The sequence below is a fragment of the Neisseria sp. CP9 genome (assembly GCF_047758525.1).
Taxonomy (GTDB): Bacteria; Pseudomonadota; Gammaproteobacteria; order Burkholderiales; family Neisseriaceae; genus Neisseria.
On record NZ_CP180502.1, the window covers coordinates 1899386 to 1957056 of the forward strand.

The 57671-nt window shown below is 50.6% G+C and carries 50 protein-coding genes and 1 tRNA gene (2 of these 51 running past the window's edge); 32 read left to right on the plus strand and 19 right to left on the minus strand.

All coding sequences use genetic code 11. From position 1 onward, the window contains the following. The 16 genes from ilvE to ACMYUL_RS09155 all read left to right on the plus strand — a co-directional run. A protein-coding gene (ilvE, locus tag ACMYUL_RS09080) for a branched-chain-amino-acid transaminase (protein WP_415770106.1) crosses the window boundary here: on the plus strand, positions 1-988 show its 3' portion. It extends 11 nt beyond the left edge of the window; 988 of the gene's 999 nt are visible here — the last part of the coding sequence; the start codon falls outside the window, past its left edge; its stop codon occupies positions 986-988. Between the two features lie 715 nt (positions 989-1703). Next, complete coding sequence (locus tag ACMYUL_RS09085) at positions 1704-4439, plus strand: right-handed parallel beta-helix repeat-containing protein (RefSeq protein WP_070513737.1); 2736 nt, start codon at positions 1704-1706, stop codon at positions 4437-4439. Positions 4440-4596: 157 nt separating this feature from the next. Then, positions 4597-5904: an RNA polymerase subunit sigma gene (locus ACMYUL_RS09090; RefSeq protein WP_070513735.1), complete on the plus strand. Its 1308-nt coding sequence runs from the start codon at positions 4597-4599 to the stop codon at positions 5902-5904. Between the two features lie 126 nt (positions 5905-6030). Beyond that, on the plus strand, positions 6031-6705 hold the full coding sequence (locus ACMYUL_RS09095; protein ID WP_342031029.1) for a site-2 protease family protein: 675 nt from the start codon (positions 6031-6033) through the stop codon (positions 6703-6705). A 133-nt stretch (positions 6706-6838) separates the two neighbouring features. Further along, positions 6839-7879: a tRNA dihydrouridine synthase DusB gene (gene dusB / locus ACMYUL_RS09100; RefSeq protein ID WP_415772938.1), complete on the plus strand. Its 1041-nt coding sequence runs from the start codon at positions 6839-6841 to the stop codon at positions 7877-7879. Positions 7880-7881: 2 nt separating this feature from the next. Beyond that, positions 7882-8253, plus strand: coding sequence for a toxin (locus tag ACMYUL_RS09105; protein ID WP_342031027.1), 372 nt, complete (start codon positions 7882-7884; stop codon positions 8251-8253). Between the two features lie 165 nt (positions 8254-8418). Then, the gene (locus tag ACMYUL_RS09110) at positions 8419-8634 is read left to right on the plus strand and encodes a LysE family transporter (RefSeq protein WP_415772940.1); all 216 of its coding nucleotides are present in this window, start codon (positions 8419-8421) and stop codon (positions 8632-8634) included. Further along, on the plus strand, positions 8624-8989 hold the full coding sequence (locus ACMYUL_RS09115) for a LysE family translocator (protein ID WP_415772942.1): 366 nt from the start codon (positions 8624-8626) through the stop codon (positions 8987-8989). The genes ACMYUL_RS09110 and ACMYUL_RS09115 overlap by 11 nt, the downstream gene beginning before the upstream one ends. Before the next feature lie 179 nt (positions 8990-9168). Next, complete coding sequence (locus tag ACMYUL_RS09120) at positions 9169-9408, plus strand: Fis family transcriptional regulator (protein WP_003761869.1); 240 nt, start codon at positions 9169-9171, stop codon at positions 9406-9408. 31 nt (positions 9409-9439) lie between these two features. Continuing rightward, positions 9440-10213, plus strand: coding sequence for a glutamine amidotransferase-related protein (locus ACMYUL_RS09125; RefSeq protein ID WP_415770110.1), 774 nt, complete (start codon positions 9440-9442; stop codon positions 10211-10213). A gap of 46 nt (positions 10214-10259) precedes the next feature. Then, positions 10260-11123 (plus strand): DMT family transporter, encoded by an 864-nt coding sequence (locus tag ACMYUL_RS09130; protein ID WP_415770112.1) that lies wholly within the window; start codon positions 10260-10262, stop codon positions 11121-11123. Between the two features lie 100 nt (positions 11124-11223). Beyond that, on the plus strand, positions 11224-12045 hold the full coding sequence (locus ACMYUL_RS09135) for a hypothetical protein (protein WP_415770114.1): 822 nt from the start codon (positions 11224-11226) through the stop codon (positions 12043-12045). Positions 12046-12323: 278 nt separating this feature from the next. After that, on the plus strand, positions 12324-13904 hold the full coding sequence (purH, locus tag ACMYUL_RS09140; protein ID WP_342031025.1) for a bifunctional phosphoribosylaminoimidazolecarboxamide formyltransferase/IMP cyclohydrolase: 1581 nt from the start codon (positions 12324-12326) through the stop codon (positions 13902-13904). Positions 13905-13992: 88 nt separating this feature from the next. Continuing rightward, complete coding sequence (locus ACMYUL_RS09145) at positions 13993-14589, plus strand: hypothetical protein (protein WP_415770116.1); 597 nt, start codon at positions 13993-13995, stop codon at positions 14587-14589. A gap of 228 nt (positions 14590-14817) precedes the next feature. Continuing rightward, complete coding sequence (locus ACMYUL_RS09150; protein WP_141745738.1) at positions 14818-15024, plus strand: hypothetical protein; 207 nt, start codon at positions 14818-14820, stop codon at positions 15022-15024. Positions 15025-15293: 269 nt separating this feature from the next. Beyond that, positions 15294-15947: an isochorismatase gene (locus tag ACMYUL_RS09155; protein ID WP_415770118.1), complete on the plus strand. Its 654-nt coding sequence runs from the start codon at positions 15294-15296 to the stop codon at positions 15945-15947. Positions 15948-16376: 429 nt separating this feature from the next. Here ACMYUL_RS09155 and ACMYUL_RS09160 read toward each other — a convergent pair whose 3' ends face one another. The 3 genes from ACMYUL_RS09160 to fnr all read right to left on the minus strand — a co-directional run bounded on the left by ACMYUL_RS09160 (position 16377) and on the right by fnr (position 20400). Further along, positions 16377-17969, minus strand: a complete 1593-nt coding sequence (locus ACMYUL_RS09160) for an L-lactate permease (RefSeq protein ID WP_342031022.1) — start codon at positions 17967-17969, stop codon at positions 16377-16379. A 543-nt stretch (positions 17970-18512) separates the two neighbouring features. Then, the gene (locus ACMYUL_RS09165; protein ID WP_415770120.1) at positions 18513-19586 is read right to left on the minus strand and encodes an MBL fold metallo-hydrolase; all 1074 of its coding nucleotides are present in this window, start codon (positions 19584-19586) and stop codon (positions 18513-18515) included. Between the two features lie 79 nt (positions 19587-19665). Then, positions 19666-20400 (minus strand): fumarate/nitrate reduction transcriptional regulator Fnr, encoded by a 735-nt coding sequence (gene fnr, locus ACMYUL_RS09170; RefSeq protein WP_415770122.1) that lies wholly within the window; start codon positions 20398-20400, stop codon positions 19666-19668. A gap of 143 nt (positions 20401-20543) precedes the next feature. Between fnr and hemN the strand changes: the two genes are divergently transcribed. The 4 genes from hemN to ACMYUL_RS09190 all read left to right on the plus strand — a co-directional run bounded on the left by hemN (position 20544) and on the right by ACMYUL_RS09190 (position 23365). Next, positions 20544-21965 (plus strand): oxygen-independent coproporphyrinogen III oxidase, encoded by a 1422-nt coding sequence (gene hemN / locus ACMYUL_RS09175; protein ID WP_415770124.1) that lies wholly within the window; start codon positions 20544-20546, stop codon positions 21963-21965. Between the two features lie 131 nt (positions 21966-22096). Further along, a complete protein-coding gene (locus ACMYUL_RS09180; protein WP_415770126.1) occupies positions 22097-22429 on the plus strand; it encodes a hypothetical protein in 333 nt (110 codons plus the stop codon). Between the two features lie 234 nt (positions 22430-22663). Beyond that, positions 22664-22969, plus strand: a complete 306-nt coding sequence (locus tag ACMYUL_RS09185; protein ID WP_415770128.1) for a glycerol transporter — start codon at positions 22664-22666, stop codon at positions 22967-22969. A 132-nt stretch (positions 22970-23101) separates the two neighbouring features. Continuing rightward, a complete protein-coding gene (locus ACMYUL_RS09190; RefSeq protein ID WP_070497441.1) occupies positions 23102-23365 on the plus strand; it encodes a DUF1289 domain-containing protein in 264 nt (87 codons plus the stop codon). A 221-nt stretch (positions 23366-23586) separates the two neighbouring features. Here the strand turns inward: ACMYUL_RS09190 and ACMYUL_RS09195 are convergent, their stop codons facing one another. The 5 genes from ACMYUL_RS09195 to ACMYUL_RS09215 form a co-directional block, all read right to left on the minus strand. Further along, entirely contained in the window at positions 23587-24924 is a 1338-nt protein-coding gene (locus tag ACMYUL_RS09195) for a sodium-dependent transporter (protein ID WP_415770130.1), read from the minus strand. A 364-nt stretch (positions 24925-25288) separates the two neighbouring features. After that, complete coding sequence (locus ACMYUL_RS09200; protein ID WP_415770132.1) at positions 25289-27841, minus strand: calcium-binding protein; 2553 nt, start codon at positions 27839-27841, stop codon at positions 25289-25291. A 194-nt stretch (positions 27842-28035) separates the two neighbouring features. Continuing rightward, the gene (locus ACMYUL_RS09205; RefSeq protein WP_070512754.1) at positions 28036-29268 is read right to left on the minus strand and encodes an MFS transporter; all 1233 of its coding nucleotides are present in this window, start codon (positions 29266-29268) and stop codon (positions 28036-28038) included. Positions 29269-29425: 157 nt separating this feature from the next. Then, complete coding sequence (locus ACMYUL_RS09210; protein WP_070512757.1) at positions 29426-30052, minus strand: alpha-ketoglutarate-dependent dioxygenase AlkB family protein; 627 nt, start codon at positions 30050-30052, stop codon at positions 29426-29428. After that, entirely contained in the window at positions 30042-30875 is an 834-nt protein-coding gene (locus ACMYUL_RS09215; RefSeq protein ID WP_415770135.1) for a bifunctional transcriptional activator/DNA repair enzyme AdaA, read from the minus strand. The genes ACMYUL_RS09210 and ACMYUL_RS09215 overlap by 11 nt, the downstream gene beginning before the upstream one ends. A gap of 172 nt (positions 30876-31047) precedes the next feature. On the opposite strand from ACMYUL_RS09215, the gene ACMYUL_RS09220 reads away from it, so the two are divergent. Next, positions 31048-31809, plus strand: a complete 762-nt coding sequence (locus ACMYUL_RS09220) for an SDR family oxidoreductase (RefSeq protein ID WP_415770136.1) — start codon at positions 31048-31050, stop codon at positions 31807-31809. Positions 31810-31824: 15 nt separating this feature from the next. Here ACMYUL_RS09220 and ACMYUL_RS09225 read toward each other — a convergent pair whose 3' ends face one another. The 4 genes from ACMYUL_RS09225 to ACMYUL_RS09240 all read right to left on the minus strand — a co-directional run bounded on the left by ACMYUL_RS09225 (position 31825) and on the right by ACMYUL_RS09240 (position 36598). After that, a complete protein-coding gene (locus ACMYUL_RS09225; protein WP_415770138.1) occupies positions 31825-32400 on the minus strand; it encodes an NAD(P)H-dependent oxidoreductase in 576 nt (191 codons plus the stop codon). A gap of 281 nt (positions 32401-32681) precedes the next feature. Then, positions 32682-33080 carry an extensin gene (locus tag ACMYUL_RS09230; protein WP_415770140.1) on the minus strand — a complete coding sequence of 133 codons (399 nt, stop codon included), beginning with the start codon at positions 33078-33080 and terminating at the stop codon, positions 32682-32684. Between the two features lie 250 nt (positions 33081-33330). Next, entirely contained in the window at positions 33331-35376 is a 2046-nt protein-coding gene (locus tag ACMYUL_RS09235) for a TonB-dependent receptor (protein ID WP_415770142.1), read from the minus strand. Positions 35377-35750: 374 nt separating this feature from the next. Next, a protein-coding gene (locus ACMYUL_RS09240; protein ID WP_156798183.1) for an IS630 family transposase occupies positions 35751-36598 on the minus strand; the annotation gives its coding sequence in 2 pieces (ribosomal slippage) (positions 35751-36283 and positions 36283-36598; 849 coding nt in all). Between the two features lie 82 nt (positions 36599-36680). Between ACMYUL_RS09240 and ACMYUL_RS09245 the strand changes: the two genes are divergently transcribed. Further along, the gene (locus tag ACMYUL_RS09245) at positions 36681-37322 is read left to right on the plus strand and encodes a TetR/AcrR family transcriptional regulator (RefSeq protein WP_415770144.1); all 642 of its coding nucleotides are present in this window, start codon (positions 36681-36683) and stop codon (positions 37320-37322) included. A gap of 358 nt (positions 37323-37680) precedes the next feature. On the opposite strand, the gene ACMYUL_RS09250 is transcribed toward ACMYUL_RS09245, so the two are convergent. Next, positions 37681-37756 (minus strand) — tRNA-Ile (locus ACMYUL_RS09250). 208 nt (positions 37757-37964) lie between these two features. On the opposite strand from ACMYUL_RS09250, the gene ACMYUL_RS09255 reads away from it, so the two are divergent. The 8 genes from ACMYUL_RS09255 to nqrF all read left to right on the plus strand — a co-directional run bounded on the left by ACMYUL_RS09255 (position 37965) and on the right by nqrF (position 45988). Next, positions 37965-38222 carry a coproporphyrinogen oxidase gene (locus ACMYUL_RS09255; RefSeq protein ID WP_342032244.1) on the plus strand — a complete coding sequence of 86 codons (258 nt, stop codon included), beginning with the start codon at positions 37965-37967 and terminating at the stop codon, positions 38220-38222. Positions 38223-38297: 75 nt separating this feature from the next. Then, positions 38298-39719, plus strand: coding sequence for a sodium:proton antiporter (locus tag ACMYUL_RS09260; RefSeq protein ID WP_342032243.1), 1422 nt, complete (start codon positions 38298-38300; stop codon positions 39717-39719). Positions 39720-40186: 467 nt separating this feature from the next. Then, complete coding sequence (locus ACMYUL_RS09265; RefSeq protein WP_415770146.1) at positions 40187-41530, plus strand: Na(+)-translocating NADH-quinone reductase subunit A; 1344 nt, start codon at positions 40187-40189, stop codon at positions 41528-41530. Between the two features lie 2 nt (positions 41531-41532). Then, positions 41533-42765 (plus strand): NADH:ubiquinone reductase (Na(+)-transporting) subunit B, encoded by a 1233-nt coding sequence (locus tag ACMYUL_RS09270; protein WP_342032241.1) that lies wholly within the window; start codon positions 41533-41535, stop codon positions 42763-42765. Next, positions 42758-43534 carry a Na(+)-translocating NADH-quinone reductase subunit C gene (locus tag ACMYUL_RS09275; protein ID WP_009425722.1) on the plus strand — a complete coding sequence of 259 codons (777 nt, stop codon included), beginning with the start codon at positions 42758-42760 and terminating at the stop codon, positions 43532-43534. The genes ACMYUL_RS09270 and ACMYUL_RS09275 overlap by 8 nt, the downstream gene beginning before the upstream one ends. Then, positions 43534-44160: an NADH:ubiquinone reductase (Na(+)-transporting) subunit D gene (locus ACMYUL_RS09280; RefSeq protein ID WP_074896933.1), complete on the plus strand. Its 627-nt coding sequence runs from the start codon at positions 43534-43536 to the stop codon at positions 44158-44160. The genes ACMYUL_RS09275 and ACMYUL_RS09280 overlap by 1 nt, the downstream gene beginning before the upstream one ends. 3 nt (positions 44161-44163) lie before the next feature. Then, complete coding sequence (gene nqrE / locus ACMYUL_RS09285; RefSeq protein WP_003741087.1) at positions 44164-44757, plus strand: NADH:ubiquinone reductase (Na(+)-transporting) subunit E; 594 nt, start codon at positions 44164-44166, stop codon at positions 44755-44757. 13 nt (positions 44758-44770) lie between these two features. Continuing rightward, positions 44771-45988 carry an NADH:ubiquinone reductase (Na(+)-transporting) subunit F gene (gene nqrF, locus ACMYUL_RS09290; protein ID WP_415770149.1) on the plus strand — a complete coding sequence of 406 codons (1218 nt, stop codon included), beginning with the start codon at positions 44771-44773 and terminating at the stop codon, positions 45986-45988. Positions 45989-46465: 477 nt separating this feature from the next. Here nqrF and putA read toward each other — a convergent pair whose 3' ends face one another. Together putA and putP are read right to left on the minus strand one after the other, a co-directional pair. Continuing rightward, positions 46466-50071, minus strand: a complete 3606-nt coding sequence (putA, locus tag ACMYUL_RS09295) for a bifunctional proline dehydrogenase/L-glutamate gamma-semialdehyde dehydrogenase PutA (protein WP_415770151.1) — start codon at positions 50069-50071, stop codon at positions 46466-46468. 276 nt (positions 50072-50347) lie between these two features. Next, entirely contained in the window at positions 50348-51874 is a 1527-nt protein-coding gene (putP, locus tag ACMYUL_RS09300; protein ID WP_415770153.1) for a sodium/proline symporter PutP, read from the minus strand. Between the two features lie 608 nt (positions 51875-52482). Here putP and ACMYUL_RS09305 point away from each other — a divergent pair. After that, the gene (locus ACMYUL_RS09305) at positions 52483-53559 is read left to right on the plus strand and encodes a TerC/Alx family metal homeostasis membrane protein (protein WP_415770155.1); all 1077 of its coding nucleotides are present in this window, start codon (positions 52483-52485) and stop codon (positions 53557-53559) included. A gap of 106 nt (positions 53560-53665) precedes the next feature. On the opposite strand, the gene dacB is transcribed toward ACMYUL_RS09305, so the two are convergent. Then, positions 53666-55105 (minus strand): D-alanyl-D-alanine carboxypeptidase/D-alanyl-D-alanine-endopeptidase, encoded by a 1440-nt coding sequence (dacB, locus tag ACMYUL_RS09310; protein WP_070514553.1) that lies wholly within the window; start codon positions 55103-55105, stop codon positions 53666-53668. A 165-nt stretch (positions 55106-55270) separates the two neighbouring features. Here dacB and gloA point away from each other — a divergent pair, with 165 nt between their 5' ends. Next, complete coding sequence (gene gloA, locus ACMYUL_RS09315; protein WP_003756006.1) at positions 55271-55678, plus strand: lactoylglutathione lyase; 408 nt, start codon at positions 55271-55273, stop codon at positions 55676-55678. An 84-nt stretch (positions 55679-55762) separates the two neighbouring features. Here gloA and ACMYUL_RS09320 read toward each other — a convergent pair whose 3' ends face one another. The 3 genes from ACMYUL_RS09320 to ACMYUL_RS09330 all read right to left on the minus strand — a co-directional run. Further along, positions 55763-56404, minus strand: coding sequence for a glutathione S-transferase family protein (locus tag ACMYUL_RS09320; protein ID WP_342031837.1), 642 nt, complete (start codon positions 56402-56404; stop codon positions 55763-55765). Positions 56405-56488: 84 nt separating this feature from the next. Next, positions 56489-57130 carry a glutathione S-transferase family protein gene (locus tag ACMYUL_RS09325; protein WP_070514558.1) on the minus strand — a complete coding sequence of 214 codons (642 nt, stop codon included), beginning with the start codon at positions 57128-57130 and terminating at the stop codon, positions 56489-56491. 64 nt (positions 57131-57194) lie between these two features. Beyond that, on the minus strand, positions 57195-57671 hold the 3' portion of the coding sequence (locus ACMYUL_RS09330) for a membrane integrity-associated transporter subunit PqiC (RefSeq protein ID WP_415770159.1). Its footprint extends 42 nt past the window's final position; 477 of the gene's 519 nt are visible here — the last part of the coding sequence; its start codon lies beyond the right edge, outside the window — the gene reads right to left on this strand; the stop codon is at positions 57195-57197.

Genomic DNA, 57671 nt, shown 5'->3' on the forward strand with positions numbered 1-57671 from the left:
CGTACCCGCCGTGTTCGGCAGCGTCTTCCACGCCCAAATGCCCGTTATCGCCCACAAGGACGGCAAATGGCAGCCGACCGAATGGCAAACTTCCTCAGACCTCACCCTCGCGCCCGGCGCGCACGCCCTGCATTACGGCAGCGAATGTTTTGAAGGCTTAAAAGCCTTCCGTCAGGCAAACGGCAAAATCGTCTTGTTCCGCCCGACGGCAAACATCGCCCGTATGCAGCAAAGTGCAGACATTTTGCACCTGCCGCGCCCCGAAACCGAAGCCTATTTAAATGCCCTGATCGAATTGGTCAAACGCGCCGCCGATGAAATTCCCGATGCGCCTGCCGCGCTGTATCTGCGCCCGACGCTCATCGGTACCGACCCCGTTATCGGCAAAGCCGGTTCGCCGTCCGAAACCGCGCTGCTCTATATCCTCGCGTCTCCGGTCGGCGACTATTTCAAAGCCGGTTCGCCCGTGAAAATTTTGGTTGAAACCGAGCACATTCGCTGCGCACCGCATATGGGCCGCGTCAAATGCGGCGGCAACTACGCCTCCGCCATGCCTTGGGTGCTGAAGGCAAAAGTCGAACATGGTGCAAATCAAGTCCTGTTCTGCCCGAACGGCGACGTACAGGAAACCGGCGCGTCCAACTTTATCCTGATTAAAGGCAACGAAATCATCACCAAACCGTTGACCGACGAATTCCTCCACGGCGTAACCCGTGATTCTGTGCTGACCGTCGCCAAAGACTTGAGCTACACCGTCAGCGAACGCAATTTCACCGTGGATGAACTCAAAGCCGCAGTCGAAGAGGGTGCGGAAGCGATTCTGACCGGTACCGCCGCCGTTATCTCGCCCGTAACCTCTTTTGTCATCGATGGCAAAGAAATCGAAGTGAAGAGCCAAGAACGCGGCTACGCTTTGCGCAAAGCCTTGACCGACATCCAATACGGTTTGGCGGAAGACAAACATGGCTGGTTGGTTGAAGTGTGCTGATTTGATTTCGTATTAATAGAACAGATCCAAAGGTCGTCTGAAAGAAAATTTCTTTTCAGACGACCTTTTTATTTTGTAAACAGATTTTGTCGTGCCATTTGTAAAAAAATATCCCGATGGTTGGTGTGTTGTTGTGAAAAACAGTCACTATTTGAACTAAAAAATAAAAAAATTTTTCTATTTTTCAAATAATTAAAAAATTTTAATATTTGCTAAGTTATGAAAATGTGATTATACCAATTCAATATGCTAAAATCATTTCATTACTCGTTTGGTATATTTAGTTGCTGAAAAATGTCGAAAAAGGGACTTAAATCGACATTGCAGTGAACTAAATAGATACTCTAGAACTCTGATAGACTTAGGTTTTCGTTTTTTAATGTAAAGCAGTGTTTAATATATTAATGTGACATTACAAGATGACTGTTCCAAAGAGAGAGCTTTGGAATGGCTTTTACAAGATCATGAAAAGTCGTCTGAATGTTATAGGGATATTTAAGTGGGTTTTATGTTTAAAAGGCGGAAGGATTAAAAAAAGAGCGTCAGGTTTTGAGGTTTTAGAATGAGTAATAATCGTTACAGCTATTTAAATGACGATGGAAATGATTTCAAATCATTCAAACGACATATAAAGATCGCTGAAAAAGGGTAGGAAAGCATTGCTTTCGTTGCCTCAGACGCAAGTCTGCGGCTTTTAAACTAGGGAAAATATATTATGTCAACTAAAACCACGTACTCTTTCTTCAATCTCGGACAAACAAGAGTTCACACTAAAAGTCAAACTTCTCAATCTAATCATGCAGTAGCCGCAAGCCAAGATCATGCCGGCCATGCTCCTTCTGCATTGAACAAATTGATTTACGACCATTCTTTTGGCGGTCTGAATCTGGCAGCAGCCCTCCCTAAACAATTGAGGGGGCAGGATAAAATTTTTGGTCTGCAACATACGCCCTCTACCGATACTGCCGCAGTCAATACTTCAAAAAATACCAAACCGGCGCTGGTTGCCGACCGCAGTAAATTAACCAGCAAAGAAATGGCCATTATGTCTCAGGTTCTCCGTGCTGATGTCGTTGCACGCAAACAGGCAGAAGCCCAAGCAGCCAAAGAGCAGGTCATGGCAAAATATCAAGCTGCCAGACAGGCCGCTGTTGCCGCCGCCGCTGCAAGACATGCAGAAGCTATGGAAAAAGCAAAAGCTGCTGCTGCAGTACGTCAAGCCGAAGCCTTGGAAAAAGCCAAAGCAGCATCGGCTGCAAGACAGGCTGAAGCGTTAGAAAAATCAAAAGCCGCACATGCAGCCAAACAAGCGGAAATTGCCGCTAAAACCAAAGCAATCCTGGCTGAAAAACAGGCTGCCGAGAAAGCGCAACATACTGAAAATGATGTTGCACACCATCATCAAACCAACGGTAAAGCGGCGCATTCAGCACCAGCGGTAACGGTTGCCCACAAACATGAAGACAATCAGGCCGGTGACAATAAAGAAACGGCTCGACACAATACTTCAAAATCCAATGAAGCCCATACTGCTAGACAGGCTGAACATCAAGCCAATCATCAAGATGAAGTAAAAGAAGGGGAGGTTTCCAACTACACCGTTCATCAATCGAAAGAATTTGGCAGATACATCGACGTCAATGATTTTGGCGCAGATCCGACCGGGAAAAAAGACAGCTTGGCAGCCATCAAAGCGGCATTGACTGCGGCACACAAAGAAAAAGCCATGCTGTTCATGGACGGTACTTACTATATTTCCGACCAAATTGTCATCAATGGCAATAATTCGGGTGTCAAAGGTATTTTTGGTTCGGGCATGGGCAAAACGCTGATCACCTTTGATAAAGCGCAGGTCGGTGTGTTCAACCCCAATACCAATCACGATGATATTCGCGCATTTGCCGGTATTTTGGTGGATGGACAAAGCCATAAAACGATTGCGAATCTTTCTGTTAAATATACCAATCCGGACTTTTACCGGAAGGGCTTGAGCTACTTTGGTAAGGTCAGCGGTATTTTGGTCAACGATGCCGACCATACTTTAATCAGCAAAGTCGAGGTATCCGGAGTCAACCGTGCCGGTGTGATGTTTACATCGACTGATGCATTGGTTCGGGAAGCAGGTAAAAGCCAAACTTACAAAGCACGCGTCCAAAGCGGTGAGATCAACGAACAATATGACCATCTGCCTTTGGGTGAGAACAACCGTATTGTCGACTCCTATCTGCACCACAACCGTGTTGCCGGCGCGATGGTCGGATATCAAAAGAACTTTGTCGGCGAAGGCAATAGATTAGAGTGGAACGGCCACGAAGCTGATGGCGGTACAGGTTATGGCATGACTGCGATGGCAGGCAGCTACAACTACGGCATTACTTTCCGCAACAATACGACCGACCATAACTACCGTAAAGGTTTGGATGTACATGATGGTACCGGTATCGTTATCGAAAACAACGTCTTAAACGGCGACCGTCTGTATGGTATCGCTGCCTACAACCGCCAATTTTCCATGGATAACGTGAAAATTAAAGACAACGTTATTACGCAAGACCCGAATTTCCGTCTTTATATGGATGATGATTTAGGCAAGCATTACCACATGTATTCCGGCATCCAAGTGCAAACCAATACCCAATTGCGCGATTTGCATACGGCGGATAAAGGTTATTACGACATCAGCGGCAATACCATTAAAAATTTGGCAGTGTATCAAAACCACATCCAAACTTATGGCATCGAATTCCGTAACCATGAAAACAAAATGGATTACACGCTGAATATTACCGACAACAAAATCGACGGTGAGTCCACCAAATACCTGATGGCAGTGATTAACAACACATACGATCATGTCAGCAAACACGACGGTATCGGTACGGGCACCATCAATATCAGCGACAATACTGCCAATATCGGAAAAATTGCACCGGGAGCCGTGCCGTTCTATTTTGAAGAACACCGCTCGGATGTCCCTCTGCATGGTTCGATAACGTTAAACAACAACAATATTACCGTTCGCGAAGAGTCGGCCGGTTATCGTGAATTCGCCTATATGCGTACCAATGCCAAAGAGTACAACGTGACCAACAATACGTTGTCCCTCCACGGCAAACTGAACGATGCCATTGTGGATGTCAACAGTACCGGTGACGGCGTAGGAAAAGCCACGTTGAATGTTGCCAACAATACCCTGCATACCGACATCAAAGGCAAACTGTATGCGACTTGGTTGAAACATGAGGCAGATATCGATACCTTTGCCGGCAGCAATACCCATAATGGCGACCAATTGAAAGATGTGAATACAACCGGTAAGGACATCGCGCTTTCTGATGTATTGGGTCATGTGCATAACAAAGTTGAAGCAATCCACGATACTGTTTATGCCAATCACCCGAAATATCCAACCATGATTGATGATCAGACTTACCATAACGGCATTTTGTAATGGTGTTTAAAAGGTCGTCTGAAACGGTAAATTGCCGTTTCAGACGACCTTTCGGCGTTTTTAGAAACCGAACAATACAATGATGTTGTCACATTAAATTATTTGTGTTAAAAGTCATTTACATTCCCATTGGATTGTTTTTTTTAAGGAACAGTAAATGAAAAAGACGTTTTGTCTAGTATTGGCGGCGGCATTTGGTTTGAGCGCATGCAGCAGCCTTGAAAACAAATCTGCCCATGAAATGATGGCAATTTCCCTTGATCGCGTCTATACGGATGATTACAGCTATAACATTGATAGCGAAGTGAAGTTTCATACTTCTACTGCCGAAGCAGGTGTGGCGCCGGAAAGCGAGAAGAAAGCCCGTTTGGAAGAAACAAAGAAGGATCAAGCCGAACTTGACAAACAAGTCAAAGAATTGAACGAAGACGGAATCGAACTTTCGGAAGAAGATCAGACCAAGCTGAAAGAAGCCTTGCTGGACACCGACAATGATAAATGGTTCACTGAGATGCTCGACAAATGGCAGGAATATCCGGTTGCCGGACGTTATTTGGAAGGCGTGCGTTTGAAATCGCATATAGCTATTGACCTACCTGCCAAAAAAGCCGAATGGATTCCCGCTATTACAGTTAACCATCGCAATGAGCAATTGAATATCCAATCTCCCATGCTGATTGATGGTGAAAATCTCAGCCTGACTATTGATCAGCCTTTGCTCAACTCGATGATTATGAGCTTCTTTACGAGCGAAGAGATCCGTAAGCGTTTGGCTGAAGAGCAACCCATCAGCATCCAGCTTAAAGATGAAGAGATGGTAAAAGGTATTCCTTTGCGCCATGCAACAAAGGCGGCATTTAAAGCCTTTATTGAAGCCAGCAAAGCTGCTCCTGCTGAAGCATACCGCCTTGAAAATATGGATGAATTCGGTAAGCAAAACAAAGCAAAATATCGCATCCATTACACCCATAAAGACGAATATGACCCGCTCTTTATCAATGCTTTCGCTAAAGAATTCAAAAAAGAATTTGATGCTCTGAAGAAAAAACCGGAGGAAGGCTCTACGGCTGAAGGCTACGAGAAAGTTGAAAAATTCTTTGGCGAGTTTATAGATAGTACAAAAGAGAAAGGCCTCTCAATGCACTCCGGCTTTGAAAAGATGGTCGGCATGCCTCTCTATTATGACTACTATCTGAATGGAAAAGGCAGATTGTTGGCAACGCGTATTTATACGCAGGTCAACAGCAAAAGCAACACTCAGGCGTTGAACATCGTTATGGAAAGTATTTACCACAATTACGGCAAACCCGTATTCAAGTTTAAGCCTGCAAGCGAAAAAGTCATCGACATAAAAGAGTTGACAGTACCTATCATATCTAGATTATTGTTGCCATCGGGTTATGACCCAGAGGCAGAAACTGATTCCGAAGAAAATACTGAAGAACATTCAGCAACTGAAGAATAATCATCTGCCGACAGGCCGCCGAGATTTTCGAGCGGCCTGCTTATTGCAAATTTGACAGTGTTTACCTACGATGAGCCCTTGGTGCATTTCGTCTGAGTTTTTCAGACGACCTTTTTAAGGAAAACTATGTTTGGAAACTTTGATTTCAGTTATGTGCTGCTTGCTATCCCACCGGTGATGCTTTCCTTGGTCATGCGTGAGATTGCACGCGGTTATGTTGCATATCGCTGTGGCGACCCCACCGCATTACAATTCGGACGGTTGACATTAAATCCGATGGCGCATATCGATTTGATAGGAACAATCATCGTACCTGCGTTGAGCCTGGCGTTAACACCGTTTGTTTACGGCTGGGTACGCCCCATACCGATCAATGCCCGCAATTTTAAGAATGTACGCAGCGCGCGGAGATGGATTGCCGTTGCCGGTCCGGTAACCAATCTGATTCTGGTGTATTTCTGGGCGATGCTCTCGTTTTTAGGTGGCGCTGTCCCAGAGGCGTATGTTGACCCATTAATGATCATGACCCAGTTTGGTATGACAATTAATATAGTTTTGATCGTCATTAACCTGCTTCCGATTTTGCCGCTCGATGGTGGCGTCATTCTTGACTCTTTCCTCAATGCAAAATGGTCTATGAAGTTTCGTCAAATCGAACCTTATGGAACATGGATTGTTTTGGCTTTGCTTCTTACGGGCGCGTTGTCGGGTTTGATTAACTTATTTTCTCTGATGATAGGGAGTTCAGTCTCTATCTTTACCGCATTGATTTTGGCAGGTATAGCCGACTTAGTAAAATAGCAAGGTAAATGGAAAACAAAGGTCGTCTGAACTTTTTCAGACGACCTTTTTTCCTATCCGTCAAAGTAAATCCCATTGGAAACCCTGCTTAAAAATTGTACAATGGCAGCCCTTTCCATACGGCGGTTTGACCATGCGCATCGGCGGCTACATTATCGACAATCCCATTGCACTCGCCCCGATGGCGGGCATTACGGACAAACCGTTCCGCCGACTTTGCCGAGATTTTGGCGCGGGTTGGGCGGTGTGCGAAATGCTGACCAGCGACCCGACGCTTAGAAATACCAAAAAGACCCTGCGCCGCAGCGATTTTGCCGATGAAGGCGGTATCGTTTCCGTCCAGATTGCCGGCAGCGATCCGCAGCAGATGGCGGATGCCGCGCGTTACAACGTCAGCCTCGGGGCGCAGGTTATCGACATCAACATGGGCTGTCCCGCCAAAAAAGTCTGCAACGTTCAAGCCGGCAGCGCGCTGATGCAGAACGAACCGCTGGTTGCCGCCATTCTCGAAGCCGTCGTCCGCGCGGTGGACGTTCCCGTGACCCTCAAAACCCGTTTGGGCTGGCATGACGACCACAAAAACCTGCCCGCCATCGCCCGCATCGCCGAAGATTGCGGCATTTCCGCCCTTGCCGTCCATGGACGCACACGCACGCAAATGTACAAAGGCAAAGCAACTTACGACCTGATTGCCGAAACCAAAGGTCATCTGAAAATCCCCGTCTGGGTCAACGGCGACATCACTTCGCCGCAAAAAGCCGCCTCCGTCCTCAAACAAACCGCCGCCGACGGCATCATGATAGGGCGCGGCGCACAAGGCAGACCGTGGCTCTTCCGCGATTTGAAACATTACGCCGAACACGGCGTTTTGCCGCCTGCCTTGAGCTTGGCAGAATGCAACGCCACCATTTTGAACCACATCCGCGCCATGCACGCGTTTTATGGCGAAGTCGCCGGTGTACGCATTGCCCGCAAACACATAGGCTGGTACATCAACGAAATGCCCGACGGCGAGCAGATACGCAGGGACATCAACCGCTTGGACAGCGCCGCGGCACAATACGACACCCTTGCTGCCTATCTTGAGACGCTTTCAGAAAAAACTGACCGCTGGGTGTGTGAGTATCGTGGAGGTAAGGCGTTTCAGACGACCTTTTTATCTTGGGAGAAGTAAATATGAAATTAACGCCGCGTTTACAAAGCTTGGGTATTGCTGCGCTGTTGATGACAGGATACGGTTTTTATGCTTATGACTATAATTTGATAGCCTGTAAATTAATGGATCGCTCTTGGAATGACGACAAGGGCAGGTGCATTAATCCCAATTGTCGTCAACATGATGCGTGTATGCTGAGTGCAGGGGAGGATAAAGCAACATGCGAAACCATCCGCCCTGGCGACAGCTTGGATAAAGCTTGGTATGTGCTGGGTAAGCCTTGGCATGAGGAAAACGGGCGGTTCTTTTGGAGTAATAAATATGGAGATCATGTAGCAGAAATCGAACCTGACGGAGAAAAGGTTGGCAAGATTACCTGCTTGGGGGAGTAGGTTGCGTGGACTGTAATCCGGCATGGTGAAGGCTTGATGGTTAATCTTCATTCATTTTTAAAGGCTGATGTGCCTTTCTACAACCTCCTCTTTAATACAAAAGGCTTCAGTATGACTTTTGGGCATGGCTTTTGGATTATCACCGGCGTATATTTTTTGGCGTGCATGTCGCCCGGTCCCGATTTTGTACTCGTTTCGCAGCAGGTGTTGAGCCGGGGGCGGGCTGCCGGAATGTTGACCGCGCTGGGCATTGCGTTGGGATTCGGTATCCACATTATTTATTCCGTACTCGGCTTGGTCACGCTGGTGGCTCAGTCCACCCCCGCTTCTGACCGCGGTCAAAATCGTCGGCCGCCTGTATCTGCTGTATATCGGCTATAAAGGTTTGCGCGCGAAAGCTGCGGGCGGGACGGTCGAAATCCGTAAGGACCATATGGCGGATGAACCGACACGGAAAACGATATGGCGCGGGGTGTTGTGCAATGTGCTGAACCCGAAGGCGGTCGTGTATATGCTGTCGCTGTTTACCGTCGTATTGTCGCCGGATACGCCGATGTGGCAGATGGGGGTTTATGGCGTATGGATGGCGCTGATGCTGTTCGTTTGGTTCAGCCTTGTCGCGCTGATGTTGTCCGCCCCTGCCGTGAGCAAACGTTTTCAGCGTTTCGGCCATTGGATAGACCGATTTTGCGGCGGGGCGTTGGCTTTGCTGGGGATTAAGGTTATCAGCGGGTAGCTTGGGTTGTCGGGCCAACAGGATGATTTTTATCCGGGAATGGCGGCAATATCAGGTCGTCTGAAAACACAGTTTCATCGAAATAAAAAACAATTTATCTATACAAACTCAACAAACGTCGTCTGAACCCCGTTTCAGACGACCTGTCATTTTTTAAAAATAACGAAGGAGGATATGTTATGAAACAACCCATCCCCGATATTGCGCAATGCGTTGAACAGAATTTGCAACAATATTTCAAAGACTTGAACGGTACGGAGCCTTGCGGCGTGTACGATATGGTGTTGCACCAAGTGGAAAAACCGATGCTCGCGTGTGTAATGGAACAATGCGGCGGCAATCAGTCTAAAGCGGCGGTGATTTTGGGGCTGAACCGCAATACGCTGCGTAAGAAACTGTTGCAGCACGGTTTGCTGTAAATATCAGGCTTGTTGCAAAGGGAGAAAACTGATGAAGCAGGAACTTCGCCATGACAGCGGTACGTGGGGGAAAACGTTGAACGTCCATTTCATCCTGCACGAGGCATTTGAAGTGCCGGGCGCGTATTGGAATTGGGCGCGGTCGCGCGGGCATCGTACGGCGTTGACTAAGGTTTATGAGTCGGAAGCGTTGCCCGAAAACGCGGACGGTATCGATTTCCTGATTGTCATGGGCGGACCGCAGTCGCCCGATGAAGACAGGCAGGCTTTTCCGTATTACGACCCTGAAGCCGAGCTGCGCCTGATACGTCAGGCGATGGCGGAGGACAAGTACATTGTCGGTGTGTGCTTGGGCGCGCAGCTTTTATCCGTCGCCTACGGCGCACGGCACGGGCGCAGCCCGCACCGCGAAATCGGCGTGTATCCGGTCGAGTTGACGCAGGAAGGTTTGAACGACCCGCATACCGCCTTGTTGGGCGCGTCTTTCCTTGCGGGGCATTGGCACGGGGATATGCCCGGACTGACGGATGGGGCGGCAGTATTGGCGGCGAGCAAAGGCTGTCCTCGCCAGATTGTCCGCTTCTCTCCCAAGCATTATGCGTTTCAGGCGCATTTGGAATTCGACCGCGCTGCCGTCGGCCTCTTGATTGCCGCCGACGGGCGCGAAAACTTGGCGGCGCAAAGTAGGACGCAGGCTTATGTGCAGCATCCTGATGAAATCGAGCGTTTCAATTTTACGCAGATGAACGCGAAACTCTTTGCCTTTTTGGATTCGCTGACCGAATCGGGGCAGGGTGGGTCGTGATGTCCTGCCTTTCATCAGTGCATCCTTTTATCCGACGACTTGAGCCATGATTTACCAAATACTCTCCTTATTGATTTGGGGCAGCTCGTTTATCGCCGCCAAATATTCTTACGAGATGCTTGATGCCGCGCTGATGGTCGAGGCGCGGCTGTTGATTGCTGCGTTGATGGTGCTGCCTTCCTGTTACCGTCATTTCGGCAAGATTCCGCGCCGCGAGTGGAAGCCCTTGTTGTGGATTGCCTTTATCAATTACGTCGTGGTTTTGCTGCTTCAGTTTATCGGTTTGAAATACACGTCCGCCGCCAGCGCGATTACCATGGTCGGGCTTGAACCCTTGCTGGTGGTGTTTGTCGGGCATTTCTTTTTCAACGACAAAGCGAAAATTTACCACTGGATTTGCGGTGCGGCGGCGTTTGTCGGGATCGGGATGATGGTGTTGGGCGGCGCTGAAGAGGGCGGCGCGGTCGATTGGTTCGGCTGTTTGCTGATTTTGCTTGCCGGAATCGGTTTTGCCGGTGTGATGCGCCCGAGCCGAGAGATGATTGCCCGCATCGGCGCGCCTGCATTTACTTCTGCTTCCATGGCGGCGGCGGCGGTGTTGTGTCTGCCGTTTTCGCTGGTGTTGGCTGAAAGTTATGAAGTCCGCTGGTCGTGGGGCGGCGTGTTGTCGGTTTTGTATTTGGGAGTGGGATGCAGTTGGCTTGCCTATCTTTTATGGAATAAGGGCATGAACAAAGTCCCTGCCAATGTCTCCGGACTCTTGATTTCGCTCGAACCTGTTATCGGCGTCATCATGGCGGTATTGATTCTGGGCGAACATTTATCCGCCGTGTCAGCTTCGGGCGTGTTCATCGTCATCGCCGCGACGTTTGTCGCAGGATGGCTGTCGAACAGGGGAAAGAATACGTAAGGGGTTGTCTGAAAACGTGTAAATCGGGTTTTTAGACGACCTGAGAAGGTACGCAAGTATCTTGTTTTGATGTCGTTTTAAAAATATCAGGAAATTCTCGATGAAATATATGATTGCCCTGCTGCTTGCCGCTAGCCCCGTTTTGGCATCGGCTGCGCCCAATAACGACAAAGCTGCCGTCCAAGCAGCTATTGCCCAGTATTACAACCGTCCGCTTGAGGCGCACAACTGCCAGCTTACCGAGCCGCCGAAAGACAGTGAGACAACATCTGACAATATTATGTATTGCATGAAACCCGTTGCCGACCATGCCGTTACCCGCAACGGTACGCCCACGCGCTATGTGTTGTACACGGGTTTTGCCTACGATATGAAGCGCAAAGTCAAACAGGACGCGCATGCTTCTTCGGGTCTGGCGGAATTGTTTGTTTTGGAAAAAACAGACGGAAAGTGGGCAATCAAACAACATGGAAGCGATGAAATCGGCGCATGGGGGGATGTGCCGGAGAATAAGGATTGGCGGTTTGTCCAGATGGGTGAGCAAAACTGGGGCTACACTGTCGAATCAGGCTATACGGGTCAAGGCGAAACGACAACTGGAAGAAACTTTCTGTTTACCGATAATAGCAACCGTATCCGTCGCAGCTTCATTGTGAATGGTAAAGATAATGGCGCATATTATGGCAATTGCGATGAATTGAAAGGGCGGGCAAAACGTAATTGTGAAGACCGCTATACCAGCATCGATGCAAAAATTGCTTTTGACAAAAGCCGCCCTTCAGCCTCAGGCGTGTGGGCATTAAGCGCAACGGTGAAGGGGGAGGATGGTAAAAAACGTTATAAAAATCAGAAATATGTGATTCCTTATGACGGTAAAACACATGTTGCACCGAAAAGCTATCCGCTCAATATTAACCATTGAGGCTGTTTGATGTTCATCGAAAACGCTTAAAACCGCGCATTCCGTATCGAAAACGGAATCCTTGTGAAAGACTGATTGAAAACGGCAAGGAAATGGGGTTTCAAGCAGTAAAGGTCGTCTGAAAACGGGTCAACCCGGTTTTCAGACGACCTTTTTTATCGAAAAAATTGTCAACAATTTTTCCAGAAAACAGCTGCTAAAACTTCGAAACTGGGGGATAATACCGCCCCTGAAAGTGTTTGTTTCCAGTTATAAATCTCTGTTTAAAAGGAATCCTCATGCCTTCCATCAAACGCGCCCTGATCAGCCTGTCCGACAAAAACGGCGCAGTCGAATTTGCCCAAACCCTGCACAAACTCGGTGTCGAAATTCTCTCCACCGGCGGCACGGCGAAGCTGCTTGCCGATGCGGGCGTTCCCGTGATTGAAGTCGCCGACTACACCGGTTTTCCCGAAATGCTCGACGGCCGCGTGAAAACGCTGCATCCGAAAATCCACGGCGGTATTTTGGGTCGGCGCGATTTGGGCGAACACGTCGCTAAGATGGAAGAGCACGGCATCGGCAACATCGACCTCGTATGCGTCAATCTTTACCCCTTCGCCGCCACCATCGCCAAGCCCGGCTGCACGCTGGAAGACGCGATTGAAAACATCGACATCGGCGGCCCGACCATGGTGCGCTCCGCCGCGAAAAACTGGAAACACGTCGCCATTGTTACCGACACCGCCGACTTCCCCGCCATCGCCGCCGAAATGGAAGCCAACGGCGGCGCATTGAGCGACAAAACCCGCTTCAACCTGTCGCGCAAAGCATTCAGCCACACCGCCCAATACGACGGCATGATTTCCAACTACCTCACCTCGCTTTCAGACGACGTATTGAGCGGCACGCCCCAAATCGGCGAGTTCCCCAGCCAGTTCAACCAAAGCTGGATTAAAGTGCAAGACATGCGCTACGGCGAAAACCCGCACCAACACGCCGCGTTCTACCGCGATGTGTATCCCGCCGCAGGCAGCCTCGCCGCATACCAACAGCTCCAAGGCAAAGAATTGTCGTACAACAACATCGCCGATGCCGATGCCGCTTGGGAAGCCGTCAAATCCTTCGACGCGCCCGCCTGCGTGATTGTGAAGCACGCCAACCCGTGCGGCGTCGCTGTTGCAGCCGATACATTGACCGCCTACCAACTCGCCTACGCCACCGACACTACCAGCGCGTTCGGCGGCATCATCGCCTTCAACCGCGAAGTAGACGGCGCAACCGTGAAACAGATTACCGACAATCAATTTATGGAAGTCCTCATGGCGCCCAAGTTCACCGCCGAAGCTCTCGAAATCGCCGCTGCCAAGAAAAACGTGCGTGTGTTGGAAGTGCCGCTTGAGGCAGGTGCGAACCGCTTCGAACTCAAACGCGTCGGCGGCGGACTGTTGGTACAAACGCCCGACATCCACCGCATCAGCCGCGCCGATTTGAAAGTCGTCTCCAAACGCCAGCCGACCGAGCAGGAATGGAACGATTTGCTGTTCGTTTGGAACGTCGCAAAATACGTCAAATCCAACGCCATCGTGTTCGGCAAAGGCGGTCAAACCTACGGCATCGGCGCAGGCCAAATGAGCCGCGTGGACAGCACCCGCATCGCCGCCCGCAAAGCGCAGGACGCAGGTTTGGACTTAAACGGCGCATGCGCCGCCTCTGACGCTTTCTTCCCCTTCCGCGACGGCGTGGACGTGATTGCCGAGCAGGGCATCAAAGCCATCATCCACCCCGCAGGCTCGATGCGCGATCAGGAAGTTTTCGACGCAGCGGACGAACACGGCATTGCGATGGTAGTAACGGGTGTTCGCCATTTTAGGCATTGATTCAAGTTTGATTGAAGCAAAGGTCGTCTGAAAATCTTTGACCATTTTCAGACGACCTGTTTTTGTATCTTTATATTAGGAACACTACATGAGCGAAGAAATTTTTTATCCTGCTACACCTGAACAAAAAGCAGATTTGTGGGCGTTGTTTAAATGGTTTGAAGTCTCGGAAGAAGATTTGGCTGTTTTGCAGCGGGGTGAATGGGTTTATCAGATTCAAGAAAGCCTTTGGGCTACGTTACGGAAGAGGGGATGGCCTTCAGGGGAAAATGGCGATGGTTCCGGTGCGGAGCTGGAACAGGTTAAGAATTTTTATATCCGTGTAGATGAAAATGAAGAGTCAATGGAAGAATTGGGGTATGGGGAAGAGTGGGCGGATATCTTCTGCGTCTTGCGCAGATATGGCGCAACATGGTATTCAGATTGGAAATTCGAACCGGAAGAGATGGAAGCGATCGTCCGGAATCTATTAGGTTGGGATGAATGGGAATGGGAATATCCCGAAGAGACTTATAGTGAAGAACTGTTTCCTTATGTACAAGAGGCATTGGAGAGGGATGGTTTGGTGTTGTGTGACGTACCGACCGGTGATGATGGTTACCTGTTTGCGATTTTTTGGCTGGATGATATCGAAGCAGTACAGGCAACGGCACGACGCTTGGATTTGGAAGTGGAGATTTGTTGATTTGTCCCGTTCGCGATGAGCGGGGACGATAATATTGAAGTGGAAAAGCCGCAAAGATCGATGATGTCGGTTTTATCAATTACTTCATTATGGCTCTGTTTCATAAGCAAGGGTCGTCTGAAACAGGTTTTGTACTTTTTCTGACTTGAATTTTTCTGAAATGATTCGGTTTGCAGTTAAGCGAACCGCTCAATATCCGCTATAAAACGCGCAACACGGGTAGAAACCGTGTTGCGCGTTTTATTTGTTTGGGGCTGTGGCGGTTGGTATGGCAAGGTTTTTGCACCGTTTATTTTTGCCCTTGGTGGAGAAAAATCAGCTTGTAACGCGGATATTGCCAACAATTTTTCGCTTTTTGGGGTGAAATTTCCTTTTAAACAACAGTTTTATTCAATATGTATCATATTTCACGAATGCAGAGAAACCATAAAATAAATAAGAAATTAATGAATGAAAAGAATTGTTTAAAAATGATATTTGATTAGAGTATTAGCCTTAAATACCACAAAAATTATATTTACTGCAAGTATTGTTACAAATCTTAAATTATTTACTAGCCATATAACGATTATCCTGATATTATACCGCTCATCATAAATATACCGATTATCTTCAAATTAAACCATTCGTCTGGTGTCAGTGATTGAGCGGAGCAATCCTGATTCTGTTTGCAGAATAGAATTAAATAAAGAGAGCCATACCATATGACTACCGTTGCAATCGACGTCCAACCGCAATTTCGCTTTACCTGTATGGCTGCTAATGCAACCCATTTTTTGTTGCGTCCGGAAAATATGGTTAATGAACTTAACCGCCAGGCAGCGTTGGCAGATAAAAGGGTTTTAATTGAGAATGTGAACATCGATCCGGAGAGCATTTGTGCGACCGTCGTCAATCGCAACGGTGTTATGTTCGGCCGACCGTCCGGTTTTTTTAGCCAATGCGCCGGAGGTTGTCGTGGGACGCATTTGCTCCAAGGTTTGCCCTCTCCGGCAGATTACGATCATGCGCTCGAATTAAGCGGTAAACATGTTCACGGTGCTTGTTTTCATGAAGCCAATGAGGCAAACAGCACAGAACTGTTGGAATGGCTGCACGAACAAAAAGCCGATACTGTCATTATTGGCGGATTGGCCATCGAAGAAACTGTCGCCAATACGGCCAAGCAATTGTCTTGGTACAGCGATAATCTTCATATTATTGTCAATCTCGGTGCCTGCCACGGCTACGCGCCTGAAAGCACCATCGAGACTATCTATGAAATGCGGAGAATGGGTATCACTGTTGCTTCGAATGCCGAAGCCATTCCAGAGCTGATGCGTCGTTTCTCCGGCATAAACCAGGTTAAAGTGTCGTAATCTCTTGCTATTACTCCCAGCTGCAAGAGTTTCTTAGGGTCGCCTTTTGGCGGCCCGTTTTTTTATCTGCATTTTTTTATCTTTAAAAGAAGAATTCAGACGACCTGCTGTCTTTGGATGTATAGAGGGGAGGGCATGTGCTTGTTGTGGTGACAGATTTTCACGGCTCATTGTCTTGTTTTATATCCGTCTTTGATAGCAGACTCGATAGGAATGGGACATTCCATATGCGCCCACTTTCAAGCAAACGGATAGATGTCCATGAAGAAGATTTGGTTTGTTGGTTTTTATTATGGATATGTTTGCGACTGAAGATAGGTTTCTATACGCAAGTATGATGGTAGGGAAGGGGAGTATTGACTAACTGTTTGCTTCATAAAAAAAGGTCGTCTGAATATTTTTCAGACGACCTTTTGGGTTACAAGGTTCTTACCTTAGGGGGAAGAAAATAATTGCTATGGCGACAGCAATCACACCGTAAATCGCCATCGGGATGACGGTTTTCTTGATAATCGCACCTTCGGCGTTTTTCACGTCCAGTACGGTACATACGGCGATGATGTTGTTGATGCAGACCATGTTGCCCATTGCACCGCCAACGGATTGCAGAGCAAGGATGAGGGTAACGGACAGGCCGGTATCAATAGCGATTTGTTGCTGAATCGGGCCGAATGTCAGGTTGGATACAGTGTTCGAACCGGAGAAGAATGCACCGATAGCGCCAAGGTAAGGGGAAAAGTAAACCCAGTGTTCACCTGCCATCGCGGCAAACTCTTTACCGATGATTTTCACCATGGAGTCGTCGCCGCCGACCATCATCAGTTGAACCATAATCAGCGCGCCCATCAAGGCAAGCAGCGGTTTTTTGGTTTGGTTGAAAGTTGCAGCGTAGAAGGCCCAGGCGTCTTTGAATTTGGTTTTATAAAGCAGGATACAAATCCAAACGGTAAAGACAAACGGAATCCATGCAGGAACGTAAAGAGTTTGGTAAGACGCGCTAACGCCTTGTCCGAAAATGTTGCCGAAGGTAATGGTCAAAGAGTCGCTGACGGTGATTTTGCTCAAATCAAACGGCAGTTGGAAGCTGAACCATTCTTCTTTGCTGGTCAGCAGGCCTTTAATGCCGAGCTGTTTGATGCGGGTAACCACCAGCATACCGATAAGCATACCCAGAGGGGCAAGTGCTTTGGCGACTTGGGCAAAAGGTACTTTTTCGGCATTCGGGTCTTTCGGATGGTCTTTGCTCAAACCCCAACCGTGGTTGGCTGCGAATACAGATACCATCAGACCGATTGCGCCGGCAACGAGTGATGGGAATTCTTCGTTAACCATCGCCAAGGCAACATAAGGAATGGTACAAGAGAAGACGGCAATACCGATGAAGCCCAAGTTTTTACGGATTTCAGACCAAGGCACGATGAAGCTCAAGCCGATGACGGGGATGACGAAACCTGCGAAGAAGTGCATCACGCCAGTTTGTCTGCCGATAGCTAAGATGTTTTCGGGACTCAGGTTTAAGGGTGCGAAACCGAACCAAGTCGGTGTACCCACTGCGCCGAATGATACGGGTACGGAGTTCATGACCAGCGTAAAAATCGCCACTTTCAACGGATTGAAACCCAAACTCATCAGAATCGGAGCGGCAATCGCAGCAGGCGTACCGAAGCCGGATGCACCCTCAATCATAAAGGCGAACGCCCAGCCGATGATCATCAGCTGCGCCACAGGGTTCGGGCTGATGGTCGCCAGCCATTTGCGGATAATGTCGATACAGCCGGTGGTTTCCATCATGCGGTTGAACATAATCGCACCGAAAATCACGGTAATCGGCGTCAGTGTGGAAACCAGGCCGGACGCTGCGGTTGCGTTGAGCAGCATAGCGTCGTCGTTGAAATAAAACAGTTTGATGGCGTAAATCAGCGCGGCGGTAATCGGCAGCGCAATGTAGGAAGGCATACTGTTTTTCTTAACCATCAGCCAAATCAGCAGGATGATGGGAAAAATACTGAGGAATAGTGCCATGGTGAATCCTTAAATCGGCGTTGTTTATCAATTTTTATCATGATGTCGGATGCGGGAGAGATACCGAACCTTAATCTGAGAGTAATTACCAAATAAATTGGTAATACCAATTCAAAAGAATGCCGCATACTTTACGTAATACGATGTAATCGGTCAAGTGATTTATACGCGAACCGCGCGTTGCAAAATAAGGTTTTCGGTTGAGGGGAAATTAGTTTTTTATTATCAGAATATTGCAAAACGGATAAACGGGAGAAGGAGAGAAGTGTTGGAAATGCTGCAACAGGTAAATTCAAAAAGAGGTCGTCTGAAAACAGCTTCCGCTTCGTCGGTATAGTGGATTAACTTTAAATCAGGACAAGGCGACGAAGCCGCAGACAGTACAGATAGTACGGAACCGATTCACTTGGTGCTTCAGCACCTTAGAGAATCGTTCTCTTTGAGCTAAGGCGAGGCAACGCCGTACTGGTTTAAAGTTAATCCACTATATTTATGACTTGATGGAACTTGCTGTATTTGTTTTCAGCCGACCCCTTGGCAGCTTTATTCTAAAGGCTCTGCGAACCAGTCTTGCGTGGCGGTATTGGCATCAAAGACTTGTCCCATTAGCGGAGTCAACGGATTGACACCCAAGTTGCGTGCCAGCGGGATGCTTTGAAGCAGGGGTTCGTTCCAAGCGTGCAATGCCATGGCGTAGGCGCCCCAGTGGATGGGCATGAAGCGCTTGGGCGCGAGTTTCGCGGCGTAGCGGGCCGTTTGTTCGGGGAAGAGGTGGTTGTTGGGCCAATGTTCGCTGTATTGCCCGTTTTCGATGAACGCGATGTCGAATCCGTTGAATTTTTCGGCGATTTTGTCGAAATGGCTGCCTTGTGCCGAGTCGCCGTGAAAATAGAATTTTTCGCCGCCGTGTTCGATGACGAAGCTGGACCACAGGGCTTGGTTGTGGTCGGTCAGGGTTCGGGATGAATCGTGACGGGCAGGTAGTGCGGTGTAGCGGATGCCGTTGCGTTCGGTACTTTGCCACCAATCGAGTTCGGTAATGCGCTCTTGCGGCACGCCCCATTTTTTCAGCAATACGCCCATGCCGAGTGAGACGATGAAATGGCTGTTGCCTTTTGAATTGAGTGCTTGCACGCTGTCTTTTTCGAGGTGGTCGTAGTGACTGTGGGAAATCAGGATGACATCGACGGGCGGCAGTTCGTCGATTTCTGCGGGCGCAGGCTGGAAGCGTTTCATGGTGATGGGGATGGGGGAGACGGAATTGCCGAAAACGGGATCGGTAATGACGGTTTGTCCGCCGATCCGCATCAATAGGGTAGAATGCCCGAACCAGACGAAGCGGCTTTTCCCTTCGGGTGCGGCGAGGAAGGTTTGCCAATCGGGTTTGACGGTAGGCAGAGGTTTGGGCGGGCGCGTTGCCTGCGGGTCGGTCAGGATCTTCCAAAATGCGCTGACGAGGCCGGTCGGTTTCTGCTGCGGTTCGGGGTTGAAGAAGGTTTGCGTTTTCGGGTCGTAATGGTCACTTGCGGGGTAAACGGGATGTTGGTCGGGATAGAGCCAGTAGGCGAGCAGGGCGCAGGCAGTGGTCAAGGCAATGAGTTTTTTCTTGTGTTTCATAATTGGGTTTTATGAAGAAGGTCGTCTGAAAATTTTTCAGACGACCTTGGGTTCTGTTTGAAAATGGTCTCGGTATCCATCAGATGGCGTGCGAACAGCCGGACACCATTTTTTTGAGGTTTTGCGAGTCGAGGATTTTAATGTGTTTGTGTTCGACCGAAATCAAACCTTCATGATGGAACTTGGACAGCGTGCGGCTGACGGTTTCGAGCTTCAGCCCTAAATAGCTGCCGATTTCTTCGCGCGACATTCTCAGGATGAAATCGTTGGCGGCAAATCCGCGCGAATAAAGGCGTTGGGACAAGTTAAGCAAAAACGCCGCCAGGCGTTCTTCGGCGCGCATATTGCCCAAAAGCAGCATCACGCCTTGGTCGCGCACTATTTCGCGGCTCATCAACCGGAAAAAATGGCTTCTCAGGCTGGGGATGTTGTGCCCCAGCTCTTCGATGTGGGTGAAGGGCAGCTCACACACTTCGCTGTCTTCCAAAGCCACCGCGTCGCAGCTGTGGACATGGGAACAAATGCCGTCCATGCCGATGAGTTCGCCGGACATAAAAAAACCGGTAACCTGATCGCGACCGTCCTGACTGGCAACCGTGGTTTTGAAAAAACCGGCACGGATGGCAAACAGCGACGCGAAAGGCTCACCGGTGCGGAACAGATATTCACCCTTCTTCAAGCGGCGGCTCTGTCGGATGACCGCGTCCAATTGGGCAAACTCATTGGGCAAAAGCCCGACAGGCAGGCAGAGTTCACGCAGCGAACAGGAAGAACACAGGGTTTTCATCTGATGCATAGCATTGTGTGTGGTCATAAAACACCCTTAAAATTAAGGTTTTTATCCTGTCATGATTACGTAAGTTATTGACACATATCAAGACAGGTTTATCATACTGTGGCATTCTACCAAACTATCCGAAAATTGCCTAACATCATTACTCTAATCACACACACGCCATGAAAGTAATACCGATACAAAATAATCACAATAGAAACAATGACAAACCTGAGTTCGACCGCGAACTCATTGCTAGCCTTCCTTCCAGCGGTCCGCGCTACACTTCCTACCCGACAGCCGACCGTTTTCATGACGGATTTCGCGAAGCCGAATATATCAATGCCTTGAATCAGCGCGGTATGGGGGCTTTGAACAAGCCCCTTTCGCTTTATATCCACATCCCCTTCTGCAACACCATCTGTTACTACTGCGGCTGCAATAAAATCATCACCAAAGACAAAAGCCGTGCCGATGCCTACATCGAATACCTTGAAAAAGAAATGGAGCTGCTCGCCCCGCATCTGGGCGGACGGCATCAGCTCGCGCAACTGCACTTCGGCGGCGGTACGCCGACTTTCTTGAGCGACGACCAAATCGAACGCGTATTCCGCATGATACGCAAACATTTCCAACTTATCCCCGGCGGTGAATACTCCATCGAAATCGACCCGCGCAAAGTCAGCCGCGAAACCGTCCTTATGCTCGGCAAGCTCGGTTTCAACCGCATGAGTGTCGGTATTCAGGACTTTGATCCCAAAGTGCAGGAAGCGGTCAACCGCATCCAAAGCTACGATGAAACAAAAGAAGTCATCGATGCTGCACGCGAAGCGGGATTCAAATCCGTCAGCGTCGATTTGATTTACGGACTGCCGCACCAAACCGCCGAAAGCATCAAAACCACCATTGATACGGTATTGTCGCTCGATCCCGACCGCCTTGCCCTTTATCACTACGCCCACCTGCCGCATATCTTCAAGCCGCAACGCCGCATCGATACCGAAGCCGTACCCGGCAGCGAAGAAAAACTCGATATGCTGCAATACTGCGTCCAAACCCTGACCGAACGCGGCTATGTCTTCATCGGTATGGACCACTTCGCCAAACCCGATGACGAACTCTCCATCGCCCTTAAAGAAGGCTTCCTCCAGCGCAACTTCCAAGGTTACTCAACCTATGCGGACTGCGATTTGGTCGCCATCGGCGTGTCTTCCATCGGCAAAATCGGCAGCACTTATTCCCAAAACGAACGCGACATCGACGCCTACTACGCCGCACTCGATGCAGGACACCTGCCGATCATGCGCGGCTACCAGCTCAATCAGGACGACCTTTTGCGCCGCAATATCATCCAAGATTTGATGTGCCGCTTCGCCTTGGATTACCAAATCTACGAAAGCGTGTTCGGTATCCCGTTCGACCGCTATTTCAAAGACGAACTTGCCGACTTGGAACAACTCGCCTCCCTCGGACTCGTCCGCCTGAAACCGCACGGACTGACTGTTACCCCCAAAGGCCGCTTCCTGATACGCAACATCGCCATGGTGTTTGACTACCACCTGCGCCACAGGGAAACTAAAGCCCAATATTCGCAAACGGTGTAAACAGGCATGGAAAAGGTCGTCTGAAAATTTTCAGACGACCTTTGTTTTTATTTTCAATACTTTCGGGTAACATAAAACCATATTTGCCGTGTTGTCATGATTCAAGTTAATTTGCTCTAGATACGCTCCCTATGATTACCGAACAGCAAAACGATATCCTCAGCATCAATCAAGTGCAGCTTCTCCTTGCTGAAAAACGCACGGCACTTGCCGTCATGCGTACGGGTATTGCCGTGTTCGCGCTGCCTTTGTCTATTTTCAGTGCATTGATTGCGACATCGAAATGGTATGAGGTTGTCGATGTCTGGCCCTTGCTCGCGCTAGTCAGCCTGATGAACATCAGTTTGATTTTTTTCTCGGTCTATCTGATAACCCGTTCGCTCCGTAGAATGCACCAATACGACCGAATGATTGCCGACATCAAATACAACAATCAGTCTTTGCGTAAACTGCTTGAGTCATAAAATCCAGACGGTTGGGGTAGGGCATAGGTCGTCTGAAAATCAAAATATAGAGGAATTTTAGTTATTTAGTATAGTGGATTAAAATAAAAATGAGACAAGGCGGCAACACCCGCCGTGTACGGGTAGTACATAAGGGCGTTGGCAACGCCGTATCATTGCAATTTTAATCCACTATAAAACATGGCTCCCCCTTATTTGAAGCGACACGATACCATCGCAGTATCAGGATATAAAATGAACATTAAACATAAAGAATGGATAAAAATCTTACTCCTCCCTCATTTAATAACGACCATTTTCTTAGGACCGGCAATAATTGTTTTTTGGTCAGGTGGATTTGTCGGTCTCTACTCTGTTATAAACGTATTCAGTGAATTAGGTTGGCTGAAATATTATATTTATATTGGACTTCCTTTGATTTTTGCGGTGCTTTCACTTGGGTTGTATTGGAAAAATCTGAGGATAGGGAAGATACTGATTTCTTCTGCGATATATTTATGGTTTCTCTTAGGGTTTTTATGCCTAGGGTGGCAGATATAAACTTATTGAAATGACCAACTCAATTGGATATTGGTAGGAATCCTGCCGGATGCACTGATCGTGTTTAGACAAATGCGAAAGCAGTCTGCAATTTTGGTCTGTCCGGTCTTTTGTCTCAAACGCTTTAAAAATATGGAACAACCTGATTTTTTCCCCATCCCCAGCCCCTGTATAGGCGTCTGTGAAGCCAATGCCAAAGGCTATTGCAAAGGCTGTCTGCGCAGCCGTGAAGAAAGGCTGTATTGGCAAAAAATGACCGATGATCAAAAGCATCAGGTTATGCGTCTTCTCGGTATGAGGAAAACCAAAATCCGCAACCGTCAGCTTGATGCCATGGCTGCGCCTGAAATTGGTGGAGAGGTGCAAAGCGGTTTTTTGTTTGATGATGAGGAATAAAATAAAGAAACATAAAAAAGGACGGTTTGCTTCCGTCCTTTTTTATTTGTCGAAAATATAGTGGATTAACTTTAAACCAGGACGGCGTTGTCTCGCCTTAGCTCAAAGAGAACGATTCTCTAAGGTGCTGAAGCACCAAGTGAATCGGTTCCGTACTATCTGCACTGTCTGCGGCTTCGTCGCCTTGTCCTGATTTAAATTTAATCCACTATAGTGGCAAATCAAATGATTTGAAGAGAATTGATGAAGACCACGATAATGGCAATCGGAGCGATGTAGCGCAACGCGCCCAGCCACAGATATAGAAGCGTTTTCGGTACGGTACTGCCCATGCCGGCATGGGTCAAAACGGACTGCCTGTCTTGAATCCAGCCGGTAAAGATGGAGATGCTTAATGCGCATAGCGGCATAATAATGGCAGTAATAATGTAGTCCCATAAATCAAAAATAGATTTATTGAAAATCAGCACATCGCTCCATGTACCAAAAGATAGGGCAGAAGGGATGCCGACAATAAAGATGGCAATCCCGATCATCCAAGTATGTCGGCTGCGTTTGCGTTCGTCTTGGCGGATGGTTGCCGCAATGACGGTTTCCAACATGGAAAATGCTGAAGTCAGCGTTGCAAAGACGACCAACATCATGAATACGGCAAAGAGATAGTTGCCGGACGGAATTTTCATGAACACGGCAGGTAATACTACGAAAATCAGACCGGGACCTTGGCTGGGTGTAGCGCCCAATGCAAATACCGCCGGGAAGATGACCAAGCCTGCCAACAGCGATACCAACAAGTTCATCCACATAATGATATTGCCCGAGCGGAACATATCCTGATCTTTACCCAAATACGAAGCATAGGTAATCATCGCCGATACGCCGATGCTCAATGCAAAGAATGCCTGACCCAGCGCGGTCAGCATTGTTTCCGATTTGATGTATGACCAATCCGGCTTCAATAAAAAACTGACGCCTTTCATCGCACCAGGCAAGGTCAGTGAGCGGATTGCCAAAATAATAAACAGGATAAACAAAGCGGGCATCAGATAGCGGTTTGCTTTTTCAATGCCGTCAGAAACTCCGCCTTTGACTACCCAAATGGTAATCAGCATGAACAGTCCCTGATAAAAAACCGAACCTGTCGAATTGGAAATGGTGTTTTGGAATAGAACTTCAAAATCAACGTTTTGAGCAATTTCGCCGGTGAAACTGTGTACGACATAATTCAAAACCCAACCGCCGACTACGCTGTAAAACGATAACAAAATGAAACATGCAGCCACACCAATCCGACCAATCCAAGGCCAAAGCGAACCGGGGCGCAGGGTTTTGAACGAATCGATGGCGTTTTTACCGCCCGTACGCCCGATATAAAACTCGGCAAGCTGAACCGGCAACGCCACGATAATCGTGAAAATGACAAACAGAAGAACAAAGACTGCCCCGCCGTTTGTACCGGCGGTATAAGGGAATTTCCAAATCGCGCCCAAACCGATGGCAGAACCTGCCGCAGCAAGAACAAAACCGATTTTGGAAGACCAAGAGGATGAATGACTCATAGCGGAATATGTCGAAAAATAAAATTGGCTGAATTGTAACAAAGCGTAGTCGGGGATAATACTGGATGACGGGTGCAGGAAAAAATAACGCATGGATGGTGCGTGGAACGATAAGCTTTTGGTGCGAATCTTCTAAATAGATATATTTTGAGAAATGATTCAAATTAAAATGTGTAAAAAAAGATATTTTGTGCCAAAAAATGAGAGAGGTCGTCTGAAAACCGGTTCAGGCGACCTCTTGTTTATACGGACAACGTGACCATTTCAGCCTGACTTCGGCATACCGTTACAGCAGTCTAATATCCTGCGGGGTTGGCGTGGAAGGCAGGATCAAACCACGCTGGTCCTGAATCTCCACAGGCCGCTATAAAATTGCCGGCTGCGTTACGGCATCGTAGTGCTGCACGTTTGCTGTATCCGCAGTGTAGCTAAAGCTGCCGACTCCGTTGTTGACCGTTTCAAACCCGCTGGTTTGACCGCTTGCCGACAGTTTGTCCAGCAGGGTTTCTACGGTAAATGTCCCTTCGTCAAATCGGAATTCTCCGACAGAAGCGGCGTTGCTGCCTTTGAGATATTGGTTGTTGATGGTAATTTTGCCGCCTGAGTTGGCAATGGTGATTTCCCAATCGATTGCACCGTTTGCGTCTGTGCTTGCATTGATATGTAAATCCTTGACGGCGATGCCTTGTCCGAATTGGAGGGCGTTGTTGCCGTGATTGTCGGAAATGGTGTCGTGTCCCTCTCCGAAGCAGAAGACATAGGTATCATTCCCTGCGCCGCCATACAGGAGATCGTCATCCAAGCCGCCAAACAGTAGGTCGTCGCCAGAGCCGCCATACAATACGTCTTTGCCCGATTCGCCATATAAGACATCGTTGTTTTCGCCGCCGAACAACGTATCGTTGCCCGCCCCGCCATTGAGATGGTCGTCTCCGCCGTTGCCGAAAATCACATCGTTTCCCGAATCTCCATTGACGGTATCTCTGCCGTCGCCGCCTCTGACGATATCGTCGCCATCGCCGCCACTGATGAAGTTGGTTCCACCGCTGACGAATACGGTATCGTTGCCGCCGCCGGCATAAATGCTGTCATCGCCGCTTTTGCCGTCAATATGGTCTATGCTGTCAGTGCCTTTGATGCTGTTGCTGCCTGCTGTACCTGTAATATAGGTCACGCTGACGGATTTGAAGCCGGCGGTTTCGTTGGCGTAATAATAATTTTGATCGGGAATATTGCTGAGTTCCTGACGGGTAATGGAGGTAACTTTTTCCGGATGATCAACGGCGGACGGGGCAGAAACCGCCGCATTTCCGATGATGTTGTTGCCGGATAGGGCGATGCCTTTGCCGTTTGAAATCGGCAATGTTTTAGTGATGGCTGTGTCGGACAGGTTGTCGGCGATGATGTTGTTTTCGACTTTGACGTTTTTGATTGCGCCATGCTCTTCTTCGAAGTCGATAGAGCCTTTTTCGCGTCCGTATGTGTCGGTTCGGGTGCCATTGCCGATTAACAGATTGTCCCGAACCGAAATACCTTTTTTGTTCAGGTCAAAATTGTGTCCTTGGAAAACGGTGTTGAGGCGTATGCCCGACCATGCGGTGTTGTCGCGAATCAGGTTGCTGGCTACTTCATGTCCAGCGCCGCCGAAGATGCCGATGCCTGCCGCGCGCCAGCCGAGTTCGACGGTATTGTTCAGGAAACGGTTGTTTTCGGCTACTTTGGATTCTGTTTGGTCTGCAATGCTCGACCATGTCGCCAGACCGTCGTCGCCGTTGCCTCGGATGTTGGAATTGATGACGGTCGAATGGCTGGTTCCCTGTGCAAAATTAATGCCGTCTGCGAGATTGTTCCGGATGAGGGCGTTGGAGACGGTCAGTCCGTCTGTGTAGTGCAGTGGGCGTTCATTGTCCACTTTGGCGTAATCGCCGGTCCAGATGCCTACTTCAAAATGTTCAATGGCGATGTCGTGGATGGACGAACCTTTGCCCAAAGTGCCGGAAATGCCCTTGTAGTTGGCTTGTTGGTGGTAACGGGATGCCAAATTTGAATCCATCGACAGATTGCCGAAATCAATATTGTTGCTGCCGTGTTCAAACACGATACCGCCGCCTTTTTTCACTGTGCCGTTTTCAAAAACGGGCGGTTCCGCGCTCGTGAAATGCAGTTTGGTATGCCACCTGCCGGCACCGCTGATGCTGATTCCTTTAGGGGCATAGATGTGGAGCTGGTGGTCGAAATCAAACTGCCCTTCGGGAATGTAAACGGATTTTCCGGAGGTTTTTGCCGATTCGATTGCCGCCGTCAGGGCTTTTGAATCATCGATTCCGTCGTTTGCTTTTGCGCCGAAATCGGTAATGCTGACGCTGTTTGCGGGCTGTTTGATCGCGGCAGGGGCTTTTTCCAATTCAACGAAGTCGATACCGACCGGGGTGTTGCCTGATTGGTTGACGATGGTAACGGTGTCGCCGCTTTGGATGGGTGCATTTTTCAACAGCGTACCCACTTCGTCGAACTGGAAGCGGGCGACACGGTCGGCAGCAGGCGTATCGTGGATTTTGATGTCTTCGCCTTTGTGGTGTTCATAATTTTCCAAATACTGCCAGTTGTGTTTTGATGATAAATCAAGGTTGGCTACGGGTTTACCGTTTACTTGGATTTCAACTTTGCCGGTTGCCCCGTCGGGAACGGTATAGCGGAGGGTGGCGGCATCCGCATCCGCCTTTGCTGTAAACGAAACGGCGGCATTGGCCGGCAGGTCAACGTAAGACTGTTTACTTGCTTCGTAGGCGGTGGAGTGGGGGGAAGAGGCTTTTTTGACTGTTGCACCTGCTGAGAGTGTGCCTTGGTCGGCTTCATAAGTCGTGTATGCGGCTTTGGCACCGTAGCGGGACGAATCGTAGGTAACAGTTTCTGGCATTAATATGTTCCTTTTGAAATGATCTGTCATTTTGAACGGTAAAACATAATAGGCAATGCAACCGCTGAAAAGTTTTATTTCGATTTAAAAGGAAACGTCGTCTGAATGACTGTATCGTTCCGAAGGATTGCAGATGATGTGTCTTGTTTTTATTCGGGAAATTGTTGCATTTCAAATACGAAGGTACGGGTCTTTTATGAGGGCTCGTCTGAATCAAACAGGCTTCGGCACGCATACAGCAGCCCGCCCGCCAATACGGCCAGGCCCACCGCCGCCCAGTACGCATCGGCATAGCCGACTGCCTTTGCCAGCCGCAGGGCGGCGAAACCGGCCGCGTAACTGCCGAGCAGAACCACGGAAAATTGCAGGCTGCTGTCGAGTGCGGCGGTGGCACGGTCGGATTTGTCCATCACCAACGCCAGTATCACCGGCAGCAGCAGCGTGTAGCTCAGGCTCAGGGCGATGATTTGCGCGGGCGGCAGCCAAGGGTGGACGCGGGCGAGCGCGTCGATGGCGGTCATGGACGCCAAAAGCGGCAGTTGCAGCGCGTAGAGCAGGAACACGAGTTTGCGGCGCGGATAATTGCGCGAAAACCAGCCCGACAGCGGCGTTACAATCAGGCAGGCAACAGGAATACCCACCGCCAGAATCCCGCCCGTCTGCTTCGGGGTAAAGCCCAAATCCGCCAGCTTGGGCACAAAAGTCGCCGCCGCAAACGCATACGGCGCGGCAACGGCAAACAGCAAAACCAGCCACCGCCAGCCCGTTTCAGGCCGCCGCCAAAAGGAGACCAGCCGCGCCGCCAACGCCGTCAAACCGCCTTGCGCCGTTGGGCTTTCCGGCTCGCGGTAGCACAAGAGTTGCAGCAGCATCAGCAGGGTGAACGCCAGCATAAAGCCCGCCGCCGCCGTCTGCCCGTATTCCTGATACAGCCACAACACCAGCGCGCCGCCGATCATCTTGCCGCCGCGCGCCGCCATCGTCTGAATCACGCCGCCGAAACCGCGTTCGCGGTGCGGCAGGACGATGCACGACAAGCCTAACATTGCGCAGCCGTACACCGCCGACATTGCCGAGAGCAGTACGCAGCAGGTCAAAAGCAGCGGGAAGTTCTGCGTGATGTCGGTACAGGCCATCAGCCCGAACACTGCCGAAAGCCCCAGCGTCGCCGCCAGCAGCCAGCCGCGAAACCGCCCGAACCGCCCCGCCGGCCGCCGCTCCATCAGCGCGGCAAACAACACCTTCGCCGCTTCGATACCGCCGATTAAATGTATCCAGCTCAGTTGGTTCAGGCTGTAACCGTGGTTTTTCAAAATGGCGACCAGCGCGACCAGATAAAAACCGGTCAGCGTGAATTTGTAGGTGCTGCCGCCGATAAGCAGCAGCCAGTCGCGCGGGGCGGGGGGTGTCGGGGTTTGTTGGGACATGGATGGCTCCCTATTGCGAGTGTACGGGAATGATGTGGGTGCGGTAGGTCGTCTGAAAAACGGTTCAGACGACCTACGGCTTTTCTGTTTTACATTTTCAAGTAGTTTTTCAGACGACTTTCGGGGGCTGTCTGAAATGGAAAAAAGCAGCCCCTTTTTATCCTTTCATCACCCGAAACGTCAGATTAATCCGCGGCTCTTGGATGCGGGTGCTTTTCAGGATGGTGTGCAGCCAGTGTTTTTGCGTTTCGCCGTGCATGACGATGAGCTGGCCGTGTTCCAGCCACATTTCGCGTTTTTCCTTACTTTCTTTGTGTTTGAAGGCGAATTTGCGCGTTGCGCCGAGGCTGAGGGAGGCGATGGCACTGTCTTTGACCAGCCCCTGCCCTTCGTCGCTGTGCCACGCCATGCCTTCGTTGCCGTTGTTGTAGCGGTTGAGCAGGCAGGAGTTGAAGCGGGTGGGGCAGATGTCGGCGATGGCGGCTTCCACGCGGTTTTTGAGTTCGGGCAAGACGCCATCCCACGGCAGGGCGATGCGGTTTGCGCCGGAATAGCCGTAGTTGTAGGACGTGTCTCCGTACCACGCGACTTCGCGGGCAGTGATGATGTGCTTGCCGTATATCACGGCTTCGTCGTGCCGCCAGGGAATATCACGCTGCAAAATTTCAAAATAACGGTCAGCTTCGGCAACGGTGAGAATCCGTCCGAAATTGCTGACGATGCCGTCGTAGGGAAGCAGGTTGGCGTGCGGGTTGGCGGTTTCGGGGAAGAGGTCAAACGTCATCAGTGTCTCCCAATTCGTGCGCCAATATCGCCATTTTGCGCCCGCGTTGCCAGCGGTAGCCGCCGATGATGCCGCTTTCGCGGATGACGCGATGGCAGGGGATGAGTAATGCAACGGGATTCTGCCCGATGGCCGTCCCAACGGCTCGCGCGGCGTTGGGCGAGCCGACGGCCTGCGCCACTGTGCCGTAGCTTTGCAGGCTGCCTGCGGGAATATCGAGCAGTGCCTGCCAGACTTTGAGCTGGAAGGGTGTGCCTTTGATGTGCAGGGTAATGCGGCCGCACCGGGTGCGGAAGATGTCGGCGGCTTGGCGGTGGAATGCCGTTTCCTGCCCGATTAGGCGGGCGTTCGGATATTCGGCGCGCAATTCGTCCAGTGCGGCGGAAGGGGCGTCTGAAAAACGCATGAAGCAGATGCCTTTGTCTGTTGCTGCTGCCAACAGGTCGCCAAAGGGGCCGGGAATCAGGCTGTAATGGATTTGCAGGCCTGCGCCACCGTTTTTGTATTCACCCGGAGTCATTTTTTCGATGCCGACAAATAAGTCGTGCAGCCGCCCCGTGCCGCTCAGTCCGCCGCAATGCGCCGCTTCCGCCACGCTTTCGCTGTTTTTCAGGGCTTCTTTGGCACGGCTGATACTGATGTGTTGCAGCATTTTTTTCGGGCTGATGCCCGCCCATGCGGAAAATTCGCGCTGCAAATGTTCGGGACTGACGTGCACTGCCGCCGCCACCTGCGCCAAATCGGGATGCTCGGCGGCATGGTCGTAAAGGTATTCTATGGCGCGGGCAATGCGGAGGAATTGGCGGGTTTGATTTAAGTTCATAAATTATCCTGTCGTTGTATGGGATAGGATAGCCTGAAAGCCGACAAGAAACGACCCGATTGTTGATGGAAAGATTGTTTGTCTGTCTGAAATTCATCAATAATCGGGTCGTCTTTATATCGCGGCTTCCTTAAACTTGCATCGTCTTTAACCGCACATGTAAGGAAAAATCATGTCAAACCTGTTGAATTTGAACAACAAAACCGCCGCCGTTATCGGCGCGTCGTCGGGTATCGGTCGCGCGGTTGCACTGCTGTTGGCGGAGCACGGCGCAAACGTTGTCTTATGCGCCCGCCGTGCCGACAAACTGGAGGAAACCGCAGCCCTGATTCGCTCGCGCGGCGGACGGGCTGTTGCTGTTGCAGGCGACGCGGTGCTGCCTGAAACGCATGAAGCCGTCGTCCGCACGGCAGAACGAGAGTTCGGTGGCCTAGATATTGCCGTCAACAATGCAGGCATTATCGGTGCATACAAACCTTTGGCCGACATCTCGCCCGACGAATGGCGCGATACGTTGGACGGTAACCTAACCGCTGCCTTTCTCGGCGCGCGCAGCCAAATTCCCCTTATGCTCGCACGCGGTGGTGGCACGATTGTGTTCACGTCCAGCTTTGTCGGCACCAGTTGTGCCCTGCCTAACAAAACCGCCTACGGCTGCGCCAAAGCCGCACTTTCCGCGCTGGCAAAAGGCATTACCGCCGACTATGCAGCCCAAGGTATCCGCGCCAATGCCCTGCTTCCCGGCGGTACGGATACGGAAATGATGACTACCGACCCCCAGCAGCGGGCATGGGCGGAAGGGTTGCATGCGGTCAAACGCATCGCTCGACCCGAAGAAATTGCCGCCGCGATTTTGTTCCTTATTAGCCCGATGGGCAGCTTTGTAACGGGTACGGCGTTGTTTGCGGACGGCGGAAATTCGGCGGTGAAGTAAGAGACCGCCTGAAGATTACACGCTTCGGCTCAAATCTGCCAAAAACGCCTGCCGCTGTTCGGTGGTGGATTTGTCCATATTGTCGAAGTTGAGCCAACGGCGTTTGGCGATACCGATGCCTTTGAGTGTGTGCCCCACCATCGCTTTGCCGATGCCGTTGCCGCCAAACCATTTCAGATACCATGTGGGGGCGGTGGACGTGCTGATGACCAGTGCTTCTTTAATGTGGGATAGGTTGCCTTTCAAGCCTGTGGCGGTCGGGACGTAAGCGAGTGTCTTTAGGAAAACTTTGTCTTCAAATCCTTTTACGATGGCGGGCATATCCGCCCACCAGACCGGAAAGATGAAAATCAGGCGGTTGGTGGTTTTCAAGAGTTCTTGATAATGTAGAACCAGCGGGTCAAGGGCTTTGCCTTGGTTGAACAGGGCAAGCTCTTCTTTGGTGTAGGCGGTATTGAAGCCGTCTGCGTATAAGTCGATCAGTCGGTATTTTTCGCCTTTTTCGTCTAACAGTTGCTGCACGCGCCGCAAAATGCCGTGATTGAAGCTTTGATCGTAGGGATGGGCATAAATGATTGTGGTAAATGACATTTTTGTACTCCTAAAAGTCAGTTGCCGAGTTTTCCCATGCTATCAAAAGAATGTCGGTTTGCTCAAATCCGTATCAGGCAGACAAGGCTGGATGATATAGTGGATTAACTTTAAACCAGTACGGCGTTGTCTCGCCTTAGCTCAAAGAGAACGATTCTCTAAGGTGCTGAAGCACCAAGTGAATCGGTTCCGTACTATCTGTACTGTCTGCGGCTTCGTCGCCTTGTCCTGATTTAAATTTAATCCACTATAAAGCTGCTGCCGGAGCATGGATTCTGTTTTCAGACGACCTTCAATGCTTCTTCCGCCTTTTGCAGGGCGGTTTGCTCGTCGGCTTCGACGATGTAGTTCACGCCCAGAGCGGGAGCGAGTTTGGACGATTGTTCGCGGAAGAACGCCAGTTGCGCCGCGTCAGGTTCGATGAGGAGCATGGCGGCGCAGCGTTCGGCGAGTTGCGGCTGGTGTGCCTTTATCCATTCGATGTAGGTTTTGCGGTCGGCAATGCGCTGTTCGTCGCTCACCTGCCGCCGCATGGGGGTGCAGACGGTGGCAAAGCGGCGGTTTTGGTTTAACAGGGTTTCGAATTCGGCCAGCCAGTCGGCGAAGTCGGCGACGTGGGTCAGGTCGGTCAGGTAGATGGTGCCTTCGGGCAGGGTTTTGGCGGGGGTGAAGTAGTGCATGGGGTTCCTTTGGGTGTTTTTGGGGAGCAGGGTAGGTTGGACATTGATGATTAGACTTCTTGTGCCGTCATTAGTTACGCAAGTCCGCTTTGCTACCTCCGCGTAGGCGGGAATCCAGAATGGAGACTCGAAGGTACTTTCTTTATCTGATAAGTTTCTGTACGGATGAGTCTGGATTCCCGCCTGCGCGGGAATGACGATAATCGGTTGTTACGGCCGTTTCAGACGACCTCCATCATTTCAGCTCCGCCTAAAACTTCCATTCCGCGCTCACGCCCACGCTTCTAGGGCGTTGGTAGAGCGCGTCTTGGCGGTCGGCGCTGGAAATAAATATGGGGCGGCGGCGGTTGAACACGTTGTCGGCGTAGAGCGAGATGCGGCCTTGTTTGAAGTTGTAGGCGGTGTAGAGATTGACTTGGTTGTATGCGCCGATTTTGCCTGATTCGGCATTGTCGGCGGCGGAGTAGTAGCCGCCGTAGAAGCGCACGTCACCGCCGGCTTCCCAGCCTTTGTCGTTCAGGTATTTCACGCCGATGTTGGCGGTGTATTTGGGTGCGCGGCCGAGTTTGTTGCCTTCGATGCCGCTGTCGGGATAGCTTTTGATTTTGGTGTTGAGCAGCCCCAGTCCGGTGGTGAGTTTCAGGCTGTCGGTCGCCTGCCAGTCGGCGGCGAGTTCCGCGCCGTAGGTGTGGACTTTTTTGGCATTGCGGATGACGACGGAGTTGGTGCCGAGATAGAAGGGGAGCTGCATGTCGCGGTAGTGGTTCAGGAACAGGTTGCCGGAGAGTTGCAGGCGGCGGTCTGCGCTGCGCCAGCGGGTGTACCACTCGTAGTTGTTCACATATTCGGGCTCATAGGTGTAGGTTACGACGGGGCGGCCGAAGGTGATGCCCGCGCCGCCGGGGTTGTAGCCGCGCGCGGCTTTGATGCCGCTGACCCATTGGTCGGTGGGTTTGAAGGCGATATCGATTTTGGGCAGGAACACGGTCTGGCCTTTGTCTAAATCGAGGTGCAGTGCGCCGCTGCCGCCGCTTCGTTTGTGCGTTTCTTTTTCAATGCGGGCGGCGGCCGTGATGTCCCATTTTTCGCTGGGGCTGTATGTGGTTTCGGCAAACAGGGCGCGCACGCTGTTGCGGTCGTCAAAGGTGTTGCGGCCGCCGACGCTGCGGATATCCACCCATTCGTCTTGTTTGCTGCGGAAGTAGTGCAGTCCGGCAAGGCCTTTCAGACGGCCTTTGTTGGAAAAATGCAATACCGGCTCCCATTGCAGTTCGCGGCCTTTGAGTTCGGCGGGCACGCCTTGCGGGCTGACGGTCATCGGTAGGTGCAGCCGCTCGTTGTGGTAGCGGCCGTAAACCAGTTTGTTTTCCAGTTTCAGATAGTCGTTAAGCTGCCACGATACGTCCCAGATGCCCGATGTCGAGCCGGTTACGAACACGGGCTTTTCTTTTAAAAAACGGCGGCTGGCGGTATTGCCCATGATTTCGTTTTGCGGCGCGCGCGAACGGATGTGGTTCAGCGTCAGGCGGCTGTAAAAATCGGGATGGTTTTCGGGCGTGAGCAGGAGTTTGAAGCGCACGTTGGTGTTTTCCACGCGGCGCGGGTTGCCGGTCGGCTCATAGGACACGAACGGCTCGTAGCTTTCGCGTTGCTGCCGCTCCGCGCTCAATCTGAAGGCAAGGTTGTTTTTCACAATCGGGCCGGACACTACGCCGGCGATGTTGCGCGTTTTCTGGTTGCCCAAACCCAAGCGCAGCGCGCCTTCCCATTCGTCGGTCGGGTCTTTGGAACGCATCACCACCGCGCCCGCCACCGCGTTCTGCCCGCGTACATGGCTTTGCGGCCCGCGCAAGACTTCCACTTGCTGCATGTCCCACAGCGACTGCGTGCCGAAGGCGAATTCATTGTAAGTGGCGGAGCGGCCGTCTATGGACAGGTTCAGGCGCGGCCGAGTGCCCGCGAAAAACGCCACCGCACCGACGGCGGGGCCCGAGCCATCCACGCCGCGCACGGTCGGCAAATCGTTGCCGCTGCCCAAGTCCACCGTGTTCACGCTCTGTTTGAGCAGGTCGGTGGCGGAAAGATTGTGGCCGCTGCGGTCGATGTTCGGCGTGGTAAAGACGCGGTTGGACGTGGCGGTTTCAAAGCCGCTGCGGTTGGTGCGTTCGCCGGTGACGACGACTTCTTCCAACTGCACTTGTTCCGCATCTTGCGCCGCATCGGCGGCATAAATCCATTCGGAGGCGAAAGCGGCAGCAAGCAGCAGCGGCAGGCGGCGGAGGGTAGGTTTCTGCATTTCCTTATCCTTTCAGACGACATACGTCGGAGCGGATTGAACATCAGACAATCCAACCGCTCCATCAGTATGCAAATATTTGTTGTTTACACATTTACATAAAACAAACTATTAATGTAAAGTATAAGAAACAAAAAACAGGAATGCAAGTGTTTATCATTCACTCTACTTCATCTTTTATAGTGAACCATCTAAAAAACAAATCCCTCTCCCGTTCGGCGGGAGAAGGTTGGGGGAGGGCGATTCTGTAACCTTTATGATTTTGGCCTGCTAAGCATCCGACAGCCCCCTGTCCGCAGGGCGGAGCGGCGGGATAAGGAAAGAGGTCGTCTGAAACGCCGCCGTATTGCCATTGCCGTCGTGGGGAAATATAGTCAATTAAAATCAAAATAGGACAGTAACGCATCGTCAAATCGGGCGTAATCAGACAATACGGTTCGCAGATACCGCTTAATATTCGCCCACACCTTCTCAATCGGGTTGAGCTCAGGTGAATAAGGTGCAAGAGGCAATACCTTATGTCCCCATTTTTCCGCCATTTCCCGTAAGACACCCATACGGTGAAATCGCGCATTATCTAAAATAATCACCGATTTTTGAGTCAATGCGGGCAGTAGGCATTGCTGAAACCACGCTTCAAAAAAGACTCCGGTCATCGTATTTTGATAAACCATCGGAGCAATCAGCCGGTTGCCGACTTGTGCGGACACCAGAGATAAGCGTCGGTATCTTTTCCCACTTATCTGCGCTTTCACTATTTGCCCTTTCAGGCTGCGGGCATAGGGGCGGAACAGGTAGCGGTCAAATCCTGTTTCATCCAAATAAACACGTTGGTAGTCGGAAAATTCGGCCAGCTGTGTCAAATAATGCGTTACTTTGGCCGGGTCTTGTTCTTTGTAAGTGGTGGTCTTTTTTTGCGCGTCATCCCCATCTGTTTGAGTGCATAGCAAACGGCGGCTGCCGTACAATCAAAATGTTTGGCGATTTCATGCAGATAGGCATCCGGGTGTTGCCCAACATATTGAGCCAGTTTTTGCCTATCCAATTTGACGGCATTTAGACCGGTAACTTGATGTTTTAGGCTGCCTGTTTGTTTTTTAAGGCGAATCCACAGGTAAAGCGTGTTTCTTGACAAGTTAAACGTCGCTGCGGTTTGGCTGATGTTTTTGCATTGTTCGTAATAGTTTAAAGCTTTGTTTCTTAAGTCCGCAGAGTATGCCATGGTTAGACCTTAAAAGTTGAGTATTGTACTATTTTATTTTTAATTGACTATATGATGAGTATCCGACTTTCGGATAACTTTAATGAAAACCCTTTATGAACAAAATCAAAACCTTCCTACCGTCATGACCGCCAGCAAACAACAAACCATCGCCGACACCGCCCGCCGCCTGTTCCGCGAACACGGCTTTTCCGCCGTATCCGTAGGAGGAATCTGTACCGAGGCCGCCGTCAGCCGCGTTACTTTTTACAAATATTACAGCGGCAAAAACGCGCTCTTGCAGGAAATCGTTACCGAGCAGAAAAACCGCGTCCGTGCCGAATTTGAAAATCTGCTTGCACGGCAATGCAACCTGCGGGAAGCCGCCGAAGCCGTTTTTGCCCTACAAAAACAATCGTTTGAAGAACTCTATTCCGCCGCCTTCCTGCGCGACATTGAAGAGAACACCGATTTGGAGCTGGAGCGGTTTTTCCATGAGTTGAACGAAGAAAAATACGCCTTTATGCGCGGTTTCTTCCATACCCTGCAACAACGCCGCCTGATTCAGCCCGATTTGCCGGTGGAACTCATCGACCTGTTCATCCGTCAGTCAGATATATTGATGCGCCATCCGCAACTGGCCGCGCTTTATGCCGCTACGCCGCAAAAGCTGCCGCAGGACGTATTGGGGTTGTTGCTGCACGGTTTGGCGGGAGAAGAGGGAAGGAACGAGGGAGGAGATTGAGTTTGAGGGAGGGTGAAAGGGATTCGCTGCATTTCCTATAAAACGTCGTCTGAAAACGAATTGTTGATTTTCAGACGACGTTTTAATTAGGTGGCACTAGATTTGCACTAAATGCCACACGATTCTTTGTCGGTTGCTTGGGATTTGGAATAGCAGCAAGTGGATTGGGTGGGGAACTGCATGGGTTTACCCTGATGTAAGTAGATCAGACAGGGAACGGATTTAGTGAATTTGTCGGCGGAACATCTGCAGGTCCATGCCGCGGTATTGGACGGAATCGGGCTATTTACTAAAGACACAACTTGGACACAGTTGCGACATGAAAAAATACCTTGCTTACGCAAGGCATTGATTTGATTGGTGGGTCCGGTGGGGTTCGAACCCACGACCAAGGGATTATGAGTCCCCTGCTCTAACCCCTGAGCTACAGACCCGTTCAAGAGTAGGGGCGTATTGTATCATAAATTATTCCGCTTACAAGGTCGTCTGAAAAAGATAATGTGTCTGCTATTGCCGACCGGCTTTATATTGATTATTTGGGTTGCACTGCCGCAGTAGACTTGTCTTGCCTGTGGTTTGCTGCTTTGGGTGGAAAGCAGATTTCGGCGACCGATGATTTCCTGTTCAATGGACTGAGTGTAAATGTTTGGAAAAGTAAATCTAAAGTTATATTTTGATAGTTTACATTGTTTTGACCTAGCATTTTATTTTCAAAAGGATTTTGAAAATCTGATTCGGCAGACATGGTGGAATAGGGGATTGAATATTGAGAAACAAGGTAGGGTGGTTGGTTATTTTGACTGGTTTGGGGCGGGGTTTTCACTTACAATCAAACAAGGTTTACATATGGCAACACTCCGCCGCTTGATGCCAAGGTTGGTTGCAGACGTTTTTGTTTGATTTCACGGCATTGTGCGGATGTGTTTGTTTAGGCTTTTCGTCCATAAGGAAAACTAAGAAAAACAAGGAAAAACAATGCGCCGCTTACCAATTTTATCCCTCATCTTATTTCCCACCTTGTCGCACGCTGCTGATTTTGACGGCGCGTCGCTCAGTTTGTTTTGGGGTGCACCGTTTGCGTTGATTCTTTTGTCTATCGCGTTGGGTCCGCTCTTTTTCGCGCATACCTGGCATCACCATTTCGGCAAGATTACGGCGTTTTGGACGCTGCTGTTTTTGGTTCCGTTCGCCGTTGTGTTTGGTTTTGGGGCGGGTGTACATACGGTTGCCCATGCGTTGGTTGAGGAATATATCCCGTTTATCCTGCTGCTTTTGGCTTTATACACGATTTCGGGCGGGATTTTGGTTTGGGGTAAGCTCAATGGTACGCCTGCGCTGAATACCGGGCTGCTGGCGGCGGGGACGGTGATGGCGTCTTTTATGGGGACGACCGGTGCGGCGATGCTGATGATTCGTCCGCTGCTGAAGGCAAATCATTACCGTAAGAAAAAGGTGCATATCGTTGTATTCTTTATCTTTTTGGTGGCGAATATCGGCGGCGGTCTGACGCCGTTGGGCGATCCTCCGCTGTTTTTGGGTTTCTTGAAGGGCGTGGATTTCATGTGGACGGTGAAACACATGTTGATGCCCGTATTGATCAGTACGGTGGTGCTGTTGTTGGTGTTTTATATTATCGACAGCCGCTATCACGCGCGTGAAGCCAATGTGGAACAGATTCGGCAGGAAGAGGAAGCCGATGAAGATTTGCGGATTTCCGGTAAATGGAACTTCCTGCTGTTGGCGGGCGTGGTCGGTGCGGTTTTGCTGTCCGGCTTGTGGAAGCCCGATCATCCGGGATTTGAGATTTTAGGCAGCCACTATGCGTTGCAAAATTTAGTGCGCGATGTGATTTTGCTGGCGCTGACCATTGTTTCGCTGCTGATTACACCCAAGCAGGTTAGGGCGGGTAATGAATTCAATTTCGACCCGATTGCCGAAGTGGGCAAACTATTTTTGGGTATTTTCATCACGATTTCCCCTGTCTTGGCGATTTTGAAGGCGGGCGAAGCGGGGGCGCTGGGTTCGGTGGTATCGTTGGTGCATGATGTTTCGGGCAATCCGATTAATACGATGTATTTCTGGATGAGCGGTTTGTTGTCCGCCTTTTTGGATAATGCGCCGACTTATTTGGTGTTCTTCAATATGGCGGGCGGCGATGCTCAGGCTCTGATGACGGGGCATTTGTTCCATTCGCTGCTGGCTATATCCATGGGTTCGGTGTTTATGGGTGCGCTCACTTATATCGGTAATGCGCCGAACTTTATGGTTAAGGCGATTGCAGAGCAGCGCGGTATCCCGATGCCGACTTTCTTCGGTTATATGATGTGGTCGGTGGGGGTATTGATTCCGCTGTTTATACTGCATACGCTGATTTTCTTTGTTTGGCAGTTGTTCTGATACTTGCTTGTCCTCAAAAGGTCGTCTGAAAACCTGATTCTTGTGATTCGGTTTTCAGACGACCTTTTTGTATTCTGCCGCTTGTTTCGAAAGGATTAATTTTGGGCATCAATATTGTATAGTGGATTAAATTTAAATCAGGACAAGGCGACGAAGCTGCAGACAGTACAGATAGTACGGCAAGGCGAGGCAACGCCGTACTGGTTTAAAGTTAATCCACTATAATTTTATTGGAGGGCTGATTTGCGCGGGATTCGGGGCAGGAAGCTGGAAAAAATCTTCGTAAATCTGACATAAGGCGGGCTGTTCCTGCTAAAATCAAACGTTTTACAGTTTTCATTTAATTGTTGTTTTCCGTAAGTAAGGCTTTACTTTCAGACGACCTCCCCATGCTTTGCCATTTCAAACGTTGTCTGAAAAGTTGGAACATTTTATTCTGTTTAACTCATCACAAGTAATGCAAATCTATGATTAAAATCAAAAAAGGCCTAGACCTGCCCATCGCGGGCAGACCGGAGCAAGCCGTTTACGACGGTCCGGCCATTACCGAAGTCGCGTTGCTTGGCGAAGAATATGCCGGTATGCGCCCCTCGATGAAAGTCAAGGAAGGCGATTCCGTCAAAAAAGGCCAAGTGCTGTTTGAAGACAAGAAAAATCCGGGCGTGGTGTTTACTGCGCCGGCTTCCGGCAAAATCGCTGCGATTCACCGCGGCGAAAAGCGTGTGCTTCAGTCTGTCGTGATTGCCGTTGAAGGCGATGACGAAATCGAGTTCGAACGCTACGCGCCCGATGCGTTGGCAAACTTAAGCGGCGAAGAAGTGCGCCGCAATCTGATTCAATCCGGTTTGTGGACTGTGCTGCGTACCCGTCCGTTCAGCAAAATCCCTGCCGTCGATGCCGAGCCGTTCGCCATTTTCGTCAATGCGATGGACACCAATCCGCTGGCGGCAGACCCTGTGGTCGTGATCAAAGAAGCAGCCGAGGATTTCAGACGAGGTTTGCTGGTGTTGAGCCGTCTGACCGAACGTAAAATCCATGTTTGTAAAGCAGCCGGTGCGGACGTGCCGTCTGAAAACGCCGCCAACATTGAAACACACGAATTCGGCGGCCCGCATCCCGCTGGTTTGAGCGGCACGCACATTCATTTCATCGAGCCTGTCGGCGCGAATAAAACCGTGTGGACAATCAATTATCAAGACGTGATTGCCATCGGACGTTTGTTCGTAACAGGTCGTCTGAACGCCGAACGCGTGGTTGCCTTGGGTGGCCCGCAAGTCAACAAACCGCGCCTCTTGCGTACCGTTTTGGGTGCGAAGGTGTCGCAAATTACCGCCGGCGAATTGGTTGATGCGGACAACCGCGTGATTTCCGGTTCGGTATTGAACGGCGCGATTGCGCAAGGCGCGCATGATTATTTGGGACGCTACCACAATCAGATTTCCGTTATCGAAGAAGGCCGCAGCAAAGAGCTGTTCGGCTGGGTTGCGCCGCAGCCGGACAAATACTCGATTACGCGTACGACCCTCGGTCATTTCCTGAAAAACAAACTCTTCAAGTTCACGACAGCCGTCAACGGTGGCGACCGCGCCATGGTGCCGATTGGTACTTACGAGCGCGTAATGCCGCTAGACATCCTGCCTACCTTACTTTTGCGCGATTTAATCGTCGGCGATACCGACAGCGCTCAGGCTTTGGGTTGCTTGGAATTGGACGAAGAAGACCTCGCTTTGTGCAGCTTCGTCTGCCCGGGTAAATACGAATACGGCCCGCTGTTGCGCAAGGTGCTGGAAACCATTGAGAAGGAAGGCTGATTATGGGCTTGAAACATTTTCTGGAAAAAATCGAACCGCACTTCCTGCCAGGCGGCAAGCATGAAAAATGGTATGCCCTCTATGAAGCTGCGGCGACGATTTTCTACACATCCGGCGCGGTAACACGCAAAGCGGCACACGTCCGCGACGCGCTCGACTCCAAACGCATGATGATTTTGGTGTGGCTGGCTTTGTTCCCTGCCATGTTCTTCGGCATGTACAACGTCGGCGCGCAGGCATTCGGTGCCTTAACACCCGATTTGCTGCAACAAAATATCGCCAATGACTGGCATTACGCCCTTGCCAACGCTTTAGGCATCAATATGTCGTCTGAAGCCAGCCTGTTGGGCAAAATGCTGTTCGGCGCGATTTACTTCCTGCCGATTTACGCGACCGTATTTGCCGTCGGCGGTTTCTGGGAAGTCTTGTTCGCCACCGTGCGTAAACACGAAATCAACGAAGGTTTCTTCGTTACTTCGATTCTGTTTGCCTTAATCGTTCCGCCTACGCTGCCGCTGTGGCAGGCTGCCTTGGGTATTACCTTCGGCGTGGTGGTTGCGAAAGAGGTGTTCGGCGGCACGGGTAAAAACTTTATGAACCCTGCGTTAGCAGGCCGTGCCTTCTTGTTCTTCGCATATCCCGCTAATATTACCGGCGACACCGTTTGGACAGCGGTTGACGGCTATTCCGGCGCAACTGCGTTGGCGCAATGGGCGGCACACGGTTCGGAAGGTCTGAAAAATGCCGTTACCAATCAACCGATCACTTGGATGGATGCGTTTATCGGCAACTTGCCCGGTTCTATCGGCGAAGTATCCACTTTGGCACTTTTAATCGGCGGCGCGTTTATCGTGTTTGCCCGCATCGCTTCTTGGCGCATTATTGCCGGCGTGATGATCGGTATGATTGCGATGTCTTCGCTGTTTAATGTTATCGGTTCGGACACTAACCCGATGTTCAGCATGCCTTGGTACTGGCATCTGGTCGTCGGCGGCTTCGCCATCGGTATGCTGTTTATGGCGACCGACCCTGTTTCCGCTTCCTTTACCAATGTCGGCAAATGGTGGTACGGCGCTCTAATCGGCGTGATGTGCGTGTTAATCCGCGTGGTCAATCCGGCTTACCCCGAAGGCATGATGTTGGCGATTCTGTTTGCCAACCTGTTTGCCCCGATTTTCGACTATTTCGTCGCACAAGCGAACATCAAACGCAGAAAGGCGCGCAGCAATGGCTAAGAAATTCGATAAAGACAGCTTCAGCGGCACGCTGATTGTGGTGTTGGCGGTCAGCCTGATTTGCTCGGTCATCGTGGCGGGCGCGGTTGTCGGCTTGAAACCGGTGCAGGAAAAACAAAAGGTTCAGGACAAGCAAAGCTACATCCTGAGCGTTGCCGGTTTGCTCGATAAAAATACCGACATCAGCAAAACCTTTGCCGACCGCATCGAACAACGCGTGGTCGATTTGGCGACCGGCGAATATGTGAAAGACGCGCCGAAAGACTTCAGCGCGCGTGTTGCCGCCAAAGACCCTGCGCAAAGCATCCAAATCAAACCTGAAGACGATTTGGCAGGTATCAAAAGCCGCGCCAAATACACCGAAGTTTATTTGGTAAAAGGCGATGACGGCAAAGTCAGCCAAATCATCCTGCCTATGCACGGCAACGGTTTGTGGTCGGTCATGTACGGCTTCGTCGCCATCCAACCTGACGGCAACACCATTAACGGCATTACCTACTACGACCAAGGCGAAACTCCGGGCTTGGGCGGCGAAATCGGCAATCCGTTGTGGCAACAAAAATTCGTCGGCAAAAAACTCTTTGACGAACAAGGCAAACTTGCCCTGCACGTCGGCAAAGGCGCAGGTTCAGATAAAGAACACGGCGTAGATGCACTCTCCGGCGCATCGCTGACTTCCAAAGGCGTACAAGGCTCGTTCGACTACTGGTTCGGCGAAAACGGCTATATCCCCTACCTGAACAAATTGAAATCAGCAGGAGCACAATAATGGCTGATATGAAACGCTTGAAACATTTAATGTTTTCACCCTTTATCGACAATAACCCGATTGCCTTGCAGGTTTTGGGTATTTGTTCGGCGCTGGCGGTTACCACCAAACTTCAGACGGCCATCGTGATGGGTATTTCCGTCAGTTTGGTAACCGGTTTTTCCAGCTTCTTCATCTCGCTGGTGCGCAATTACATTCCAAACAGCATCCGCATTATCGTGCAGATGGCGATTGTCGCGTCGCTGGTTACGCTGGTTGACCAATTATTGCAGGCCTATGCCTACGAATTGTCCAAACAGCTCTCCGTATTCGTCGGCCTGATTATTACCAACTGTATCGTGATGGGTCGTGCCGAAGCCTTCGCCATGAAAGAGCCGCCGCTGGAAAGTTTGGTGGACGGTATCGGTAATGGCGCAGGTTACGGCATGATGCTGATTATCATCGCAACCATCCGTGAGCTTATCGGTTCAGGCAAACTCTTGGGCTACACCGTTTTCCAAACCGTGCAGGACGGTGGTTGGTATCAAACCAACGGCCTCTTCTTGCTGGCACCGAGCGCGTTCTTCATCATCGGCTTTTTGATTTGGGGTTTGCGCACATGGAAACCCGAACAGGCGGAGAAATAAGACATGGAACACTATTTAAGCCTTTTTGTGAAATCCGTCTTCATTGAAAACATGGCGCTGTCTTTCTTCTTGGGCATGTGTACTTTTCTGGCGGTATCGAAAAAAGTATCCACCGCATTCGGCTTGGGCGTTGCCGTTACCTTCGTACTCGGTCTGTCCGTCCCTGCCAACCAGCTCGTTTACTCGCTGCTCAAAGACGGCGCGATTGTTGAAGGCGTGGATTTGACCTTCCTGAAATTCATCACCTTTATCGGCGTGATTGCGGCTTTGGTGCAGATTTTGGAAATGTTCTTGGACAAATTCTTCCCCGCCCTTTATAACGCGCTGGGTATTTACCTGCCGCTGATTACCGTAAACTGCGCGATTTTCGGTGCCGTTTCGTTTATGGCGCAACGTGAATACAACTTCGGCGAATCCGTCGTGTACGGCTTCGGCGCAGGCTTGGGCTGGATGTTGGCGATTGTCGCTTTGGCGGGCATTACCGAAAAAATGAAATATTCGGACGCACCCAAAGGCCTCAAAGGACTGGGTATCACCTTCATCTCCGCCGGCCTGATGGCGATGGCGTTTATGTCGTTCTCCGGCATCCAGTTATAAGAAAGGATTCGGCATGGAAATTATTTTAGGTATCGTGATGTTCACCGTCATCGTCTTGGCTTTGGCACTGATGATTCTGTTTGCCAAATCCAAGCTGGTGAGCGAGGGCGACATCACCATCAAAGTCAATGATGAAAAAGAACTGACTATGCCCGCCGGCGGAAAACTGTTGGGCGCGCTTGCCAGCCAAGGCATCTTCGTACCCTCCGCCTGCGGTGGCGGCGGTTCGTGCGGACAATGCCGCGTTGTCGTGAAAAGCGGTGGTGGCGACATTCTGCCGACCGAGTTGTCCCACATCAGCAAACGCGAAGCACGCGAAGGCTGCCGTCTGTCTTGTCAGGTCAACGTCAAAACCGACATGGACATCGAAGTGCCGGAAGAAGTGTTCGGCGTGAAAAAATGGGAATGCACCGTCATCTCCAATGACAACAAAGCCACGTTCATTAAAGAACTCAAGCTCGCTATTCCCGAAGGCGAAGAAGTTCCCTTCCGAGCCGGCGGCTACATTCAAATCGAAGCCCCGCCGCACACCGTTGCCTACAAAGACTTCGACATTCCTAAGGAATATCACGAAGACTGGGATAAATACAATCTGTGGCAATACGTTTCCAAAGTGGACGAGCCGATTTTGCGCGCTTACTCCATGGCTTCATATCCAGAAGAAAAAGGCATCATCATGCTGAACGTGCGTATCGCGACACCGCCTCCGCGCGTACCCGATGTGCCTCCTGGACAAATGTCGTCTTACATCTGGTCGCTCAAACCCGGCGACAAAGTAACCATCTCCGGTCCGTTCGGCGAATTCTTCGCCAAAGACACCGATGCGGAAATGGTATTTATCGGCGGCGGCGCAGGTATGGCGCCGATGCGTTCCCACATTTTCGACCAGTTGAAACGTTTGAACTCCAAACGCAAAATCACTTTCTGGTACGGCGCACGTTCCAAACGCGAAATGTTCTATGTTGAAGACTTCGACCAACTCGCAGCGGAATTCCCGAACTTCACATGGCACGTCGCTTTGTCTGACCCACTGCCGGAAGACAACTGGGATGGCTACACAGGCTTCATCCACAACGTGGTTTACGAAAACCACCTGAAAAACCACGAAGCACCCGAAGACTGCGAATTCTATATGTGCGGCCCTCCGATCATGAACCAATCCGTCATCAAAATGCTCAAAGACTTGGGCGTAGAAGATGAAAACATCCTCTTGGATGACTTCGGCGGTTAATATTCGGCTTCAAATACAAAAGGAAGAAACTTCAGTTTCTTCCTTTTTTGTGGCTGAGACCTTTGCAAAAATAGTCTGTTAACGAAATTTGACGCATAAAAATGCGCCAAAAAATTTTCAATTGCCTAAAACCTTCCTAATATTGAGCAAAAAGTAGGAAAAATCAGAAAAGTTTTGCATTTTGAAAATGAGATTGAGCATAAAATTTTAGTAACCTATGTTATTGCAAAGGTCTCTGGATGTGAATTGAAATAGAAGCTGGGGATTTTGTTGCCATTAAGTATTATGGGGGTGGCGGTTTCCCCATTGTGCCCACTATATATTTCAGTCTCCTGCTTCATTGCCGAATACATTGGACTTGAGAGGATGGCTCTTTTATCAAAATAGAAAAAGGTCGTCTGAAAACGGACTTAGCGGGTTTCGCTAACGTTTTCAGACGACTTTTGTTTCAAACGCTCTTGCGTTTATTCAATCCTTTTAGTCGGCAACTGCCATCAGGCTGGCGTTCCCGCCGGCGGCTGTGGTGTTGACGCTGCAAGAGATTTCTTCAAACACTTGCAGGATGTCCAAGCCTTGTTCGGACGGGAGGATGCGGATGAGTGCGCCGTCGCGGTTTGCCAGCTCTTGCTTGCGGCTGCTGTCCAGCGGGCTTAGGGCAGCGACGTGGTGCACGCCTGTGCTTTCAGGTTTGCTGTTGACTTGCAGCAGGCCTTCGAGGTCGGCGGTGTAGGAGGCAAGCGGGCTGTCGGGTTCGACGACGGTTACGATGCCTGCGGCGGCAAGTTCGGTCAGGGCGCAGAAGGCTTGCAGGAGGCTGCCGCCGTGTACCCAGACGCGTTTGGGCGCGCGCCAGCTCATGGCGTTGCGTTCGCCGGTCGGACCGACCAAGACGGATTCTGCTTGGCGCAGGGTGCGGATGCGGGCGTGTCCCAATGCCGATGCCGCTGATTTTTTCTCTTCTGCATTAAACGGCAGCTTGTGAATCAGGGCTTCGAGGCGTTTGAGCGCGGCTTCGTCCGCTTGTCCGATGCGGCTCAGCGGTGGGGCAACCCATTCAGGGATGCGGGTCAGTTTTTGCAGGTAGAACGAACCGCCTGCTTTCGGACCTGTACCGGACATACCGTGTCCGCCGAACGGTTGTACGCCGACGACGGCGCCGACGATGTTGCGGTTGACGTAAACGTTGCCCGCTTCGATGCGTTCGCGGATGCGTTTGACCGTGCCTTCGATTCGGCTGTGTACGCCGCTGGTGAGCGCGTAGCCTTTGCTGTTGATTTGGTCGATGATTTGGTCAAGCTCGTCAGCGCGGTAGCGGACAACGTGCAGCACGGGACCGAAGACTTCGCGGGTGAGTTCGTTCAAGTTGTTGAGTTCGAACAAAATCGGCAGCACGAAGGTGGATTTCGCAGGGTCAACATCGGAGGCGGCTTTGACTTCGTGGTAAGACTTGGCAACGCCTTTCATTTTGTTGATATGCGATTGCAGGTTTTGCTGTGCTTCGGCATCGATGACGGGACCTACGTCGGTGGTGAGCTGAACGGGTTTGCCGACGACCAATTCGTCCATCGCGCCTTTGATGATGGCGAGCATCTTGTCGGCGACATCTTCTTGGACGCACAGGATACGCAGGGCAGAGCAGCGTTGTCCGGCGCTGTCGAAGGCGGAGTTGAGTACATCCAAGCAAACCTGTTCGGGCAGCGCGGTGGAATCGACAATCATGGCGTTTTGACCGCCGGTTTCGGCAATCAAGACGGGGCTGTCGTCGCGTTTGGCAAGGGCTTTGTTAATCAGTTGTGCCACTTCGGTCGAACCGGTGAAAATTACGCCGCCAATACGCGGGTCGCCTGTCAGCGCTGCGCCGACATCGCCTGCGCCGAGGACAAGTTGCAAGGCGGAAGTCGGGATGCCTGCTTCGTGCATCAGGGAAACGGCATAGCTGGCAATCAGGCTGGTTTGTTCGGCAGGTTTGGCGATGACGGTGTTGCCGGCTGCCAATGCGGAAACGACTTCGCCGGTAAAGATGGCGAGCGGGAAGTTCCACGGGCTGATGGCGACGATGGCACCGACGGCTTTGGCATCTTTGGGCAGGGTGTTTTCAGCTTCGTTTGCGTAGTAGCGGCAGAAATCGACGGCTTCGCGCACTTCGGCGACGGCGTTGTTCAGCGTTTTACCCGCTTCGCGCACGGCAAGCATCATCAGTGCGGGGGTGTGTTGTTCCAGCAAGTCGGCGAAACGGCGCAAGCAATTAGCGCGCTCGGCGGCTGGCGTCGCGCTCCATTCAGGAAACGCGGCAACGGCTGCACCAATCGCTTCTTGGGCAAGCGCGGCATCGGCAAAGCTGACTGTGCCGACGATGTCGTCGTGGTCGGCGGGGTTTTTAATCGGTTGCGCTTCGCCGACATCGCGGGCTTTGCCGTTGATAATGGATGCGGCATGGAAGTCTTGCGCGGCGGCGCGGTTGAGTTTTTCTTGAAGCTGTTGCAACACGGTTTCGTTGCTGAAATCGACGCCTTGAGAGTTCAGACGACCCCTGCCGTACAAATCGCGCGGCAGCGGCAAGGCGTTGTGCAGGTGGATGCCTTGTTCAGCGATGGTGTCGAACGGGCTGCGGATCAGCGTGTCGATGCTGATGTTTTCATCGACGATTTGGTTGACGAACGACGAGTTCGCGCCGTTTTCCAACAGGCGGCGCACCAAATAGGCGAGCAGGGTTTCGTGCGTACCGACCGGGGCGTACACGCGCACGCGGCGGCCTAAGTTTTGCGGGCCGACCACTTGGTCGTACAAGGTTTCGCCCATGCCGTGCAGGCATTGGTGTTCAAAGTCTTTGCCTTTGCCCATTTGGTAAATCGCGCCCAAAGTGTAGGCGTTGTGGGTGGCGAATTGCGGGAACACGGCGTCTTGCGCGTCCAGCAGTTTGCGCGCGCAGGCGAGGTAGGAGATGTCGGTATGGACTTTGCGGGTGTAAGTCGGATAGCCGTCCAGGCCGTCCACTTGCGCCCATTTGATTTCGCTGTCCCAGTACGCGCCTTTAACGAGGCGGATCATCAGTTTTTGATTGTTGCGGCGGGCAAGGTCAATCAGATAGTCAATGACGAAGGGGCAGCGTTTTTGATATGCCTGAACGACAAAGCCGATGCCTTTGTAACCGGCTAAATCGGGGTCGGAAACGAGTGCTTCCATCAAATCCAAAGACAGCTCCAAACGGTTGGCTTCTTCGGCGTCGATGTTGATACCGATATCGTATTTTTTACCCAAAAGGAACAGCTCTTTCAGACGAGGTAGGAGTTCGCTCATCACGCGTTCGTGTTGGGCGCGGGAATAGCGCGGATGGATGGCGGAAAGTTTGACGGAAATGCCGTTGCCTTCGTAAACGCCTTGTCCGGCAGCATCTTTGCCGATGGCGTGAATGGCTTGAACGTAGTCGTTGTAATAGCGGTCGGCATCTTCTTGGGTGTAGGCGGCTTCGCCCAACATATCGAAGGAGAAGCGGTAGCCCATTTTTTCGCGCTCTTTGCCGTTTTGCAGCGCTTCTTCAATGGTTTGTCCAGTAACAAACTGCTTGCCCAACAGGCGCATGGCGTAGTTCACGCCTTGGCGGATCAGGGGCGCGCCGCCTTTGCTGACGAGGCGGTTCAGAGCCGAACCCATCTGCTTGTCGCTCGGCGCGGTCAGTTTGCCGGTAATCAGCAAGCCCCATGCGGCGGCGTTGACGAACAGGGACGGGCTGTTGTTCAAATGGCTTTTCCAGTTGCCTTCGGAAATTTTGTCGGCAATCAGGCGGTCGCGTGTCGCATTGTCGGGAATGCGCAGCAAAGCTTCCGCCAGACACATCAGCGCAATGCCTTCTTCGCTGGAGAGCGAAAACTCGTGCATCAGCGCATCCACCCCGCTGGCTTTGGTGCGGCTGGCACGAACCTGCGTAACCAAACGGCGCGCGAGTTCGGACGCCGCCCGACGCTCCTCATCGCTCATCTGGGCGCGTTGCAGCATATCCTGAACGGCTTCGATTTCGTCGCGGCGGTAAGCATCGGTAATCGCTTGGCGCAGTGGCGTTTGTGTCGGAAAAGCAAAGTCAAACATTTTAAGGTTCTCCAAAGTTTTTATGATGATTTTCAGACGACCCCATCCCTTTTCGAGGTCGTCTGAAAAGATTTAAAGCATATAGATAATATCTTAATAAATTTATAAGGGTCGGACAAGCAATTTATCTCAAAAACAGGATTTTTTGCTTTGATAAAAAGCAGATAAAGTCCAAAGAGTGCATTATCCGCATGAGCATCAATATAAAAATAAAACCTGCCTTCCCGTATAAAAATTCAGACGACCTACGGTCAACGGCAGGTCGTCTGAAAACACTTATTTCGCCTCGCGGTATTCTGTGTCCGCTTTTTCAAAACGTTCTTGGATTTCACGAGACGGCTCTTTGTCGGTCAGTGAAACCAGAACAGCGATAATCAAGCAGGCGATGAAGCCGGGGACGATTTCGTACATAGTCCAAATACCGGTTTCATGTGCAGCCAAAGCAGGTTTTTTGACCCACTCCACCCACGCCACCACAGTCAGCGCGCCGGCAATCATGCCCGACAAAGCGCCGTATGCCGTAATGCGTTTCCACAATACCGACAGAATCACAATCGGACCGAACGCCGCGCCGAAACCTGCCCACGCATAAGACACCAAGCCCAAAACTTTGCTCTTAGGGTCGGACGCAATCAGAATCGAGATAATGGCAATCGCCAATACCATCAGACGACCAATCCACACCAATTCTGACTGCGGCGCATTTTTGCGCAAAAAGCCTTTGTAGAAGTCTTCCGTAATCGCGCTGGAGCAAACCAAAAGCTGGCAAGACAAAGTGGACATGACCGCCGCCAAAATCGCGCTCAAAATAATGCCTGCAATCCAAGGGTTGAACAATAAAGTAGAAAGCGCGATGAAGATACGTTCGTGGTTGCCGTGCATGGAAGCGGTTTGGTCAGGATTGGCACCAAAATACGCAATGCCGAAATAACCGACCGCTACTGCGCCTGCCAGACACAACACCATCCAAGTCATACCGATGCGGCGTGCGGACACCAGCGATTTCGCGCTCTCAGCCGCCATAAAGCGCGCCAAAATGTGCGGCTGACCGAAATAGCCTAAGCCCCATGCGGCAGTGGAAATAATGCCGATGACGGTCGTACCAGCAAGCAGGCTGTTATATTCCTTGCCTGTACTTGCGGCAACGCTTTGAATTGCGGCAGACATTTGTTCTGCACCGCCCAGACCCAGATACACCATTACCGGCGTCAAAATCAGCGCAAAAATCATCAAAGAAGCTTGCAGCGTATCCGTCCAACTGACCGCCAAGAATCCGCCCAAGAAGGTATAGGCAATGGTTGCACCCGCACCTAGCCACATCGCCTGATTGTAAGTCATGCCTTCAAACAAGCTTTGGAACAAAGTTGCACCCGCCACAATGCCCGAAGCACAATAAATCGTGAAGAAAAACAAGATAATCAGCGCGGAAACCACTTTCATCAAGTGTCCGCCCGCGCCGAAGCGGTGGAAGAAATAATCCGGCAGCGTCAGCGCATTATTGGCATATTCAGTATGCACGCGCAGACGGCCCGCCACCAAAAGCCAGTTGAAATACGCGCCGACGACCAAACCGATGGCAATCCAAGCCTCATTCAGACCGCTCAAATAAATCGCGCCGGGCAGACCCATCAAAAGCCAGCCCGACATATCGGACGCGCCCGCCGACATCGCCGTAACAAACGGGCCCAAGCTTCGGCCGCCCAAAATATAATCATCGAAATTGCGCGTGGAGAAATACGCGGCCAGACCAATCAAGAGAACAGCAACCAGATAGATTGCAAAAGTGATATACATGGGATTCATGTACTATTCCTCATCTAAAACTTCAAAATCACGGGCTGATGAAATTGCAGGCAATCCACGCCCAAACATTTTTCTAATTAAAATACAGCGGAAATTTCTATTTTTTTGTGGCTTATTGAAAATAAATTATTTATTAATTCAAATGGATATGTAATTAAGACATATGAAATTGTAAATAATCTGTTCGAGCATACCTGAAAACAGAAGGCTTGCAAAGCTTGTGATGACCGTTGCTCGCCGGTTTTACTCAAATATTTTTCAAACCATATTAAAAACATTAGTTTACAAATTATCTTGAAAATATTGCATTTAAATAGGCTTGAAACTATCTTTCTGAAACGTTTGGAAGCAGTCGCAGATTGCATGTAGTCAGACAACAATTTGAATAGATGGGATATGGTTTGGTAGTCGGGGATGCAAGGCAAAAGGTCGTCTGAAAATTTCAGACGACCTCTTGGCAAACTGTTGGGTATGGATAAAGAGCGGAATCGCTTTTATCTTGGCTCTTGAGAATATTACATTATCTTTATTGGATTTCTCTATATTATTCCGCGTTGTTTCACTATACTTACGCTTTATTTTGATAACTTTGATAACAAAGGCTTTTTATGAACCATTTGGGTTTCCCCATTGAAACCGTCGCCGTTTTCGTGATTTTGTCTGTGGGTGCGATTGCCATCGATTTATTCGCCCATAGGGACAACAAACCGATGTCGCTGAAAAGTGCCGCGATATGGTCGCTGTTTTGGGTATTGATATCGATTTTGTTCGGCACATTTTTATGGGTTCATCACGGCAGTGAAGCCGCCAGCCTGTTCTTTACCGGCTATGCTTTGGAAAAAGTATTGTCCGTAGATAATCTGTTTTTAATGATGGCGGTTTTTGCTTGGTTTAAAGTGCCTGAAGGCCTGCGCCACCGCGTTTTATACTGGGGGATTATCGGTGCGATTATTTTCCGCATGATTTTTGTCGCCATCGGCGCCGGACTGTTGGCATTGGGACCGATTGTGGAGGTGGTTTTCGCCGTCATTGTCGGCTATACCGCCGTTATGATGCTGCGTCGGGATGAAGAGGAGGGCGAAGAAGATGCCGATTATTCCGAACATTTGGCATATCGTGCAGTCCATCGCTTTTTCCCTGTGTTTCCCCGTCTTTACGGCAGCCATTTTTTCTTAAAAGGCGAGGAGTTGAAAAAAGCGCATGAGCAATATCCCGAGGTGCGGCTTGAGCTGGCGGGTGAAGACCTCAAGCATCCTGAAAATAACCATCCTCAGAAAATGCGTAAAGGGCAGTTGGTCGCAACGCCGCTGTTTTTATGTTTGGCAGTGATTGAGTTGTCGGACGTGATGTTCGCGTTTGACAGCGTACCTGCGGTGATTGCCGTATCTAAAGAACCGTTGATTGTTTACAGTGCCATGATGTTTGCCATTTTGGGCTTGCGTACGCTTTATTTCGTATTGGAAGCATTGAAAGGCTATTTGGTTCATTTGGAAAAAGCAGTGGTCGTGTTGCTGTTTTTCATCGCTGCCAAGCTGGGATTGTCGGCTAGCAATCATATGTTCCATCACGGATGGGACATTTCGCCCAATACGTCTTTGCTGGTTGTATTGGTTGTGCTGACCTGCGGGGTTGCCGCTTCCTTCATTTTCCCTGATAAGAAAAATAAAGGTAAAGCTGATTCGTGACCCGCTTCGTTCAGTAAAACGGAACAGTAGGATTTGCGACCTCTGAAAAACACTTCAGGCAGCCGGAAAGTCATTTCTCCGGCTGCCTGAAGTGTTTTGATGCTTTTTAAGCTTCCATCCGTTCTGCGCACTTCATTTTCGCATCAATCCAAGCGTCACCGCCGGGCTGTACGATTTTTGAAACCAGTTTATCCAAATCATTTAGATAGTTGGTTGCATTCGGGCTGTTAATCACCACCACCACGATCATGGGTTTGTCTCCCAGCCAATATCCGGCGAGGGCGCGTACATCTTTGAGCGTGCCCGTTTTCAGGCGCAGGGCAGGGCCTGCCTGTTTGAGGCGGTATTTCAGCGTACCGTCTTTGCCGGCAATGGGTAAGGTATCGATGAAGTCTTGTTTGAACGGGCTGAAATAGGCTTTTTCCAGCATTTGCGCCAACATATTGGCGCTGACACGTTCACGGCGGGATAGGCCCGAACCGTTTTCCAAGACCAAGTTTTCCGTATTCACGCCCGCGGTAGCCAATTCACGCTTTACGGCTGAAGAGGCTTGCTGCAAGGCGGAGTTGCCGGAATGCTCGCCTCCCAATTTCAGGAATACGGAGCGCGCAATCAGATTATTCGAATATTTGTTCATGTCCGTCAAAATGGCAGACATGGGTTTGGATTGGTGTACCGCCAGCGTTTTGGCATGAGGCGGCACGGATGCTGCCCTGATGCCGTCGGTAATTTCTCCGCCTGAGTAACGCCATTGGTTGATAAAGCTCTTTTGTACAAATTCACGCATGTTCAACATGTTGACGTACATTTCATTGCCCAAACACGATTCCGGAACTTTGCCGGAAACATGCAATACGCCGCCTTTGTAGTTTGCGCGCATATGGTTTTGCAAGGCTTTGCAGGATGCGTTTGATGGTGTGACGTTGATTTTGTTGTCGATTTTAATGTCGGGGAGGGGCGGGTTGGTCACAAGATCCACACCGCCCATGTCATTGCGTTCCGGTTTGACCGATACGACTTTGTAAGCCAGCATATGCGGGTCGGGCGGCGTCATAAATAGAGAGCCGACATCGGATTCGAAATCGCTCGGATTTTGAATATCTCCCCATAAATGGCGGTCGAGTACCAAGCCGCCGGTGATTTTGCGTATGCCTTTATCGCGCAATTGCTGCTGCATCCCGACCAAGCCTTCTTGGTCGAAAACAGGGTCTCCGCTGCCGACCCAGTAAATATCGCCTTGCAAGGTATCGCCTTGAATCGTGCCGTCGCTTTTAAATTGGGTTGTCCAGCGGTAATCGCCGCCCAAGGCTTTAAATGCGGCAAACGCTGTAACCAGCTTCATGGTTGATGCGGGGTTGACCGGCACATTCGAACGGTGGTCGACTAAGACGTTTCCACTGTCCAATTCTTGAACATACACGGAAATTTCGTCTTGAGGGATGCGGCCGAAATCGATGGCAAATGCCGGCAAAGAGAGGATGGACAGCCATAAAAGAGCGGCTGTTTGTCTTAACTTCATGATAGTTCTGAAAAACACATAAAGCATAATTATAAAGCAAGGTCGTCTGAAAAACGAGGATGGCTGCCTGACGGATGAAAAAGTTGTTTCTTATGGATAAAATGTGTCGCTATTTCGTTCCGTGCAGACAATCGGCGCTTAGGGCGAACTATGATAAAATCTGTTTTTAAAACAATATAAAAGGAATACATTATGCGACTGCTCCATACGATGTTGCGCGTTGGCAACCTCGAAAAATCTTTGGACTTCTATCAAAATGTTTTAGGCATGTCTTTGCTGCGCCGCCATGATTATCCCGAAGGACGTTTTACTTTGGCGTTTGTCGGTTATGGTAATGAAGCCGAAAATACTGTACTGGAATTGACGCACAACTGGGATACGGAAAGCTACGATATCGGCAATGCTTACGGTCATATCGCAGTGGAAGTGGATGATGCGTATGAGGCTTGCGAACGGGTCAGACAAAAAGGCGGCAAAGTCGTGCGCGAGGCAGGACCGATGATGCACGGCACGACCGTTATTGCTTTTGTGGAAGATCCTGACGGTTATAAAATTGAATTTATCCAAAAAAACAGCGGCAATGATTCGGTAAAATACTGATTTTCCAATCGTCTGATAAAAGGTCGTCTGAAAACCCTTCTCAATCGGGTTTTCAGACGACCTTTTTATTTTAATAGCCTTAATTTATTCCGCAGGCGGCATTTGGGCAACGGTTTCCTGCGCCCATGCCATGGTTTTGGCAAAGGCGGGGCGGGCGAGATGTTTGGCGGCGTAGCGTTGCAATACATCGGTTTCATCGGCAGGCAATACTTTAAAGTTTTGCGTTAAGAGCAGAATCAGCCCGGAATAGTACAAATCCAGCGCGGTAAAGCTGTTGCCGATAATGTAGTCGCGGTTTTTCAAGTATTCGCGCAAGGTGTTCCATGCGGTATCAAAATCGCCGTAACCGATTTGGCGGCGGCGCTCGGGCGTATCGACAGGCAGGTTGTGCAATTTGTTGAAGGCCGCGTATTCGAGGTGCAGAGACAGGCACATCCAGCGGTAGTATTCGCCGCGTTCCAACGTGTCTGCGGCAGGGATGAGGTGTTTGTCGGGGAACTGTTCTGCTAAAAAGGTAATGATGGCAAGTGATTCGGTCAATACGGTATCGCCGAATTTGAGCGCGGGAACCCGCCCTTGGGGATTGATGGCAAGATATTCGGCGGACTGAATCTGTGCGCCGAATTGGATGGGGACGACGGTGTATTCCGCGCCGCATTCTTTCAGCATCCATACGACGTATGTGCCGCGTGAAAAGGGATGGGTGTAGAGCGTGATGTTTTGCATGTCTTTTCCTTTTGCGTTGTGAATGTTTTTGGCGAAACCTGCACAGTAGGTTTCAGACGACCTTTTGGTTCTAATAATCTTGATTTATGCCACTGGCGGCATTTGGGCGGCGGTTTCCAGCATCCATGCCGTGGTTTCGGCGAAAGCGGGGCGGGCGAGATGTTTGGCGGCGTAGCGTTGCAATACGTCGGTTTCATCGGCGGGCAGCACTTTCCAATTTTGCGTTAAGTGCAGAATCAGAGCGGAGCAGTACAAATCCATCGCGGTAAAGCTGTTACCGACGATATAGTCGCGGTTTTTCAAGTGTTCGCGCAATGTGTTCCATGCGGTATCAAAATCGCCGTAACCGATTTGGCGGCGGCATTCGGGCGTATCGACAGGCAGGTTGTGCAGTTTGTTGAAGGCTGCGTATTCGAGGTGCATCAATATGCACATCCAGCGGTAGTATTCGCCGCGCTCCAACGTACCTGCGGCGGGGATGAGGTGTTTGTCGGGGAACTGTTCCGCCAAAAAGGTAATGATGGCGGTCGATTCGGTCAGTACGGCATCACCGAATTTGAGCGCGGGGACTTGCCCTTGGGGATTGATGGCGAGATATTCGGCGGATTTCATTTGCGTGCCGAACTGGACGGGTACGACGGTGTATTCCGCGCCGCATTCTTTCAGCATCCATACGACGTATCTGCCGCGTGAAAAGGGATGGGTATAGAGCGTGATGTTGTGCATGTTTCTTCCTTTTGCACGATGAATGGTTTTGGCGAAACCCACAGTGGGTTTTCAGACGACCTCATCAATAGGCGATGCTTTTTGCCGCTTCGTTCAAACCGTTTTCCAAAGATTCCAGCATGGCGGTATAGCCGTCGCCTTGTTGCGGGGTGGTAACGTCAAACGGTTTGTTGCGTCCGTCCGGCCACAGGGCATAGCCGCTAACGGTAGTCTGCCCTTGATAGCTGCCTTGGAAGGCTTCAATATAGATTTTAAGGGTTTGGCTGCTTTGGCTGCGCGAGGCGGGAACGAAAGTATGGCGCGGATTGAGGCGGTTGAGTTTGTTGCTGAGGTTTGCCGCCAGCGCACCGTCGAGCGGTGCCGCCCAAAGGTGGTTTTTCGCCAAATTCACGTGATACGCGTCGGTTTGATAAACGAGGCCGCCGCTGGCAAGCGGTTCGGCAAGGTTCACTTTAACCGCGATTTCGCTGCCTTGCGCCGTCGGCCGGATGTATTGGCTGTCGGGCAGGACGAAATATTGCGGGCTTTGCGCGGTGCCGCA

Coding starts and splice junctions, on each gene's coding strand:
- gloA (WP_003756006.1), top strand. CDS start 55,271: ATGCGACTGCTCCATACGATGTTGCGCGTTGGCAACCTCGAAAAATCT.
- ACMYUL_RS09215 (WP_415770135.1), bottom strand. CDS start 30,875: ATGAACTTAAATCAAACCCGCCAATTCCTCCGCATTGCCCGCGCCATA.
- ACMYUL_RS09265 (WP_415770146.1), top strand. CDS start 40,187: ATGATTAAAATCAAAAAAGGCCTAGACCTGCCCATCGCGGGCAGACCG.
- ACMYUL_RS09125 (WP_415770110.1), top strand. CDS start 9,440: ATGAAGCAGGAACTTCGCCATGACAGCGGTACGTGGGGGAAAACGTTG.
- ACMYUL_RS09085 (WP_070513737.1), top strand. CDS start 1,704: ATGTCAACTAAAACCACGTACTCTTTCTTCAATCTCGGACAAACAAGA.
- ACMYUL_RS09225 (WP_415770138.1), bottom strand. CDS start 32,400: ATGTCATTTACCACAATCATTTATGCCCATCCCTACGATCAAAGCTTC.
- ACMYUL_RS09280 (WP_074896933.1), top strand. CDS start 43,534: ATGGCTGATATGAAACGCTTGAAACATTTAATGTTTTCACCCTTTATC.
- ACMYUL_RS09320 (WP_342031837.1), bottom strand. CDS start 56,404: ATGCAAAACATCACGCTCTACACCCATCCCTTTTCACGCGGCACATAC.
- ACMYUL_RS09120 (WP_003761869.1), top strand. CDS start 9,169: ATGAAACAACCCATCCCCGATATTGCGCAATGCGTTGAACAGAATTTG.
- dacB (WP_070514553.1), bottom strand. CDS start 55,105: ATGCTTTATGTGTTTTTCAGAACTATCATGAAGTTAAGACAAACAGCC.
- ACMYUL_RS09235 (WP_415770142.1), bottom strand. CDS start 35,376: ATGCAGAAACCTACCCTCCGCCGCCTGCCGCTGCTGCTTGCTGCCGCT.
- ACMYUL_RS09270 (WP_342032241.1), top strand. CDS start 41,533: ATGGGCTTGAAACATTTTCTGGAAAAAATCGAACCGCACTTCCTGCCA.
- ACMYUL_RS09275 (WP_009425722.1), top strand. CDS start 42,758: ATGGCTAAGAAATTCGATAAAGACAGCTTCAGCGGCACGCTGATTGTG.
- ACMYUL_RS09195 (WP_415770130.1), bottom strand. CDS start 24,924: ATGAGTCATTCATCCTCTTGGTCTTCCAAAATCGGTTTTGTTCTTGCT.
- ACMYUL_RS09190 (WP_070497441.1), top strand. CDS start 23,102: ATGGAACAACCTGATTTTTTCCCCATCCCCAGCCCCTGTATAGGCGTC.
- ACMYUL_RS09255 (WP_342032244.1), top strand. CDS start 37,965: ATGTTTGGAAAAGTAAATCTAAAGTTATATTTTGATAGTTTACATTGT.
- ACMYUL_RS09205 (WP_070512754.1), bottom strand. CDS start 29,268: ATGTCCCAACAAACCCCGACACCCCCCGCCCCGCGCGACTGGCTGCTG.
- ACMYUL_RS09105 (WP_342031027.1), top strand. CDS start 7,882: ATGAAATTAACGCCGCGTTTACAAAGCTTGGGTATTGCTGCGCTGTTG.
- ACMYUL_RS09095 (WP_342031029.1), top strand. CDS start 6,031: ATGTTTGGAAACTTTGATTTCAGTTATGTGCTGCTTGCTATCCCACCG.
- ACMYUL_RS09165 (WP_415770120.1), bottom strand. CDS start 19,586: ATGAAACACAAGAAAAAACTCATTGCCTTGACCACTGCCTGCGCCCTG.
- ACMYUL_RS09180 (WP_415770126.1), top strand. CDS start 22,097: ATGATTACCGAACAGCAAAACGATATCCTCAGCATCAATCAAGTGCAG.
- ACMYUL_RS09230 (WP_415770140.1), bottom strand. CDS start 33,080: ATGCACTACTTCACCCCCGCCAAAACCCTGCCCGAAGGCACCATCTAC.
- putA (WP_415770151.1), bottom strand. CDS start 50,071: ATGTTTGACTTTGCTTTTCCGACACAAACGCCACTGCGCCAAGCGATT.
- ACMYUL_RS09185 (WP_415770128.1), top strand. CDS start 22,664: ATGAACATTAAACATAAAGAATGGATAAAAATCTTACTCCTCCCTCAT.
- purH (WP_342031025.1), top strand. CDS start 12,324: ATGCCTTCCATCAAACGCGCCCTGATCAGCCTGTCCGACAAAAACGGC.
- ACMYUL_RS09155 (WP_415770118.1), top strand. CDS start 15,294: ATGACTACCGTTGCAATCGACGTCCAACCGCAATTTCGCTTTACCTGT.
- ACMYUL_RS09090 (WP_070513735.1), top strand. CDS start 4,597: ATGAAAAAGACGTTTTGTCTAGTATTGGCGGCGGCATTTGGTTTGAGC.
- ACMYUL_RS09325 (WP_070514558.1), bottom strand. CDS start 57,130: ATGCACAACATCACGCTCTATACCCATCCCTTTTCACGCGGCAGATAC.
- putP (WP_415770153.1), bottom strand. CDS start 51,874: ATGAATCCCATGTATATCACTTTTGCAATCTATCTGGTTGCTGTTCTC.
- hemN (WP_415770124.1), top strand. CDS start 20,544: ATGAAAGTAATACCGATACAAAATAATCACAATAGAAACAATGACAAA.
- ACMYUL_RS09110 (WP_415772940.1), top strand. CDS start 8,419: ATGTCGCCCGGTCCCGATTTTGTACTCGTTTCGCAGCAGGTGTTGAGC.
- ACMYUL_RS09220 (WP_415770136.1), top strand. CDS start 31,048: ATGTCAAACCTGTTGAATTTGAACAACAAAACCGCCGCCGTTATCGGC.
- fnr (WP_415770122.1), bottom strand. CDS start 20,400: ATGACCACACACAATGCTATGCATCAGATGAAAACCCTGTGTTCTTCC.
- ACMYUL_RS09145 (WP_415770116.1), top strand. CDS start 13,993: ATGAGCGAAGAAATTTTTTATCCTGCTACACCTGAACAAAAAGCAGAT.
- dusB (WP_415772938.1), top strand. CDS start 6,839: ATGCGCATCGGCGGCTACATTATCGACAATCCCATTGCACTCGCCCCG.
- ACMYUL_RS09135 (WP_415770114.1), top strand. CDS start 11,224: ATGAAATATATGATTGCCCTGCTGCTTGCCGCTAGCCCCGTTTTGGCA.
- ACMYUL_RS09260 (WP_342032243.1), top strand. CDS start 38,298: ATGCGCCGCTTACCAATTTTATCCCTCATCTTATTTCCCACCTTGTCG.
- ACMYUL_RS09210 (WP_070512757.1), bottom strand. CDS start 30,052: ATGACGTTTGACCTCTTCCCCGAAACCGCCAACCCGCACGCCAACCTG.
- ACMYUL_RS09200 (WP_415770132.1), bottom strand. CDS start 27,841: ATGCCAGAAACTGTTACCTACGATTCGTCCCGCTACGGTGCCAAAGCC.
- ACMYUL_RS09305 (WP_415770155.1), top strand. CDS start 52,483: ATGAACCATTTGGGTTTCCCCATTGAAACCGTCGCCGTTTTCGTGATT.
- ACMYUL_RS09160 (WP_342031022.1), bottom strand. CDS start 17,969: ATGGCACTATTCCTCAGTATTTTTCCCATCATCCTGCTGATTTGGCTG.
- ACMYUL_RS09245 (WP_415770144.1), top strand. CDS start 36,681: ATGAAAACCCTTTATGAACAAAATCAAAACCTTCCTACCGTCATGACC.
- nqrF (WP_415770149.1), top strand. CDS start 44,771: ATGGAAATTATTTTAGGTATCGTGATGTTCACCGTCATCGTCTTGGCT.
- nqrE (WP_003741087.1), top strand. CDS start 44,164: ATGGAACACTATTTAAGCCTTTTTGTGAAATCCGTCTTCATTGAAAAC.
- ACMYUL_RS09130 (WP_415770112.1), top strand. CDS start 10,260: ATGATTTACCAAATACTCTCCTTATTGATTTGGGGCAGCTCGTTTATC.